This window comes from Burkholderia sp. Bp9142 (assembly GCF_003853415.1).
Taxonomy (GTDB): Bacteria; Pseudomonadota; Gammaproteobacteria; order Burkholderiales; family Burkholderiaceae; genus Burkholderia.
The window spans coordinates 1-57,671 of the sequence record NZ_QTPP01000036.1; the positions used below are offsets into that span (position 1 = coordinate 1).

Sequence of the window (57,671 nt, forward strand, 5' to 3'; positions counted from 1 at the left end):
TGCCGTTGGCCCGCGAGGATCCACCTCCTGCTTCTGCTCTCACGTTCACGGGTGGGACGCGTTCATTTCAATTCTCCCAAATGCTCGAATACAACATTGCTACAACTTGTTCGTCACGCGCCTGTCAGCATCTGACGACGCGCTGCAACTCAGGCAGCCGCGAGCGCGCGCTTCACGGCCTCGACGCCGCTGCGCGGGCTCGAAAGCACCGGCACCGGCAGCGTCCCGAGCTGCGGGATCAGACGTGCCATCGACACTTGCGCAAGAACCACCACGTCGACCTGCTCCGCGAGCGTCGAAATTGCCTGCTTGACGATTTCGTCGTGTTGCGCAGCATCGCCGCGAAGCAACGCATCGAATGCGCCTTCCGCGATGCGCTCCGTGACTTCGATCGTGCGACCGTGCTCCGCGGCCTTTTTCCGGATCAGTCGCACTGTCGGATCGAGTGTGGTCGGCACCGTTGCCACGACGCCGACGCGCGGCCCCGTCGCACTCGCTTGTTCGGCCATCGCCTCGTCGATCTTCACGATCGGGGTTCGAACCAGGTTCTGCACCGAATCGACCGCTTCGCCAACCGACGAACATGCATTCAGGATGATGTCCACCCCCATCGCTTGCGCATTCGACATGTACGTATAGATCCGGCTCGTAACATCGGAGGTCAGGTGCCCGGCCGCGCGAACGTCGTTCAGCAGGCTGTCGTCCATGATGTTGATGACGCGGGCGTTGGGAATAAGATCACCGATCTGCTCCTTGATCGGCTGGACCGTAACCGGCCCGGTGTGAATCACTGCAATCGTGGTCATGATGTTGGCTGACAGAAGTACTGATATTCGAATAGGCTCATCGAGCCCCTTTTCACCGCGATATCGCTCGAGTTCCGTGGTCGGGATCGCACGTGAGTCTCAGCGGTGTCGCTGTGGTCTCGGTTGATATAAATTATCCCGAGCTTGTTGCTGCGTCCATTTGGATTTTCTGGCCGCTGACGCAAGGAAAACTAACCTCACAGCCTCGGTCGTTAAGTTCTCGCCTGCGTCGCAAACCGATAGGGGTAAGCTCGCGTCGCCGCACCTCCGACCGACATCACCATATCGTTTCGACATATGCGAGTTCCCGCATTCGTGTATCGGGCGTCACTAGCACGCCAGCGAGCGTTGTCGCCGTCGCAGCGATCAGTCGCTGGTGCGACGAGAGCATTGTCGACAGTGCGGCGGCGCGTACTGCAATGATCGTATCCACAGCCACGAGACGTACTCCGTCGATCGACGCCAGTTCGGACAACCAGCTTCGCGTGCTTACCGACAGCTCCAGTCGACCGTCGTGAACGTATTGCCCGATATCCAGCACGCTGATCACTGAAACCGCAATTTCCCGCGCCCGAAGCGACCGATCGATAACTTCTCGGGTTCCCGCACACAAGTCGCCTCGACCGCTCAACCACGAAATGAGGGCCGGCGTATCGAGTACGATCATCGCAATCTCGCTGGCGGCGCGACGGGAATTGCCATCGTTTCGGGCTCGAACTTCACAATGGCTGCCGACAGCATCGCGAGCGGATCGCTCTGCGCTTTCGTGTAGCGACGGATCTCAATCGTCGGCTTTCCATGATCCGTGACGATCACACTCTCACCGAGGTTTTCCACCTGGCGAAAGAGCTCGCACGCCTTGGCCTTGAACGTTGCCTTCGATACTTTTCGCACCACGTTTCGCTCCGGTTCGGTTGATCGAACGTCGATCGATGGCCCCTGCCATCTCTCGACGGCCGAAGCCGGCACGTCACGGGGAATGCGTGCCGCTCCATAGTTTCTTGATTTCGGCCACCCGCTTACCAAGTGCCATTTACTCGCCCTGCCACGTCAGGCGGCCTCACCCTCTCGCCGATTACCACTGCGGCGGGCAACTGGCGAGATTCGCCTTCGTGATCGGCGGGGTCGCGACCTCGACGAATCGAGCCTTGGCGGTATTCGTCTTGGTGACCGCTGCATACAGCGCATCGAAGCCCGCGCTCCCGATGTTTCCTGGTGACGCACATACCGTCCCGTCGACCGCTCCCGATTTGATCGCATCGAGGCCGAGATGCGACCCGCCCCAACCAAGCAGCTTGGCTGACGATCCGGCCGCGCGCACCGCCTTCGCGCAACCGATAACCATGTCGTCGGCTTCGTTGTAGAAAAGATCAATGTCCGGGTGCGCCGTCAGGATGTTCTGGCACACTGCCTGACCGCGCTCAGGCGTCCAGTCAGTCGGTTGGGATGCAACGATCTGATATCGCGCACCAGACTTGTCCAAGCCGGCCTTGAAACCCTTGCTGAGCTGCCAGACTTGAGGCGCGCCAGGCATGCCTTCGACGATCGCGATTTTCGCAACTCGATTCTTCGGGAGCATCGCGGCCGCCATCTGCCCGCCGATCTCGCCGGCGTGCACCTGATCATTCGCTACGAGCGCCGCCAGTTTCGGGTAGACGTCCTTGGTCGCTCGTTTATGCGGATCGCCGATATCCACGGCTACGGCGACGATCGGGATATGGTTTTCACTGACGCGATCCACCCATCCCTGCGCCACGACGCTATCGAGCGGCAACAGCGCAATTCCATCGACGCCCTGTGCGATCAGATCGTCAATATTGTTGGCCTGCCTCGCTACGTCCGTTTTCGAGTCCAGCACGATGGTATTCACGCCAGCCTTCTTGCCAGCCTCCTGAAATGCCTTCGCGACCGATACCTCGAACGGATGATTCAACCCGGCGGCAACAAGCGCCAATGTGACTGTTTTCGCCGCGACCGCGGCAGAAGCACAAGCCAACGTGCCGGCCAATCCAGCCACGCCGAGAAGTTTCGACAATGCTCGCACGAGCGTCTCCTATTTAGTTGATTTCTGTGATGCGTCCAACGGGGCGGCTCCGGCACCCCGGGATGACCAATTGCCATCTTGAACGAGCGGCGAAGTGTGGTTCTTTCGTATCGGGTCGCCGCTGTCCTTGTTTTCGCTCCAAGAACGTCCCAATTCGGACAGTTCAGCCGCTAGATTATGTTCAGTTATCCATATCGTCGAGTCGCGTTTACTGTGCTTGACGGTAAGTTTTATCGACCGTTGATGGGATTCGTTTCGCGGCTTGCAGCGATGCGGAACGGACCCGCGATCACCGAGATTCCCGCACCGCCTGGTCACCCGTGATATCGGAAGATTGCGCCACCGACGTCCTCAGACGAACACCTCTCGTCTCAGGAACGAACTGCACGGTGACCAGACACACTACCGCAACGATCGCCACATAGATTGCCGGCGCGAGTGGTGAACTGAAGGTCTGGACAAGCAAGGCGCTGACGAACGGCGTCGTACCGCCGAATATCGCAACACTCAACTGATACGAAATGGCATGCCCAGTCGCCCGGAACGACGTCGGGAAAAACTCCGGTGCTGCTACGAAACATGCACCACCATACAAGCCGACACCGATAACGAGGAGGAGTTGCCCACTCAGAGCAGTCAGGAACGTGCCCGACGCTGCCAGCTGGACCGCAGGATACGCAAACAGCGCAATCCACGCCGCTCCGATCGTGAGAACACGCTTGCGCCCGTATCGGTCACTGAGTATGCCGCCGACGGGAATGACGAGTGAGAGGACGATGATTGCCATCCCGTTCGTGAGTAGCGCTGCCATCGAATCAAGCTTTGCGACGCGAACGAGAAAGGTGTACATGAACCCGAGCAGCAGGTACGACCCCACCGTCTGGATCGGTTGAATCAGCGCAACATTCAACATGCCGCGCAGCCCGCCCGACCGCAGCGCCGATGCAAGCGGATTCCGGCCGCCGCCGCGATGCGTGGCCTGCTTGAATTCCTCAGGTTCATCGAGGTTTCGGCGCAACCAGAAGCCGACGATACCAATCAATCCACCCGCCAGGAACGGCACTCGCCATACCCAACTCGTATACGCGTCGGAGCCTGCGGCAAACTGCAGCCCGATCATCAGTCCGGCGACCACCGCGTTCGGCAGATGCGAAAAAATCAGCGTAATACCGACCCATCTGCCGCGGCTGTCGTCCGGCGCCGACTCGAGGATGAAACTCGTGCTGCCCGTGGTTTCGCCGCCTAACGCCAGGCCTTGGGCAATCCGGCATACGACCAGCAAAATCGGCGCGGCGAGCCCGATTTCCGCATAGGTCGGCAGCAATCCGATGACCGCCGTGCCGAGCGCCATCAACCAGACCGTCGTGGCCATGACTCGGACTCGGCCCAGACGGTCGGCCATGAAGCCGAACAGCAGCCCCCCGAGCGGTCGCGCGAAAAATGCGACCGCATAGACGGCGAACGTGCTCAGCAGCGCGGCCGTCCGATCGCTTCCGGGAAAGAAATGCGTCGAAAGAATCGGTACCGAGAACCCGAAAACGGCAAAATCATAAATCTCGCCGAAGTTTCCGATGGAGCCAGCAGCAAGCGTACGGGCCTTGTTTGTTTTGGCCATTTGTCCCCCCTCTTTGCGTCATGCTTCGGAGAGCCGCCGCGAGCAGCGGCTCTCGTCGTGTTTCAGCGGCCCTTTCCGCGGCGGCGAGTCCCGCCGACCGTGTAGATCGCGGCAGCCGTCACCACGACGGTTCCCTCGATCACTCCCTGGTAGTTCGCGCCGAGATTCAGGATGTTGAAACCGTTGGTAAGCGTGAAGAGGAGCAATGCACCCGCCAGCGTCTTGACCACCGAACCCGCCCCGCCGAAAAGCGACGTCCCGCCAAGGATCGCGGAAGCAATGACGGTCAACTCGGCACCCTGCATCGCCGTCGGGTTGACCGCACCGAGCCGGCTGCCGAACAGTACGCCGCCGAAACCCGCAGCGGCGCTGCAGAGCACGAAACCGGCCATCTTGTAGCGTCGGACGTTGATCCCGGACAGCCGTGCCGCTTCGGGATTACCACCCACCGCGTAGACACGTCGGCCGACATTCGTCATCGTCAGCACGAACCAGACTACCGCGGTAAAGCACGCCATATAGATCACGGGCTTGGGCATCGCGAACGACACGCCGCCAGCCCATACGAGAGCCAACGCACATACACCGCCAACGATCATGCCGACAGACGCGACGGGCAGGCTGCGCGTTTCGCGCCGCGCGCGCAGCGCGGACCAGACGCCACCGGCGATGAGCAAAGCACCGATGATCGCGAGCGGAATCGCGATCGCGATGCGCCCCGATTCAAACGCACGCATCGATTGCAGCACGTCTGGAGATTCGACGGACAGCGATCGGCCATCGGTGTAAATCTGCACGACGCCGCGGATCGCCGTGAGCGTTCCCAGCGTCACGATGAACGCGTTGATGCCCAGATACTGCACGATTGCGCCGTTCAGGAGACCGGCCACGATCGATACGATCATTGCGACGCCAGCTGCCGGCCAGAAGCCGATCATGTCGGCAAGGCCGACAAGGACGGCAGCAGATAACGCGGCGACCGATGCGACGGACAGATCGAAATTCCCGGTAATCAGGATCACGGTCATCGCGACGGCCATGATGCCGACCAGCGAAGACTGGTACAGCACGTTCGACACGTTGGCGATACTCAGATAGTTCGGCCGGCCCGTATACACAGTCACAGCCGAAATGACGAGCACCAGCAGGATCAGCGCGTAATAGACGCCCATCTCCCGCAGACTGAGCAATCTGCGCCAATCGGTTCCGGTCTGTTCCGTGCTTGCGGAGACACCCGCCGGGGGGCCGCCGGCGGGACCGTTGCCGGCACCACCGCTCGTCGAAGCAGAATGGTGTGTGGAAGTGATCATGTTCATCATTACTCGCTCTGTGAAGAATGGGCGCTGCTTTGCTGCAAACCACCGGAAGCGGCGCTCTGCCCGCCGGCCAGCAGGATCAATTCATGTTCGGAGGTCTCTTGCCCACGCCGCTCGGCAACGACTCGACCGTCGCGCATGACCAGAATGCGTCCGCTGACTGCGAGGATTTCCTCGAATTCGGACGAAACGATGATGACGGCCTTGCCGGCGGCCGCCAGCTCACGCACCAGCAACAGAATGTCGGTCTTCGCACCGATATCGATGCCGGCTGTCGGTTCATCGAGCAGAAACACCTTGACGTCGCTGAACAGCCACTTGCCGATCGTCACCTTCTGCGCATTGCCACCACTCAGCTCGGTCACGAGGATGTCCGGCGAATCCGCCTTGATCTGCAACCGCCGAATGGCGTCTGCACCGCGCTTGCGCTCGCGCTCGCGCTGGGGCAGCCATCGGAGCCATGACACACCATCGAGTGCCGGCAGCGTCGTATTGCGCCAGATCTCGAAGCCGGGAACCAGGCCCTGATCCATCCGATCCTCGGGAACGAGACCGAGACCCGCCTTGACCGCCGCGATCGGCGAGCGCCGCATTACGCGCCCTTCCACCTTGACGACACCCGTTGCATCCGGATCGGCGCCGAAGATTGCATGCAACAGCTCGCTTCGCCCGGACCCGAGCAGGCCGGCAATGCCTATCACCTCGCCCGCGCGAAGTTGCAGCGAAATCGGTTCGAGCTTGCCCGGAGAAGCGAGGTTCTGTACGTCGAGAAGCACCGGCGCGTCTGGACGGATCGGTTGCGGTGCAGCATGCTCGAGCGCGGCGATTTGACGCCCAACGATCGCCTCCGCAATACGCGATTCGTCGAGGTCGCTCGTCTGCGCATGCACGACCGCCTGCCCATCCCGCAGTATCGTGACGCAATCGGTCAGCGCCACGACTTCGTCGAGAAAGTGCGACACGAAGAGGATCGCCTTGTTCTCGACGCGCGACAGATGACGAACGATCCGATACACGACTTCCCGCTCGCTGGTCGCAAGCGACGCCGTCGGCTCGTCCATCACGATGAGCTCTGCGCCCGTACCAAGCGCCTGCAATATCGCCACCATCTGGCGCTGGCCGATTGACAGATCGCTGACCAATCGGTCCGGAGCGAGCCAGTACCCGATTCGCTGACACAGCTCCATGAAGCGCTTGCGGTACGCCGGATCCCGCCGCCAGGGTCCGTCCACGCCGAGAAACACGTTCTCGAGCACCGACAGCGTCGAAACGAGGGGAATGTGCTGATGAATCGTCGCAATTCCGAGGTTGCTCGCCTCCTTCGGGCTGTTGTACTCGACGTTTCCGCCCCTCCAGATGATCCGCCCGCCTGACGCCGAGAATGAGCCGGACAGGATCTTGATCAACGTGGATTTTCCCGCACCGTTCGCGCCAAGAAGCCCGTGGACCTTTCCTCGTTCGATGTCCAGATTCACGCCGCGCAGCGCGACGAGACCATTTGGATACGTCTTCGTAATTCCCTGAAGACGCAGAAGCGGGACGCTATTCGTCATGTTGCTGTCTCCTTGCCATGTCGCCGGGTCGCTCACGTGCTCACCACTCCGGAACGCACGCCGACAACGACGTCTTGGTCACCTGAGGCGTGTCGACATCGACGAACTTACCCTTCGGCGCGCCGGGGTTGGTGATCGCCGCGTACAGGGTCTTGAATGCAAGCCGGCCCATCTTGCCCGGCTGAATGCACACGGTACCGTCGACGTCACCAGTCTTGACCGCATTGATGCCGAGCTTGGAACCGCCACGGCTGACCAGCTTCGCGTGCGATCCGGCCGCTCGAACAGCACGGGCGCAACCAATCACCATATCGTCTGCCTGGTTATAGAAAAGATCGACATCGGGATGAGCCGTGAGAATGTTCTGGCAGACGGATTCGCCCTGCTCCGGCGTCCAGTCGGTCGGCTGAGACGCCACGATCTGATACTTGATGCCGGCTTTTTCGAGACCGTCCTTGAATCCCTTGGTTGCCTGCCACACGGTCGGATATCCCGGCGCGCCCTCCACGATGGCGATCTTCGCGACACGGTCCTTCGGTAGCAGACGAGCGGCGATCTGCGCTGCGTCAGCGCCGGCTCGAACTTCGTCGCTTGCGACGAGCCCGGCCAGTTTCGGATAGACGTCCTTGATCGAATGCTTCTGCGGATCGCCAATCTGAGTAGCAACAGCCACGACCGGAATATTGCGCGCAGCCGCGCGGTCAACCCAGCTCTGCGCGACGACTGCGTCGATCGGCAGCACTGCAATACCGTCGACTTTTTGTGCGATGAGATCGTCGACCGCATTACCCTGCCGCTCGACGCTCGTCTTCGCGTCGAGAACGACCGTCTTGACGCCGGCCTCCTTTGCGGCGGCTTCGAAGCCTCTGGCAGCAGCGACATTGAATGGGTACTGCATCCCTGCGGCGACATAGCCGACGGTCAACTCCTTGGCACCGGCCAACTGCGCGGACAGTGCGAGCACACCCGCCATCCCGGCCAGGCCGAGCTTCTTCCATTGCGATTTCATCGCTGTCTCCTGTTCCATCATTTTTATCGAACGTCGGCGCTCTTGTTATCGGCCCGGCAGCCGACATGCCGAACCGGGCTTGAAATCAGACTCGCACGGTCTTCTGCAGGACTGTCTTCGTCACGACGAACGCGTCGAGCGTCGACGGTCCGCCTTCTCGACCAATTCCGCTTTCCTTGACACCGCCGAACGGCGTGTCGGCATCGGGGGTCCCGAAATGATTGATCGATAGCACGCCGCATTCGAGCTCCCGACCGATACGCTCCGCGTCGTGCAAGGAATTCGTGAATGCGTAGGCCGCGAGCCCGACGGAAAGACTGTTCGCTACCGTCAGGGCCTCATCGAGATCGGATACCGGCACGCATGCGCCGAGCGGTCCGAACGGCTCCGTCGTCATCGCGTCCGCGTCGAGCGGCACATCGGCCAATACCGTGGGTTCGAAAAAGTAACCGCGATCGCCGATCCGGTTGCCGCCTGCGGCGACGCGCGCGCCGCGCCGTCGGGCATCCGCGACGAGGGATTCCATCGCGGCGAGGCGACGGGCGCTCGCAACCGGCCCCATCTGCGCGTCCTGGCGGAACCCGTCGCCCACGCGGACGTCTTTCACCCCATCGGCAAATGCCGAGACGAATGCTTGATACACGCTGCGATGCACAATGAAGCGCGACGGCGACGCACAGATCTGGCCGCTCGCATTGGTCTTGCCTTGTGCGGCGAGTCGGCCGACCGCCGCTCCGTCGACGCCTTCGCAAACGAGCACCGGCGCGTGGCCGCCAAGCTCCATCAGAACCGGCTTCATGGCCGCCGCGGCCAGCTGCGTAAGGTGCTTGCCAACCGGTACCGAACCCGTGAATGTCACCAGCCTGGTGATGGGTGACGCGATCAAAGTCGACGAAATTTCGGCCGGATTGCCGAAAACGAGGTTCAGCACCCCAGCGGGCAGTCCCGCATCCTCGAATGCCTGCACGACCTGACACGCAGCTCCCGGGGTTTCCTCGGCAGCTTTCAAAACGACCGAGCAGCCTGCTGCCAGCGCTGCACTGACCTTCCGTGCCGCGGAGCTGATCGGCACGTTCCACGGGGTAAAGGCCGCCACGGGTCCGATCGGCTGCCGCAGCACGAACTTCTGCATTTGCGGCTCGCCTGGCACGATGAGCCCATAATCCCGCAGCGACTGCGCGGCATTCCAGTCGAAGAAGTTCAGCGAACGATCGGCCTCGGCGTACGCATGCGCGTAGAGCTTGCCGTTTTCGAGGGTGATCGTCGAAGCGATCTCCTCCAACCGCTCCCTCATTAGTGCAGTTGCCTTCCTGATCACCGCAACACGCTGCTGGGGAGCGGTTTCGCGCCACGTCCGGAATCCGCGCGCCGCTGCGGCAAGAGCGCGCTCGAGGTCACCTGCAGTGGCCTTGGGGACACTTGCCAGGACTTCTTCCGTACTTGGGTTTCTCACCTCAACGGCAGTCTCGCGATCGTAGATCCACTCGCCATCGATAAAAAGTCCGATTCGTGGGTACGCATATCGTCGCGTGCTTTCCGCAGTCGGGGAGCTCAACTTGACCATCTCTCTATTCCTTAGTTATCGAAAGCAAATTCAACGCAGATCATTACATGAGACCGTCAAGGTCCGACACGCAGTTGTCAGGTCCATGCAAATAGTTCATTGACGCCGAACGTCCTATCGGTAGGCGAATCCGAGCACCGGAAGCAGGACATAAGCTTCGCCAGTTCCGCTCCGGTCGGCCGCACACCGCTCAATTGTGGGTCCATGAACCAATTCCAGTTCACGCGAATGCGGAAGTAAAGACCGTAGCCGCTGCAGTGGAGAGATTCGACGCGCCGGACGTCGTCGGTTCAGACAGGCATGACAGATGCCGGTCCCCACGAATCCCAAGGCATCGACTGGTTGCCGCGCCGATGCTACTAGCATAAATTTCCACACTGGTTGCCTACTTGCGTCAAAAAGCTGTCTCCGTTGAAGCCAAGGTTATTGCCGCGAGAGACGTTAGGTCTAGTCGATTTTTCTGGCGTTGACGGTAAGTAACTCTGAATTCGGGACGGGGCGGCAAAGCGCATCGCGCAAAGCCTGATGCAGACGGCATCGGCCAACAACGACGCGGTCTGCCGCGTTGTCGTCTTCCCCAAAAATCAGGGAAAAACCTGATCCGAATCTCGCAACCAAATCGTCGCGAATCAGATCGCCTCCTTGGTCCTCAGGTCGGGACTCCTTTTTCTCGGACGCTGTAACGGCTATGCTGCGCACTCACTTTTTCGATCTAGGAGAATCAGCATGTCTGAAGTTTCCGCAGTAGCTATATCGTGGGCGAAACCGGGATACGAAGCTCAACTGGCAGAGGCTCTGGAAGGGCTGCTCGAGCCGACACACAAGGAAGCCGGCATGTTGCAGTACGAGATGCATCGCGACATGCGCGAACCACGCTGCTTCGTTTTCATCGAGCGTTGGGAAGATGAGAAGACGTTCGATGCTCACTGCAATTCCTCGCACGTTACGGCCTACCTGGAAAAGGTCGCTGACTGGGTCGAGAAAAATACGATCCATGTCCTTCGGAAGGTACGGTAACGAAACTGCTGCGGTCAGTTGAATTTCCAGCGGGTGTCGCGAAACGGGACACTCGCGGAGCCGCGCTCATCGGGCGTACCTATCATCGGGATGAGACATCCCGAAAGACGCCCCTCGTTCAGCGAAACTTACCGCGCATGCCAGAAAAATCGACTAGACCTACCTAGAGCAGCGAAATAACCTTCATCTAAGGCCATCGGAAAGTTCGATGGCCGACATGTCGCGACACGAGCACATTCATGAAAGAACATCGGGCCCGTCTGCTGGCCGACAACTTCGTTTTCCTGGAGGCTCCACGCTGGCGTAATGGCCGCCTGTGGGTTTCCGACGTATTCGATCTGAAGCTGTATACCGTCGACGAGAATGGTGGTCGAACATTCGTTTGCGATGTCGCCGGCCGCCCCGCCGGGATCGGATTCCTCGCAGATGATACGGCTGTAGTCGTGTCGTGCGCGGAAAAGAAGTTGATGAAGGTGTGCGGAAACGACGTATCGATTTACGCAGACCTTTCCGCGCTCGCCACCGGAGACCTCAACGATCTCGTCGTAGACGACGACGGACGCATCTACGTCGGAAATTTCGGCTACGACTTGTTCGGTGGCGCACCCCGAGCTCTCACGGACCTGCATCTCGTCGAACCGGACGGGTCGATACGAGTCGCCGCGTCTGAACTCGAATTTCCGAATGGTGCAGTTATCAAGGACGACGGGCGAACACTGGTCGTCGCCGAAACATGGCGCGGACACCTCACCGCCTATGACAGGGACCCGCTGGGCAATCTGTCGAATCGGCGCCTCTACGCCGATCTCGGCGAGCGACAACCGGATGGCATCTGTGCAGACGCGGATGGCGCCATCTGGGCAGGGTGCTACAACACCGGGGAATTCGTACGCGTACTCGAAGGGGGCGCCATCACGGATCGCGTGCAGTTTGACGGACATGCCGTCTCGTGTGTGCTGGGCGGTAACGATGGCACGACTCTTTACTGCTGCGTATACCTTGGAACCGACGAAGAGCTTCAGGCACGAATTCCACGCAGCGCGATCTTCACAGTTGAAGTGACATCGCCTGGTCCCGCCTCCCAGGCGGGCCGGACTGGCATGTGACCTGCCGGCCGTTCCCTGGGACACGACATATAACGCGCAGCCAAAGCCGCGCACGGATTGCGAATCCTTGCCCCTAGAGAAGGCCGGCAGCCGGTCGGGACATCGACCGCCAAGTTCGCGCGAATCCTGAAATGCTCGAGGACTCGCGCGTTGACCATATCAAAACGAGCAAATGGAACGGAGATAGGACCGCAATATGACGATTCATCGGAAATGGAACTACGAAGGTAAGGTCGCCTTTGTAACGGGTGGTGCAAACGGTATCGGTCGCGTCACGGCACTGGCGTTTGCGCGAGAAGGTGCCAATGTCGTTGTCGCAGATCTTTCGCAAGAGGGCGCAGCGGAAACGGTACGGGAGATCGAAACCCTTGGAGTACGTGCGATCGCAGTGAAGTGCGATGTCTCGAGATCGGAAGACGTAAAGGTAGCCCTCGACAAGACGATCGAGACGTTCGGCCGCCTCGACTTCGCCTTCAACAACGCAGGCATCGAACAACCTTTGTCGTATACAGCCGACGTATCCGACGAACTGTTCGAACGGACCGTTCGCGTGAATCTCGGCGGCGTGTTTTATTGCATGAAGCACCAAATCCCGCTGATGCTCAAGAACGGTGGCGGTGCAATCGTGAACACGTCGTCCGGTGCCGGCGTCGTGGGCATTCGCGGCCAGGGCGCATATTGCGCGGCGAAACATGGTGTGATCGGCCTCACCAAGTCAGCGGCCCTGGAGTATGCGAAGGACGGCGTGCGTATCAACGCCGTCTGTCCAGGCATCATCGACACACCGATGATCGGCCGATTCACGCAAGGCACCGAGGAAGGTCGTCAGCGAATGATCGCGCAGGAACCCGTTGGCCGACTGGGCAAACCTGAAGAGATCGCCGAAACCGTTCTCTGGCTCTGCTCCGACGTTGCCGGGTTTGCGATCGGTCATGCTGTCGTAGTAGACGGTGGCCAAACAGCAGGACTCTAATCTCGGCCGCAAACCGGGACGTGGGGCGCACTTGTCACTGCGCCCCACATCGACTCTCCGCATACGAATGGTCGCTGGGCCGGCAACGAATTGGACTACGTCCGGGGCCGAGCGCACCACGATAGACATCATTGCCCTGACTACATCGAAGCGTCGATTCTGGACGCTTCAACATCACTGTCGTTCATGCTTGCGCTCATCTCGACTCCACGCGCATCTCGCCTGAGATGGGACTAGAGATAAGAACAAGAAACCAAATCGCTCTGTAGCGCCACACCGCATCTCGCTCCGACGGAGCGGTACTTTTTCCATCCAGCCGGTTTTCTTGCGCTGCTAGTGGATGCCTCACGCAGGTCAACGAAATGGACAGATTCGAGATCGAACCATACGGTGGCGACATGCAAACTCAACCATGAATCAAAACTCCGCGCAAGCACCTCTACTGTGGATCGTGGCAACGGGCTTTTTCATGCAAACGCTCGATACTACTATCGTCAATACCGCACTCCCGTCTATCGCGTCCAGCTTCAACGCGTCGCCTCTCGCAATGCGCTCGATCGTTGTCGCCTACACGCTCACAATGGCGCTCCTCACGCCAGCTTCCGGCTGGCTAGCAGACCGCTTTGGCACCCGTCACGTCTACTTCGCTGCAATCCTTGTCTTCGTCATCGGATCGATTTTTTGTTCGAGCGCACAGACGTTGGATCAGTTGGTAACCGCTCGCGTACTTCAGGGGATCGGAGGGGCGATGCTGTTGCCAATCGGGCGCCTTGCGATACTGAGAAGCATGCCAGGAGAGCAGTATGTGTCTGCGCTCGCGCTTGTTTCGATTGCCGGGCAAGCTGGACCCATTGTCGGTCCGACTCTCGGAGGATTGTTTTCGGAGATGATCTCGTGGCACTGGATCTTCTTGATCAACGTACCCATCGGGATTTTCGGCCTTCTCGCCGTTCGTCGCTATCTGCCGCGCGATACGGCGCGGGCAGCCCCACCGTTCGATTTTGCAGGTTGCGCCCTACTCTCGCTCGCGATGATTGCCTTCTCACTCGCGACAGATGCCCCATTCGACGTCCACCATATGCCACGGTCGGCGGCACTGTTCCTGCTCGGACTTGTCGCGTCACTCGCCTACATTCCGTATGCGCGGCTCCGGTCCAGCCCACTCTTCAGGTTAGCCCTCTTTCGCGAACAGAATTTCAGCGTTGGCCTGGTCGGGAACCTCGTGTGCCGCATCGGATCGAGTGCTGTGCCGTTCCTGCTGCCACTCATGATGCAGTTGCAAATTGGATTCACACCACTGCAATCGGGTTTGATGCTACTTCCTGCTGCACTCGCCGGGGCCACCGCAAAGCGCTGGATACCACCACTCGTCAAACGTTACGGGTACAGCACCTTTCTGCTGGGCAATACATTGATGGTCGGCACATTCATCATGGCGCTTTCGCTGTTTTCGATTAACACGCCGCTTGCCGTCGAGATCCTCCTGTTGGCTGCGTTCGGTGCGACCAACTCGATGCAGTTTGCGGCAATGAATAGCGTCACGCTGAAGGACTTGTCTCGCTCGGATGCGGCAACCGGCAATAGTCTCTTCTCGATGGTTCAGATGCTTGCGATTGGACTGGGGGTCTCGATTGGTGGCGCGCTCGTCCACATTTTTTCCTGGCAATGGAAATCGGTCTCCGTCGGATTCAGACTCGGATTCATCTGCGTCGGTCTTATTACGCTTCTATCTGCGCTGGTATTTAGAAGACTCGATAACACCCGTACAGTGCTGGCGCAGACTCCTCAACAAGCTAGCTCCTGATCAGGTCAGGCGCGAGCCGCACGGGACACCATCAAAAAAAGGCGGCACGACGCAGGGTATGGCGTTCGTGCCGCATAAAGTTTGCGCTTGGAGATACACTAGAGCGACAATGAAGCTGCTCCGAAAGAGTGAATCTAAAATCAGAACAGGGTCATGATGCCAGCGACAACGCCGAACTGACTGTGACCGTAGTTCGGTGAAATGTTTCCAGCTGCCCCACCCTGGTTCTGGTTCGGGCCGTACGGATCGGCGAAGCCATTTCCCAACCCCAGGTTTGACGTCGAGCTGTTGTGGAGATACGCGAGCTCCGTATAGAAGAAAGTACGCTTCGACAGGCTGTAAGTGCCCCCGAGCGTATACATGGTCGCGTTGCCATTCCCGTTGTTTGCGTTCGCGTGGTAAACCGCGCCGGTGACCGCGGCAAACGGGTTCACGGTATAGGTCACCCCGACCCACTCATGGTCAACCGCCGTCGGTACACCTCTCGCTCCCGATGGCAACGTGCCACTCGAGACACCGTAGCTGCCCAGAGATGCATCCGGTGCACTCAGATGTTGGTAGCCAAGATACGCTTTCAACGGCCCCCATGTAAAATTTCCGCCTGCCATGACGGATCGCGAACTGACGTAGACGTTGCTGAACTTTCCGTTCGGATCGCGCGTTTCGTCGTAGATTGCGAGCACCTCGAAGTTGCTGCCGTTGTACATCGCCTTGATGCCATCGGCACGCCCCTGAGCACCGCCAAGCTGGTTCGGCCCTGAACCGGAAATTCCGCTGCTTGATGGCGCCGAGTTCCATCCGTTCGCATTGTTCGTCAGATCGTACTGCCCTTTTACCGTGAATCCATCGATACTGGGCGACGTGTACTCCAGCCCGTTGCCCGCCTGCGTCCAATTGCGACCACGTACCAGGGTCGACAGCGCAAACTGTTGAAAGACTTGCGGATCGGCGTCGTAGCTGTCCTGCATGATCTCGCCCGTACCAATGTTGCCCATCTTGAACGTGCCATAACGATCATGGGTGACACCGATGTATGCATGGCGGCCGAACAAACTTCCGTTGTTGATGCCGCCATTCAACGTGTTAATACCGCTCTCGAGTTTGAAGAGGGCCTTGGTTCCTCCACCAAGATCCTCGGTCCCTTCGATCCCCCACCACGATTCCCCAAACCCTGCAGTCTCAAGGCCGATCAAACGCCCATCGGCTCGCCCGCTCCAGTACGTCATGCCGTTGTCGATCCGACCGTAGAGCGTGACGCTGCTCTGTGCGTATGCCCCAGAGGCAATCGCGAGCAACGAAAGACCAATCCATCCCTTCGCTTTCATATGACTTCCTTGAATTGACGTCCCCACCATCACGAAACAGGGGTCTACGATGGACCCCTTCGTCGATCCACTTCGCAGCGGATTGAGTGGGACTATATTTTCAAGGACGTCTATTCCGCATCTATCGAAATCGATAATCCTGATGTGCTTGATGGTAATATTTTTCCGGAGGATCTTCCGATATCTGGCCAGTTCGACTGACCATATTCTTCCGAATTCCTTATTTCACTTTGAAACAGGAGACCGACGGTGATACCGTCGCGCATTCACTAACTTGTTCGACTCGTAAAGATGCGTCGTCACCGACGCGCCCGGTATCGAGACATGTTGCACGACTGCAACGGAACAGCGAGCGAGTCGGCAGACGCCTGGATGGGCCGGTCCGCCAAGGCGAGAAATCATTCGGACCAGCTTCAAGGATTGGAGTGCGTCGATCGGCAGCACGGCAACGTGCCGAGGCGATCACGGGAATCAAATTCGCCGGGCACTAGCGTGACCGCCGTGATGTCGGTAGGCGTAACGTCGCGTCGCGAACGCATATCGACCAGTGATGGTGTGCCCGCCGAGTCTGGCGTGCCGGGGCGATCAGCGCCGCCCCGATCGTTGCGAGCATTATGGAAGTGCTGCGGAAATATCAATTGCACTTCGGCGATGCGCCGGTGTCCGCGAATTGCGCATGTGTCTGCTGCGCAAGCGATACTTTCGTTGTCGCTGATTGAACATCATTGACCCAGGTACGCGGATTCGCACGTGCCGGATTGAAGCCGGCCGCCTCGTATTGAATCATTTCATTGCGAACTTGTTCGCGGGTCAGGCCTTGCGAAGTCGACTGGGCAGATGCAATCGCAGGAATGAGGACAGCAGACGCGGCGGCGACAAGAGCGATACGGTTTTTCATGACATTGATTCCAGAAAGACGAATATAGGACTGCCGTATACCTGCGCTGCACCGACGACCGTTCGTCGCCGTATTCGATGACTCACCCGCTGGCGGCAAGCTCGTCATGCAAAGCGCATTCGGCAGAAAAATCAACGTCTCCAGCTCAATGTACCCTCTGGTGCCGTGCTTGGTCTGGTCGCTCTCAGCCCGCACGGTGGGCCGACAGCCTTATATCGACCATGAGTTTACGTTTTCCTGGTAGCGCGATTAAGTAGCTATGTTCGCTAGGACCTATTAATTTTTCTCATGAATAGCTGCAAGTACAGCCTGCGCGCAAAAGCTCATTGGTGTTAGGATTCTGGCACTTTCGACTCGGGAATCGCCGATGAATCGGGAAAACCTCAACGACCTACAAGTGTTTCTGGCCGTGGCACGCGAGAGGAGCTTCACGCGCGCTGCGGCACGACTCGGCGTCTCACAGTCAGCGCTGAGCCATACGATCCGCGATCTCGAGTCACGCCTCGGTATTCGCCTCCTCACTCGCACGACACGCAGTGTCTCGACGACCGATGCCGGCGAAGAATTGCTCCAGACGGTCGCGCCATGTATCGAAGAGATCGAGGCGAAGCTGGCATCGCTTTCGGACTTCCGAGACAAACCCGCAGGCGTCGTCCGCATTACTGCAACCGATCATCCGATCGATACAGTCGTTTGGCCGAAATTGAGGAAGCTACTACCAAAGTATCCCGAGATTCGAGTCGAGATCTCGGTCGACTACAGTCTCGCGAACATCGTTGAGGAACGGTACGACATCGGCATCAGGTTTGGGGACCAGGTAGCGAAGGATATGATCGCGGTCAGGATCAGTCCGGACATTCCGATGGTGATCGTCGGGGCACCCTCCTATCTCAGAGGGCGAGCGCTTCCAGAAACGCCAGAGGATCTCCTTCAGCACGACTGCATTACACTGCGGCTCACCACCATGAAAGGCGTGTATGCATGGGAGCTGAAAAAAGGAAAACGCGAAATTCAAGTCCGTGTCGGTGGCCAACTGACCTTCAATACACAGCCGCAAATGCTGCAGGCCGCTCTGGACGGATTCGGGTTGGCGTTCCTGCCGAAAGACGCGGCGCAGCCGTATCTTCGAAGCGGCGGTCTCCAATGCGTGCTCGAAGACTGGTGCCCGACATTTCCGGGCTACCACGCTTACTATCCGAGCCGCCGCCAGGCATCGCGCGCATTTTCGGTCGTGATCGACGCGCTGAAACATCGTGCTTGATGTCTGGTCGATGAAATTGGTCGCTGAAACTTGCAACTCGACCGGTCAAAGTCATCAGCCAGAGGAACTATCCCGCGAGTCGACCGCGCTACGCGCGGTGCACACTCGCTCGCCACGCTGATCGCCAGAACCGCCTCGTTTGTTGCCACCGAGTGACGGGGCGATCCGCCTCAACGCATCTGTAGAACGATCACATTACTACTGGCCGGATTCGTCCGCTCGCGAAGGTGTTTCACCTCATCGGCCGTCACCGGCCCGCCACGGTTACCCCACGAGCTCCGGACGAAAGTCAGTACGTCTGCGATCTCCTGGTCCGACAGCTGCTTGCGAAACGGCGGCATGCGATAGGTGTCCGGTACGCCAGCCGCGACGACACGACCGGAGCCGTTCAGCGCCGCGTTGATGGACGACACGTTCGTGTTGGCCATCGATGATGCGGCACCTGCCAAGGGCGGGATCCATTGTCCTTGTCCGCGTCCGTCGATACCGTGGCACGCGCTGCATTTCGCCATGAACGTCTGTGCACCTGGTACCTTCAGCCGTTGATCGAGCGCGAGATGCCCGTTGGACGCGGCATCGTATTGCCACGGGGCGCCGTCGCGCGCCGGATTGCCGGGTAGCGTCTTCAGATAGTGCGCGACCGCCCGCAAATCGTCGTCCGTCATGTACTGCGTCGAGTTGTTGAACACGTCGGCCATCGAACCGAACACGACGGCGTGCGGGTTCCGCCCCGCCCTCAGGAAACGAAAGACGTCGTCTTCGCTCCAGCGGCCGAGCCCCGTGTTCGCGTCGCCACGCAAACTCGGCGCATACCAGCCATCCAGTTCGGCGCCGGCCAGATAGAGTGCACTGCGCTCGTCGAGTGCCTTCTCGTTCATTGCCACGCCGCGCGGTGTGTGACAGCTGCCGCAGTGGCCGAGTCCCTGAACGAGGTAGGCACCCCGGTTCCATTGCACGTCGGCCGACACTTTCGCCTGATAGGCGCCCGGCTCGGTGAATACGGCGTTCCAAAGCGCGAGCGGCCACCGCATGTTCAGCGGCCAGGGAATATCGCTGCGCTTGTTTTCCTTCCGAACCGGTTGCACACCGTGCGTGAAGTATGCGTACAGTGCGCGCACGTCGTCGTCGGCGAGCTTCGAGTAAGACGGGTACGGCATCGCCGGATAGAGCCGACGACCGTCGCGTGCGATGCCGTCGCGCAGTGCACGGTCGAAATCGGCGAGCGTATAGCTGCCGATGCCGGTTGCGCTATCGGGCGTAATGTTCGTCGCGAAGATTGATCCCATCGGCGTGGCCATCTCGAGGCCGCCGGCAAACGGTGCGCCGCTCGGGGTACTGTGACACGCGACACAGTCACCAAGCCGCGCGACGTATTCGCCATGCCGGATCAGTTCGGCCGACGGCACACCCGTATCGGCAGCGCCGTCGAACGGCGACGCCGGCGTACGGGTCGAGAACCAGGCGATCCCGACCGCCACGACAACGCAGGTGGGCAGCAGGATGGCGAGGATCTTCTTGAAGCGGTTTTTCGTCATTGTCTGGCGTGGCTTTCCGGGCAAGATTTCAGGTGTTGAACGTGTAGCGCGAGAGCGGCATGCTGCGAATGCGCTGCCCCGTCAGCCTGGCAACCGCATTAGCTACAGCCGGCGGCACGGCAGGCAATGGAGGCTCGCCGATTCCACCCATCTTTTCGCCGCTCTCGATGATCCGGACGTGTACGCGCGCCATCCGCGCGGGTGGCAGGATCGGATACATGTCGTAATTGCGTGCGGTCGGCACACCCTTTTCGTAGGTCGCCTCTTCCATCAAGACTTGGGACAGTCCGAGCGCCACTGCTCCGCTCACCTGCGCCTGGATGATCGCCGGGTTGACGATGCTGCCCGGATCGATCGCTTCCCAGATATCGTGTACCTTGACTTGCCCCTGCTCGATCGACACTTCCGCAATCACCGCCGCTTCGGTACCAAAGGGACTTGCCATCGCGACGCCGCGCGCGCGGCGCGTGCCGTCGCTGGCCGTAAACGGTCCGCGTTTCCAGCCGCCGGACATTTCGCCCACCGCGCGCAGCAGGTTCGTGAGCCGCTTGTTGCCGTTCAGCATCCGCATCCGCAGGTCATACGGATCGTGCCCGCCCTCGTCGGCCAGCTCGTCCAGGAACGTCTCGTAGAAAAAGTCGTTCATCGAATTGCCGACCGAGCGCCAGTAACCCTGCACCATCGGACTCTTCACATAGAGACGGGCAATGCGACGATCCGGAATCGCGTATTTCTTGCCGGCCAGCCCTTCGACGGCGCTGGGATCGACTGTCTCGCCGCGCTTGTTGCTCAACGCCTCGGTCGGACCTTCGGTGACCGTCACGGCCTCGAGGGCGATCGGCAGCCCCTGCGCATCGAGTCCACCGCGGAAGCGCACCGCGGCCATCGGCCGCAACGCATCGCGCAGGAACTCTTCCTCGCGACTCCAGATGACCTTGACCGGTCGTCCGACGGCCTTTGCCAGCTGAATCGCCTGCGGATACACGAGCGCTGTGTCGTAGAGAAAGTGGCGCCCGAAGAATCCTCCCAGCAGCGGAGAGTGGATGATCACCTTCTCGGCAGGCAAGCCCGTACGCTTGACGATATCGGCCTGGAACATCTCGGGCGCCTGATTGGGTATCCACAGCTCGAGCGAGCCGTCCGCGTTGAATCGCGCGAGTGCCGACGGCGGCTCCAGCTGCGCGTGATTCAAATACTGGCTGTGATAGGTCGCGTTGACGACTTTCTTCGCGCGCTTGAATGCGGCGTTCGCATTCCCCACGACCTCGGCGTTGTCACCGACGCCCGGCTCGTTGGCGAGGCGCCGTGCGAATTCCGCGGTCGAGAAATCGGCCGGCATGTAACGCACGGTCGAATCCGTACCCGGCTCCCGCCAGTCGACCTGAAGCGCCTCCGCGGCGCGTTTCGCGACCCACCAGCGCTCCGCCACCACCGCGACTGCACCCGGCAAACGATGAACGGAATGCACGCCTTTCATCGCGCCGACCTGTGCCTCATTGCGGATTGCAGCCACGGTCAGTCCCAGCCGGGGAGCATGCTGAACCGCCGCCTGCAGCATGCCGTCCACGCGACTGTCGATACTGTACATCGCCTTGCCCGTCGATTTCTGATGCACATCCACACGCTGGATCGGCTTGCCAATCCAGCGGAATTGCGCCGGATCCTTCAACTTCACGCTTGCGGGACCGGGCACGGGCAGGTCCATCGCATGCGACGCGAGCTGCCCGTAATCGAGCGAGCGACCTGACGCGCGATGGATCACCTTGCCCGGTTCCGTGCTCAAGCCATCGACCGGGACGCGCATTTGAGCCGCCGCCGCCTGCAGCAACATCTGCCGAGCAAGCGCGCCCAAACGGCGCATCGTCGGATAACTCATGCGCACCGACATGCTGCCGCCGGTAATGCGCATGCCGTTGTCCATCACTTTGTACTCGGCACCAGGCGGCGCGCTTTCCACGACAAAGCTGGCAGGATCGGCATCCAGCTCCTCGCCAACGATTTGCGCCATCGCTGTAAAGACGCCCTGCCCGCCTTCCATGAACGGACTGAGAAACCGGATCGAGTTGTCCGGACGAATCTCCAGGAACGCCGGAACACGCGTCCCAGGCGTTGTAGCCGCCGCAGTGGCAGCGGCGCGCGCGGTACGCACCGGCAGACCGAAACCAAGGACCAGCGCGCCCGCAGCGGTGCCCGCACTCGCCAGAAGGAAACGGCGACGGGAAATGTTGGTCGGCTCGTCAATCGGAAAGACGTCGCTCGGTGCGGACGTGTCAGCCAGCTTCGTCATGCGTCACCCCGCTCTTCTTCTGTGGTGCCGGACACCTTGCAGGCGATCGCACCCACCGCCGCGATACCTGCCAGCGTCGCGGTCGCTGCCGTGGCGGCGTGTTGCATCGTCGGCCCGGACGGCTGAGCGACGGCAGCATGGGGGTTGGAACCGCCCGATAGATCGTTCACGGCCGCATGAATCGCGTTGTATGTTCCGCAGCGACACAGATTGATCATCGCTGCCGCGACTTGCTCGTCGGAAGGATGCGACGTCTGCTTGAGCAGCGCGGTCGCGGCCATGACCTGACCGGATTGACAGTAGCCGCACTGAGGAACCTGGTGCTTGACCCACGCCGCGACAACGCGCTTGCCGACCGCATCCTCCTCAATCGCTTCGATGGTCGTGATTTTGCGTCCGACGACACCTTCGATGGGCGTGACGCAGGAGCGCATCAACGCGCCGTCGACCAACACGGAGCAGGCACCGCATTGCGCAAGGCCGCAGCCGTATTTGGTGCCCGTCAGGCCGAGTTCATCGCGAAGCGCCCATAGCAAGGGCGTATCGCCATCGGAATGGACTTCGTAGGTCTTGCCGTTGATTTGAAGCTGCATGGCACTCCCATCTTTTCGTAAAGCTGAAATTGCGAGCGCGGCGCTCTGGACTCCCACATTGACGCCGACGTACCTCGCGGATGCGGCCGATGCTAGCACGCAAGGAATTTGTAATTACCCCATCGATACAGATTGCCCCTATTAGCACCATTCATGAATATCGAACGTAAACTCGTGGCGGACAGCGAATCCGGTTCAGTCTCCGCTACCGTAATGACGTCGTTGACGGATTGCGGTTTGACGCCGGGCTCGGCACACGACAAGCGAAAATGTATCGGCAGATATTCAGCCGGGATCGATAAGGCAGGAATGGCACATCATTGATTACTTGCGCTCATGACTCCAATCACGTTCCGGGGAGTTTTCTATCGCGGCTCTCTCTCTATCATTGAAATCGAACGTCCAACTACAGACGCCTACTTACAGCCGGTTCGACCAACACGTTCGGTGATCAGCGTCTAGTCGCTTGGCTCGACGGGGCCCGATTCGAACCGCGTCCAAGGCACTCCCGGCCACGGAATCGCCCGAATATTCGCCGCAACCGCGATCGCAACTCCGGCGTTTCGTGACTCGAATCTTCCACCCGGGACAACACACCACGTGTAAGCAAGCGAAACCGGCAATCCGGGCCGATCGCCTTTATTGCCGAACCGCAGACTCGCCACTTGATAAGGAGAATGCAGTGACCAAGGTATGGTTCATTACCGGAGCCGGCAGCGGCCTCGGTGCTGGTGTCGCGAAGGCGGCATTGACGGCTGGCGACAAGGTCGTAGCCGTCGGACGAGACACGGCCAAGATCGAGCGCTCCCTAGGCGATTTCGCCGGGGATAGTCTCGCAATCATCAAAGCCGACGTGACCAAAGCGGGCGATGTTACTGAGGCGGTCGCAACCGCCATCCGTCGCTTCGGTCGCGTCGACGTACTGGTCAACAACGCCGGCTTTTGCCTGCTCGGAAACTTCGAAGAACTCGAATGGCAGGATATCGAGCGTCAGTTCAACACGAACGTCTACGGCGTGATGCACGTGCTTCGGGCAGTGCTGCCTGTGATGCGCAAACAGCGATCCGGGCATGTGATGAACATCAGCTCCGGTGGCGGCATCATGGGATTCAGCGATGTAGCGGCCTACTGCGCGACCAAGTTCGCGGTCGAAGGACTCACGCTTTCGGTGGCGGGCGAAATCGAGCAATTCGGGATCAAGTCGACCGTGGTGGAGCCGGGCATGTTCCGGACGGACCTGCTGGCCGACAGCAACGTCCGCTACACGCCCCCGTCGATTTCCGATTATGCGCATGAGGAACCAGTCAATACGTCTTGGTCCCGCATCAACGGCACCCAGGTAGGCGACCCCGACAAGTTCGGCGAGGCGCTGGTCAAGTTGACTGCCCTGGAAAATCCGCCGCGGTTCTTCGCGGTTGGAGGCGATGTCCTGGACATCATTCGCGACGTCACCGAGCTACGTCGGCGAGATGCCGCTGCCCACGAGGCGCTCTCGAGATCGACTGACTTCTGATTGCATCGATCCGACTGTGCAACGCAAGGGCTCTGGTCCATTGCGATCAGCCCGGCAGCGGCCAGGCTACTGATCGGCCAATACCGCGCACCGCCACGTAAATCAACTCGATGGGTTCACGGCGTTCCGATCGCGAGCCAGCTGTATGACATGAAGGCGCGGCTTTACATGGGAAACGAAGGACCAGCGCACACATTTATTCCGGTTCATGCAAATTCGGACCATCGTGCCGCGTAGCGCGACAACATCGTATTTCGGAGCAGTCCGAGTCAGCCAGACGACGTGCCGACTGACGTTCATCTCCCCTTCTATCAAGGAAACAAACCGTGTCTGTAAAAGCTTACGGCGCGTATGCCGGTGACAAACCTCTCGAGCCCATGGAAATTTCCCGGCGAGTGCCTGGCCCGCATGATGTGCTGATCGACATCGCGTATTGCGGCATCTGCCATTCCGATCTTCATCAAGTGCGCGCCGAATGGGCCGGCACGCAATTCCCATGCGTACCCGGTCACGAAATCGTTGGCCGCGTAGCCGCCGTGGGTGCACACGTGTCCGGATTCGGCCCGGGAGACCTTGTCGGCATCGGTTGCATCGTGGACAGTTGCAAGCACTGCGAAGAGTGCGATTCGGGCCTCGAGAATTACTGCGATGGCCTGATCGGTACCTACAACTTCCCAACTGCGGACGCGCCCGGCTGGACGCTGGGCGGCTACTCCCAGCAGATCGTAGTTCACGAGCGCTATGTTTTGCGCATCCGTCATCCCGAAGAACAGCTCGCCGCCGTCGCGCCCCTGCTGTGCGCCGGCATCACGACATATTCGCCACTGCGCCACTGGAACGCCGGGCCGGGAAAGAAGGTCGGCATCGTCGGCATCGGTGGCCTCGGGCACATGGGTATCAAGCTTGCCCACGCGATGGGCGCACATGTCGTTGCGTTCACCACATCGGAATCCAAACGCGAAGACGCCAAGGCGCTGGGGGCGAACGAGGTCGTCGTATCCCGCAATTCAGACGAAATGGCCGCCCATGTGAAGAGCTTCGATCTGATCGTCAACACCGTTGCGGCACCTCACGACCTCAACGTATTCCTCACGCTGCTGAAGCGGGACGGCACCCTGACGCTCGTCGGTGCACCTGCGTCGCCACATCCCTCACCCGAAGTGTTCAATCTGATCTTCAAGCGGCGATCACTTGCAGGCTCGATGATCGGCGGCATTCCCGAAACACAGGAAATGCTCGATTTCTGCGCCGAGCACGGCATCGTCGCCGACATCGAGTTGATCGGGGTCGACCAGATCAACGATGCCTATGAGCGCATGCTCAAGGGCGACGTCAAATATCGCTTCGTGATCGACAACGCCACTTTGGCCGCATGAACGCGATGCTACATCGTAGACACCATCGGGCTTAGGTTACTTCACAAGACGAAGGACGCATCAATGAAAAAGCTCATTATGTTGCTTGGCCTGCTTGTCAGTACACTCTCCGCAGCGGCGGCTGACATGTCCAACGGGGCCGACAATTTTTACAAGAGTGACCGGGTAGCTTCGCAGAAGGTCACGTTCAAGAATCAATACAAGATGGACATCGTCGGGAATCTCTTCGTTCCGAAGAATCTCGACCGTAGCAAAAAGAGCCCGGCGATCATCGTCGGGCATCCGATGGGCGCCGTCAAAGAACAGAGCTCGAACCTGTACGCGCAAAGGCTGGCTGAGCAGGGATTCGTCACGCTCGCCATCGACCAGTCCTTCTGGGGCGAGAGTGCCGGGCAGCCGCGCAATGCTGTAGCACCGGACATATACGCCGAAGCCTTCAGCGCTGCCGTGGATTTCCTCGGAACGAGGCCGTTTGTGGACCGACAGCGAATTGGCGTGCTCGGCATCTGCGGTAGCGGAAGCTTTGTCATCAGCGCAGCCAAGATCGATCCACGCATGAAAGCCATCGCGACAGTCAGCATGTACGACATGGGCGGCGTCAATCGAAACGGTCTGCGGCATTCGCAGACCGTTGAGCAGCGGAAGCAGGCAATCGCCGCAGCTGCAGAACAACGCTATGTCGAATTCGCCGGTGGTAAAGCCGAGTACACCAGCGGGACGGTGCATGAGTTGGACGCAGATACTCCGCCAATTCAGCGCGAATTTTACGATTTCTACCGCACACCACGGGGCGAGTACACGCCGAAGGGATCGTCGCGCGCGCTCACGACGCACCCGACATTGACCAGCAACGTCAAGTTCATGAACTTCTATCCGTTCAATGACATCGAGACGATATCACCCCGCCCGATGCTGTTCATCACGGGTGAGAACGCACACTCTCGGGAATTCAGCGAAGAGGCCTACCGACTTGCTGGCCAACCGAAAGAGCTTGTCGTCGTACCGGGTGCAGGTCACGTCGACCTTTACGATCGAGTCAATCTGATTCCGTTCGATAAGCTGACGTCGTTCTTCCAGAAGAACCTCTAGTCGATGAGGTTCGCGGCTACCCGCAGCCGACAGTCCAAAGGCCACGCTCCGGCGTGGCCTTTTTGCGGAAGCAGTGGTTCGCCCCTCCCATGCGGATCGCACGGTGGCGTAGGAATCCGCCCGACACTAGCGTTTTCACCGATTGTTTTATGACGAATACTCATAAGTCCAATCACCCCAACCATCTTTATCGATTGTCCGCAGCACTGTTTAATGCGGTCTTGGCTCCGTGACGCTCGCATCCGCCAGACGTGTCGTCGGCATTCCGGCATCCATCATTCCCTCTACGCTCGCGGGTTGCGACCGAAATGTCTGCGCGGCGTCTACCCGCGCCCGCAGTTGTCGGATGACGAACAAGCCGTACTGCGGCTTCCGTCCGCAGGATCCGTGACCGCGGCACTACACGTCATGCCGATCGGTGCGAAGCAACCATTTCATCTGTACTCGTTCGCGGCCAGCTGTGTATTCGCGAAGCAACAAGGAACACCATGTCGACATTGGCAGCACAAACTCAAATTTCCGCCCGGCATATATGGAGCGCCGTTAGTTCGATGGCAATGTGCGCCGCAATGTTGATCGCCACGGAATTCATGCCGGTGAGCCTTCTTACGCCGATTGCATCGGACCTTCATGCAACCGTCGGGATGGCGGGTCAGGCAATTTCGATATCGGGACTCTTCGCCGTGGCGACCAGCCTGCTGATTCCGGCGCTCGCGGGCCGCTTCGATCGTAGAAACGTACTTACCGCAATGGCGGTGCTGATGCTCGTGTCGCTTGTCCTTATCGCAGACGCAGACAACTTCGCTATGCTGATGGCAGCCCGTGCACTGCTCGGCATTTCAGTCGGCGGCTTCTGGTCACTCGCAACAGCAACCGTCATGCGTCTCGTGCCGGAACACTCTATTCCGCGGGCGCTCGCTGTCCTTTTCACCGGCAACGCCGTTGCAACCGCTTTTGCCGCGCCGATCGGCAGTTACGTAGGCGGTGTGATCGGGTGGCGCGGCGTATTCTGGGCACTGGCGCCAATCGTTGTCCTCAACCTGATCTGGTTGTGGTTCAGCATTCCGTCGATGCCGCCCCAAGGAAACCAATCAATTGGCAAAGTCATCGGCCTGCTCAAGCGACGCAATGTGGCCTTCGGGATGCTCGCCGTCATGCTGACGTTCGGCGGCGCATTTGCCATCTTCACCTATCTGCGCCCCTTTCTCGAAGCGTATACACACGTCGACGTCGCCCAATTGTCGATGCTGCTCCTGGGTTTGGGGCTCGCGGGCTTCGTGGGCACCTATGGGGCAAGTTCGCTGATCGCCAAGCGCCTGTACCTACTGCTCATGATTCTCCCGGTCGCGCTTGGCGCCGTAACCATCGGAATGCTTTCGGTCGGCCACCTGCTGTGGGCAGTGGCGGTCGCAATGATCGCATGGGGTACGATCAATTCGGCGATCCCCGTTGCTTGGTCTACGTGGCTGACCCAGGGCATCAAGGACGAACCTGAAAGCGGCGGTGGCCTGATGGTGGCTGCAATTCAGTTATCCATTATGGTCGGCGCTGAATTTGGGGGGGTTCTGCTCGACCACCTGTCCATCGCCGCAACGCTGGTAGGCGGTACCGCACTACTCGTGTTGTCGTCGTTGATCGTCGGCAACGGCACCCGTTTGAAACCGTAAGCATGCGGCCGCACGAAATTGCGATCGTGCTGCCGCACCGTCCCGCAGTGGAGACACCCGAATCCATTATCGAGCTGACCGATCGTTCCCGAATCGTCAGATAGCGGCCCGCAACCTACCGGCATGCGAAGCGAAGCAAACATCCCCCTCCGTCGCACTAGGCACGTTGCGAAGAAGCGATGCCCGATTCCGTGACCACGGCCTGGTGCGTATGCCTCCCACCTACAATCAGTACGATTGCCGCAGCTACACCCGGCGCCCGCCACTGCTCGCTCAGAACTTATGCCGTACCCCAACCCGAAGCGAAACCTGCTTGTCAGTCGCGGACGGTGTCAATCCGGTGATCTGCGCAACCGCTGGCTGCCCGAGCGAATCCGTCCCGCTCGCCTTCTCGAACACGGCAACCGTATAAACGTCGGTACGCTTCGACAGGAAATAATCGACACCCGCGCTGAACAGGTTGTAGTTCGCGCCGCCCTTGCCACCGGCACCGCCGTTTCTCGTGTAGTCGTAGGCGACACCCGCCTGCAACGACGGCGTGAACTGGTATTTCGCGTTGATCTCGACGTTGTTGAATGCCGCGGTGCCTGCGTAACGCAGCGCATTCGGCCCCGACGCGGAGCCCAGCCCCTCGAAGCGCGTATTCGAATACGCGAGGTTGACGCTGAGGGCGGCCAGCGTCACGCCCGCTCCGACGCCGGCGATTTCGAGCCGGTTCGCGGACGCGTAGCCGGCGAACACGGGGTTGCTCTCCGGCGCACTCGCGCTGCCGGCGCTGCCGAGGTTGTTGCTCGTAGCCGGACCGGCATTCGGATTCGCGCCGAAGAACGACGTGTTCGGGTTGCGGACGTTCAGGTAGCCTGCGCCGATCGAAAACGGCCCCGCCGCATACGACGCGCCGGCGCCCCAGATCCAGTTGGTCGAGAACGACCCGGCGGTGCCGCCGAGATTCATCAACGCTTCGACCGTCAGCCCGCGGTAGCTGGCACTGCGGAACTTGATCGAATTGTTGATGCGTCGCGTGTTCAACGCGTTGTCGAGGTCGCCCGGATGCGAGGTCATGTAGCCGCCCCACTGCGGCGCGGCGAGGAACGGCCCGTAAAAATCGACGACAGGATCGTACTGGCGCCCGAGCGTGACCGTGCCGACCGGATGGCTCAGGCCGACATACGCCTGCCGCCCGAACATCGCGCCGCCCTGGTTCAGCACGCCGTTGTTGCTGTAGAAACCGCTCTCCAGCACGAACAGCGCCTTGAGACCGCCGCCGAGATCCTCACTGCCCTTGAGCCCCCAGCGGCTCCCCTGCAGGCCGGCCGACCCGCCTTCGATCATCGCGACCTGATGACCGCCGACCGGGCCGGCCGCCGTTCGCGCCGTCTGCACATTGCTGGTGTAATTGATGCCGCTGTCGATGATCCCGTACAACGTCACGCTGCTTTGCGCCAGTGCGATTGCCGGCATTGAATTCAGTACAACAAAGCAAAATGAAAGCTTCCTCATCAATCGATCTCCTCCTTCGGTTATATGTCCCGGCTCGCCGCCGGATTGCGCGTCATCGTGTCAATGGGTCTGGTTCACCACGTTCGACGGCGTGTCGGCGGCCGGCTGTTCGTGAACGCGAATGAAGAACGTCATCAGGAACGACACGACGAGCAGCGCCGCGAGAAACAGCAGCCCAGGCGTCGCGCTCTGCCCCGTTCCCTTGACGAAGCCGATCATGAACGGCCCGGCATGGCGCCGAAACAGCTGCTCATGGCCGCAACAGAAACTCTACTTTTGACTCGCGTCAAAAGCGGGGGATTACCGTTTGGTAGACACACCTGAAATTCTATTCCGGCCTATTGCATCCCCAATGATCGGTTAGAATTTCCGAGAAATTTTCAGTCTCTCGCATGTGTCATTGGAATAGCCTATCGGTAGGACTCTACGCGGCAGGGGCGTCACTGTGTATATCGCAGAAATTCGAATCGAGAACTTCCGCCTGTTTGGTGCCAATAACAATGCGCTCGTGCTACCACTGTCCCCGGGACTTACCGCATTGGTCGGCGAGAACGATGCCGGTAAGACAGCGGTCATCGACGCGCTACGTTTGGTGGTCGGCACGCGTGACCAGGACGTGCTGCGGGTGGATCCACTTGATTTTCATCAGCCCGTCCCCGGTGGTCCAAGTGCCAACGAAATTATCATCCGTCTGACTTTCAGAGGCCTCACCACCGCTGATCGAGGCGCGTTTGCCGAGTTCCTCACGTATGAAACGGTAGCCGGGGTGGTCAATACCGTGCTGATCGTGACCTGGGTTGCGAAACGCAACACCAAGGAAGGCAGCTCACGCCGGGTGCTTCCGCCTGAGTGGCGCACGGGTGCCAAGGGAGACGGCCCCTTGCTCGATCTGGGGGCACGATCGCTGCTGACGGCGACGTATCTGCGGCCGTTGCGCGACGCCGAGCGGGCCATGAGCTCTGGGCGAGGATCGCGACTGTCGCAGATCCTCCAGCACACCACGGAAATCCGCGACACAGGAAACCCTTTCGACAAGCTTGCCGATCCGCCACCCGACCCGACGACGTTGAGTGTGTTGGGCCTCGGCGACTATGCGACTCATCTGCTTGGGGAGAGCGAAGGCATTAGGCAGGCTCGAAAGCGGCTCAATGATGAGTACCTGAAGCCCCTCTCGTTCGCCAACGATATGCTAAATGCGCGGATCGGCGTAGCAGGCGCGCAGGAGGACAGCCTCAGATTGCGGCAGTTGCTTGAGAAGCTTGAGCTCGTACTGACCGCGTCGTCTGACGCCGAAAGCGCGCACAGTCGTGGACTCGGCTCAAACAACCTGCTGTTCATGGCGTGCGAGCTCCTGCTTCTCGCTACTGAAAGCGACGGATTCCCGTTGCTGCTGATCGAAGAGCCCGAGGCGCATCTCCATCCGCAGCGGCAGTTGCAACTTATGTCGTTCCTGCAGGCACAGGCAAAGAAGACGCGTGCCGATGGACAGCGCATCCAGATCATCGTTACAACGCATAGTGCCAATCTCGCTTCGGACCTACAACTCGACAGGCTCGTACTGATTGAAGGCGGACGCGCTTTCCCTCTGTGTGAGGGAAAGACCAAGCTCAGCGCATCAGACTATCGATTTCTCGAGCGCTTCCTCGATGTGACCAAGGCAAACTTATTCTTCGCGCGCGCAGTGATGATCGTCGAGGGGGATGCCGAGAACATCCTCCTGCCCGTCATAGCGAGGTTACTTGACCGCGATTTCCACCATCACGGTGTCTCCGTGGTTAATGTCGGCGGTGTTGGGCTCGGCCGATACGCGCGCGTATTCATGCGCGAAGACGTTGAGAAGGATGGGGTCGTTAACATTCCCGTCGCCTGCATCACCGACATGGACGTGATGCCCAACAATGCGCCCTGGATCGTCGGCAAGCTGGAGGACGGGCAACCGATCCCTCTAAGACCTCCCTCAAAGCGGCAATGGCGGATTAAGGACGATTTTCCGGGCGAACAGCTCGAACAGCGGCGAGCCGAACGCAGGGAGAAGGCCTCAGGCCAAAAGGTCGAGACGTTCGTCGCTGACGAATGGACGCTTGAATTTGACCTCGCATTCCATGGTCTCAGCAAGCACGTCTACCGTGCAGGGACGCTGGCGCTAGCCAATGACCGCCTCACTGCCGGCACTGCCGATCAGGCCGTCATCCTCGCCGCCGCTGATGCAGCCTATCAAGCGCTGATCGATGCGGGTCATGATCCGTCGACGCTCGCTTCACATGTCTATGCGCTGTTTGAGGATGATGGGGGCTCAAAGGCGATCGGCGCGCAATATCTTGCCGAACTGCTGGAAAAGGAGGTTACGGACAATAACCTTGATGCCAATAGCTTGCGCGCATTGCTGCCACCCTACATCGTTGCGGCTATCGAGCATGTCACCGGGCCGTTCGCACCGCCGCTCGAAGGCGGCGCGGCCGGAGAGCCGGGCGCGCCAGTAATGGCGCCGGCACCGGGGGCCTGAGTGATGTACGACGATCTAATCCGAGAGGAAGACGTTACCTGGGCAGCAGTATTGATGGGGCTTGGTCCGGCCGGATTTGCGGCTGTCGAGGGTGATGACAGCCGACTCCGAGCAATGCTGCGACTCGACACAATCGACTTCGAGGCATGCCCGGGAAGTGGCAAGACGACTTTGCTGGTCGCAAAACTCGCAGTGCTGGCGATGCGCTGGCCAAGCCGTCAGCAGGGCATCTGCGTGCTATCGCATACCAACGCCGCGCGCAACGAAATCAGCGCGAAGCTCAGCAGTTCGGCGGCTGGTGTCTCGTTGACGCGCTACCCGCACTTCGTCGGCACGATCCACGCGTTTGTGAACGAGTATCTCGCGCTGCCTTGGCTCCGGTCGAAAGGAGTCGAAGTGCGCTGCATCGATACAAGGATTGCGCTTGCAAAGCGCTGGAGCCTGTTACCCGCGAATCGGCGCTGGGCTTTGCAGCAGGCAAATCTGAGCGAGACCTGCCTGATTTACGACCAGACTGACTATGGCGGGGGCAAGACAGGCCATTTCGGACCGCAGACGCCTACATATCAAGCGATCATCGATGCGCGTCGCCAGTCGAGCGAACAGGGATATTTCTGCTTCGACGAAATGTTCGTATGGGCCTGCGAATTGCTTGATCGGGATCCTGAGACGATTCCAATGCTACGTCGGCGCTTTCCGCTGGTATTCATCGACGAGGCGCAGGACAACAGTGAGGCACAATCGGCGCTGCTGCACCGCATCTTTTGCAGCGGCGACGCGCCGTCGCGCCGTCAGCGTTTCGGCGACTCCAACCAGGCCATCTACGGAAGCACCAGCCAGAGTGGCGCCACGACGGACCAGTTTCCAGGCGCCGTTGTACATCCGATGCCACGCAGCTATCGTTTTGGTCAGAATCTTGCGGATCAAGTAAAGGGATTGGGGGTTACGCCGCATGCGCTAATCGGCGCTGGTCCACCGGAACACCTCAGCGCCGATCCTAAGGCGTCGGCAATCTTCCTTTTCGATGACGGGTCGGTCCAGAGAGTGCTGGAGCGCTACGGCCAGCATCTGCTGGATAGCTTCGACGCAACTGTGCTGAAAAACGGAGTGTTCACTGCAGTGGCCGGGGTTCACGAGCCCGGAGACGACGATCGCATCCCGCGAGCGATGGGACACTATGTGCCCAGTTATGACCCGGCATGCGCTCGGAAGGAGTCCACGCCGAGCAGCTTCGCACAATACCTTGCGCGGGCTCGTTTTGAGATGGCTGGCAGCGGAAACACGGACAGGCTTATCAACGCCGTGGCCGCGGCGCTCCTCGCTGCAAGCGAGCTTGCCGGTGCCCCGTATGGGGCGAGCGCACGGAAATCGCCTCATCGCCGGCTGGTCGAGATGCTTGGCGACAGCGACGCAAGAGGCGAATATCTCGCATTGCAAGAGATCATCCTGACGCACCAAGGCGATATCACCCCTGCGGTCTGTGCAGCGGCAGCACAAGCCCGTATCGAGGCGGTGATCCGGCAACTGAGCGGTGCAGAGGTGCTCGGCGAGGATGTTGCCACCTTCTTAGCACCGCCGCAGGCTCAGGCCGTAGCTGAGGGCGAAGCCGCAATCGCCGCGCGCACCGATAATTTGTTTGCTTATCCGCCCGACGCACCGCAGGTACACATTCGGCTGAGCTCGATCCATGCGGTGAAGGGCGAAACGCACACGGCGACGCTCGTCCTCGACAGTTTCTACCACGCGCATCATCTAAGCGAACTCAAGCCATGGTTGCTGGGCACGAAGTCGGGCGGCTTTTCGACAAACGCCAGGGGCCGGCAGGTCCCTGAGGGCACGCGAATGCTCGGGCGGCTCAGGCTACATTACGTCGCCATGACTCGCCCGACCCATCTGCTGTGCTTGGCGATGCGGAAGGATGCGTTTGGGCATGGGGAACTCGACATGCTGATGGGTCGGGGTTGGACTGTCATTGATTGCTGCGCAGATGCGCAGGTACAAGTCTAGCCAAACGCACTCGAAATGGTGCGCTGAACCATACTTTTCCCCGATGCTGCATACTTTGATGTCTCTGAAACCCCTCTTCCTAGTTGCTGCAGACTTTGATGTGCGCCGATAGACGGGCAAAAAAAAGCGCCACGGAGACCGTGGCGCTAAAAAAGTTCTAGCCATTCCGAGGGCCGTGCTAGAACCTGAGAGACTGCGCGAAACACCGTTGCCGGTTAAACTCCTGAAACGATGTTTCGAAAACGTGAGACATTCTTTCTGTTTCCGCCCGACAAGTCAAGCGGTATTTGCACCGTTTCCCGCACTTTCCGGCAAGGCTCATTTGAGCGCTTTCCCAATAAACCAAGGGTGAACCCGTAAAATATCATCCAATGAACGATTCACCCACGGAACATGCATCTTTTGACAATCATCCTACAATACCAACAAAACTGAAATCGAGTTTCGGAAATAGAGAGAACCCCTCGTGTCGACATCTGTAACGCCTCCCGCGCCCCGAGACCGCGAATCGTCGCCGGACGAGATCACCGCGCTCGCGCGCGGCCTCGCCGTGCTGCGCCGCATCGCGGCCGCCGACGCCCCGGTCAGCAACCGCGAGCTGACCGAATTGACGGGCATCCCGAAACCGACCGTGTCGCGCATCACGGCGACGCTCGTCAGCGCCGGCTTCCTGTTCCAGCTGCCCGACAGCGAGCGCTTCGTGCTGACCGCGTCGGTGCTGGAGCTGAGCCACGGCTTCCTGCGCAACTTCGACATCCGCGCGCGCTCGCGGCCGTTCATGATCGAGCTCGCCGAGCGCACGTCGCTGTCGGTGCACCTCGCGGTGCGCGACCGGCTCGACATGGTCGCGATCGACGTGATCCGGCCGCGCTCGGCCGTGCTCGTCACGCGCCTCGAGATCGGCTCGCGGATGGACATCGCGCGCACCGCGGTCGGCCGCGCGTATCTCGCGGCGCTGGAGGACGACGAGCGCCGCACGCTGCTCGACGCGCTGCGCGCGACGGCCGGCGACGACTGGCCGCACGTGTCGGCGCGCCTGAACCCCGGCCTCGAGGACGCGATGCGCGCCGGCCATGCGATCGCGATCGGCGAATGGCGCGAGGGGCTGAACGCGGTCGCGGCCGGGTTCGTCGGTCCGTCGGGCCAGCGCTACTCGGTGAACTGCGGCGGCGCATCCAGCCAGTGCCCGCCCGAATGGCTGCAGGAACACGTGGTGCCCGCGCTGCACGAATGCATCGCGAAAATCACCCGCGAGATCGGCGGGGCGCCGGCCCGGCGCAGCGCCGTGTAATCGATCCGTCATCGTCCCGTCGCGTTCTGTAACGACCGTAACCCGTTGAAAGATAGTCCGCTGGACTGTAACGGGGGCGGGACGTAGGATCATGCCCATCGTCGCGCCGCCTTCGCGGTGCGCACCGCTCTTTTCCCGCGCGGACCGGAAGGGCCCGGACCGAGCCGGCCCTCCCGGCACCGCATGCCCACGCGCCGCTCCACTTCCGTTTCCCGGCCCGCCGCGCCGCCTTCCTGACACAACACGATGGACAACCAACACAAGCCCACGCCCCCTTCGAAGGATCCCGCCTCCCCCGCCGCGCGCCGCCCGCGCCGCACGCTGGTGATCGGGACGCTCGCGGTCATCGTCATCGGCGGCCTGCTGTGGTGGCACCCATGGAACCGTGCGCAGGCCGATGCGGCGGCGGCAGGCAGCGCGGCCTCCGGCGCGAGCGCCGGCGGCGGCCATCGCGGCCGCGGCGGCCCCGCCGCCATGGCGAACGTTCCGCAGCCCGTATCGGTCGCGGCCGCCACGCAAGGCGAGATGCCGATCGTGCTGTCCGCGCTCGGCACCGTGACGCCGCTCGCGAGCGTGACGGTGAAGACGCAGCTGTCGGGCTACCTGCAGTCCGTCGCGTTCCAGGAAGGCCAGATCGTCAGGAAGGGCGACCTGCTCGCGCAGATCGACCCGCGCCCGTACCAGGTGGCGCTCGACAATGCCGAAGGCACGCATGCGCGCGACGCGGCGCTGCTCGCGACGGCCCGCATCGACCTGAAGCGCTACCAGACGCTGCTGTCGCAGGACTCGATCGCGTCGCAGACGGTCGACACGCAGGCGTCGCTCGTCAAGCAATACGAAGGAACGGTGAAGACCGACCAGGCGGCGATCGATTCCGCGAAACTGAACCTCACGTACGCGCGCATCACGGCGCCGGTGTCGGGCCGCGTCGGCCTGCGCCAGGTCGACCCCGGCAACTACGTGACGGCGGGCGACACGAACGGGATCGTCGTGATCACGCAGCTGCAGCCGATGAGCGTGATCTTCACGACGTCGGAAGACAACCTGCCGCAGATCGTCAAGCAGGTGAACGCGGGCCGGACACTGTCGGTCACCGCATACAACCGCAACAACACGGTGCCGCTCGAGACGGGTTCGCTCCAGACGCTCGACAACCAGATCGACACGAGCACCGGCACGATCAAGCTGCGCGCGACGTTCGATAACAAGGAAGGCCTGCTGTTCCCGAATCAGTTCGTCAACACGCGGCTGCTCGTCGACGTGCTGCGCAATGCGACGATCGTGCCGACGGCCGCCGTGCTGACGGGCTCGATCGGCCAGTTCGTGTACATCGTGAAGCCCGACAACACGGTCACGGTGCGCAAGGTCACGATCGGCCCGGTCGACGGCGAGCGCACCAGCATCGTCAGCGGCGTCGCGCTCGGCGAGCGCGTGGTCACCGACGGCTCCGACCGGCTGCGCGAAGGCGCGAAGATCTCGATCCCGGCCGACAAGCCGAAAGGCGCGTCGGGCGCGCACGGCGCCGGTGCGGCGTCCGGCGCCTCGGGCGCCTCGGGTGCGGCCGGCCACCGCGGCGGACACCAGCACGGCGCGTCGCAGGCAGCGGCCCCCGCGGCCCAGTAACGCGCGGACCGCTCGATGAATCCATCCCGCCTCTTCATTCTCCGGCCGGTCGGCACCGCTCTCCTGATGGCGGCGATCATGCTGGCCGGTCTCGTCGCGCTGCGCTTCCTGCCGCTCGCCGCGCTGCCCGAAGTCGACTACCCGACGATCCAGGTCCAGACCTTCTATCCGGGCGCGAGCCCGGAAGTCATGACGTCGTCGGTCACCGCGCCGCTGGAGCGGCAGTTCGGCCAGATGCCGTCGCTGAACCAGATGTCGTCGCAAAGCTCGGCCGGCGCGTCGGTGATCACGCTGCAGTTCTCGCTCGACCTGCCGCTCGACATCGCCGAACAGGAAGTGCAGGCCGCGATCAACGCGGCCGGCAACCTGCTGCCGTCCGACCTCCCGGCTCCGCCGATCTACGCGAAGGTCAATCCGGCCGACGCGCCGGTGCTGACGCTCGCGATCACGTCGAAGACCTTGCCGCTCACGCAGGTGCAGGACCTGACCGACACGCGCCTCGCGATGAAGATCTCGCAGATCGCGGGCGTCGGCCTCGTCAGCCTGTCGGGCGGCAACCGGCCGGCCGTGCGGATCCAGGCGAACCCGACCGCGCTCGCGCAGTACGGGATGAACCTCGACGACCTGCGCACGACGATCTCGAACCTGAACGTCAACACGCCGAAGGGCAACTTCGACGGCCCGACGCGGGCGTACACGATCAACGCGAACGACCAGCTCACCAGCGCCGACCAGTACAACGACGCGGTCGTCGCGTACAAGAGCGGCCGCCCGGTGATGCTGACCGACGTCGCGAAGGTCGTCTCCGGCTCGGAGAACACCAAGCTCGGCGCGTGGGTGAATTCGGCGCCCGCGATCATCCTGAACGTGCAGCGCCAGCCGGGCGCGAACGTGATCGCGACCGTCGACGCGATCAAGGCGCAACTGCCGAAGCTGCAGGAGACGCTGCCCGCCGCGCTCGACGTGCAGATCGTCACCGACCGCACGACGATGATCCGCGCGGCCGTGCGCGACGTGCAGTTCGAACTGCTGCTCGCGGTCGCGCTGGTCGTGCTGGTGATGTACCTGTTCCTCGCGAACATCTACGCGACGATCATCCCGAGCCTGTCGGTGCCGCTGTCGCTGGTCGGCACGCTCGCGGTGATGTACCTGGCCGGCTTCTCGCTGAACAACCTGTCGCTGATGGCGCTCACCATCGCGACCGGTTTCGTCGTCGACGACGCGATCGTGATGATCGAGAACATCGCGCGCTACGTCGAGGAAGGCGATTCGGGGCTCGATGCCGCGCTGAAGGGCTCGAGGCAGATCGGCTTCACGATCATCTCGCTGACGGTGTCGCTGATCGCCGTGCTGATCCCGCTGCTGTTCATGGGCGACGTGGTCGGCCGGCTGTTCCACGAATTCGCGATCACGCTCGCGGTGACGATCGTGATCTCGGCGATCGTGTCGCTCACGCTCGTGCCGATGATGTGCGCGAAGCTCCTGCGCCATTCGCCGCCGCCCGAGAGCCACCGCTTCGAGGCACGCGTGCACCAGACGATCGACCGGGTGATCGCGCGCTACGCGGTCGCGCTCGAATGGGTGCTGAACCGCCGGCGCTCGACGCTCGTCGTCGCGCTGCTGACGCTCGCGCTGACCGCCCTGCTCTACGTCTACGTGCCGAAGGGCTTCTTCCCCGCGCAGGATACCGGCGTGATCCAGGCGATCACGCAGGCGCCGCAGTCGATCTCGTACGGCGCGATGGCCGAACGCCAGCAGGCGCTCGCGGCCGAGATCCTGAAGGATCCGAACGTCGCGAGCCTGACGTCGTTCATCGGTGTCGACGGCAGCAACATCACGCTGAACAGCGGCCGGATGCTGATCAACCTGAAGGCGCGCGACGCACGCGCCGAGTCGTCCGCCCAAATCATCCGCGACCTGCAGCAGCGCGTCGCGAACGTGACCGGCATCACGCTGTTCATGCAGTCGGTGCAGGACCTGACGATCGACTCGACCGTGAGCCCGACGCAGTACCAGTTCATGCTGACGAGCCCGAACCCGGACGAATTCGCGACCTGGGTGCCGAAGCTCGTCACGCGGCTGCAGAAGGAGCCGTCGCTCGCCGACGTCGCGACCGACCTGCAGAGCAACGGCCAGTCGGTCTACGTCGAGATCGACCGCGCGAGCGCCGCGCGCTTCGGCATCACGCCGGCGACCGTCGACAACGCGCTGTACGACGCATTCGGCCAGCGCATCGTGTCGACCATCTTCACGCAGTCGAACCAGTACCGCGTGATTCTCGAGTCGGCGCCGAAGGAGCAGCATTACGCCGAATCGCTGAACGACATCTACCTGCCGTCCGCGGGCGGCGGCCAGGTGCCGCTGTCGTCGATCGCGTCGTTCCACGAACGGCCGTCGCCGCTGCTCGTCGCGCACCTGTCGCAGTTCCCGTCGACGACGATCTCGTTCAACCTCGCGCCGGGCGCGTCGCTCGGCGAGGCCGTGAAGGCGATCGGCGCCGCCGAGAAGGACATCGGCCTGCCCGCCTCGTTCCAGACGCGCTTCCAGGGCGCGGCGCTCGCGTTCCAGGCATCGCTGTCGAACCAGCTGTTCCTGATCCTCGCGGCGGTCGTCACGATGTACATCGTGCTCGGCGTGCTGTACGAGAGCTACATCCACCCGATCACGATCCTGTCGACGCTGCCGTCGGCCGGCGTCGGCGCGCTGCTCGCGCTGATGATCACGGGGCATGACCTCGACATCATCGGGATCATCGGGATCGTGCTGCTGATCGGCATCGTGAAGAAGAACGCGATCATGATGATCGACTTCGCGCTCGAGGCCGAACGGGTCGAAGGCAAGCCGCCGCGCGAGGCGATCTACCAGGCATGCCTGCTGCGTTTCAGGCCGATCCTGATGACGACGCTCGCCGCGCTGCTCGGCGCGGTGCCGCTGATCGTCGGCGCCGGCGCGGGTTCCGAGCTGCGCCAGCCGCTCGGGATCGCGATCGCGGGCGGCCTGATCGTGTCGCAGGTGCTGACGCTGTTCACGACGCCGGTGATCTACCTCGGCTTCGACAGCCTCGCGCGCCGCGTGCGCGGCTGGTTCGAGCGGCACGGCCCCCACGCCGGCAAGCACACGGGGGCGTAAGCGTTGAACCTGTCGCGCCCCTTCATCACCCGCCCCGTCGCGACGACGCTGCTCGCGCTCGGCGTCGCGCTCGCGGGCCTGTTCGCGTTCATCAAGCTGCCGGTGTCGCCGCTGCCGCAGGTCGACTTCCCGACCATCTCGGTGCAGGCGTCGCTGCCCGGCGCGAGCCCCGAGACCGTCGCGACCAGCGTGACGAGCCCGCTCGAGCGGCACCTCGGCTCGATCGCCGACGTCAGCGAAATGACGTCGACCAGCACGGTCGGCAACGCGCGGATCATCCTGCAGTTCGGGCTGAACCGCGACATCGACGGCGCCGCGCGCGACGTGCAGGCCGCGATCAACGCGGCGCGCGCCGACCTGCCCGCGTCGCTGAAGAGCAACCCGACGTACCGCAAGGTCAATCCGGCCGACTCGCCGATCATGATCGTGTCGCTCACGTCGGATACGTCGTCGCCCGCGAAGCTGTACGACGCCGCGTCGACGGTGCTGCAGCAGTCGCTGTCGCAGATCGACGGGATCGGCCAGGTGTCGCTGAGCGGCTCCGCGAACCCGGCCGTGCGCGTCGAGCTCGAACCGCATGCGCTGTTCCACTACGGAATCGGCCTCGAGGACGTGCGGGCCGCGCTCGCGTCGGCGAACGCGAACAGCCCGAAGGGTGCGATCGAGTTCGGCCCGAAGCACTACCAGCTCTATACGAACGACCAGGCCTCGCAGGCGTCGCAATACCGCGACCTGGTCGTCGCCTACCGCAACGGCGCGGCCGTGCGGCTGGCCGACCTGTCCGAAGTCGTCGACGGCGTCGAGGACCTGCGCAACCTCGGCTTGTCGAACGGCAAGCGCGCGGTGCTCGTGATCCTGTACCGCTCGCCCGGCGCGAACATCATCGAGACGATCGACCGCGTGCGTGCGGCACTGCCGCAGCTCACCGCGTCGCTGCCTGCCGACATCACGGTCACGCCGGTGCTCGACCGTTCGACGACGATCCGCGCGTCGCTGAAGGACACCGAGCACACGCTGCTGATCGCGGTCAGCCTGGTCGTGATGGTCGTGTTCCTGTTCCTGCGCAACTGGCGCGCGACATTGATCCCGAGCGTCGCGGTGCCGATCTCGATCATCGGCACGTTCGGCGCGATGTACCTGCTCGGCTTCTCGATCGACAACCTGTCGCTGATGGCGCTGATCGTCGCGACCGGCTTCGTCGTCGACGATGCGATCGTCGTGCTCGAGAACATCACGCGCCACATCGAGAACGGCAAGCCAAGGTTGCAGGCCGCGTTCGACGGCGCGCGCGAGGTCGGCTTCACGGTGCTGTCGATGAGCATTTCGCTCGTCGCGGTGTTCCTGCCGATCCTGCTGATGGGCGGCATCGTCGGACGCCTGTTCCGCGAATTCGCGCTGACGCTGTCGCTCGCGATCGCCGTGTCGCTCGCGGTATCGCTCACGGTCACGCCGATGATGTGCGCGCGCCTGCTGCGCGAGCCGCACGACGTGCAGGAGGAAGGCCGCCTCGGGCGCTTCCTCGAGCGCTTCTTCGCGCGGCTGCAGCGCGGCTACGAGCGCTCGCTGTCGTGGGCGCTGCGTCGTCCGCTGCTGGTCCTGCTGATCCTGTTCGCGACGATCGGGCTGAACGTCTATCTGTACATCATCGTGCCGAAGGGCTTCTTTCCGCAGCAGGACACCGGGCTGATGATCGGCGGTATCCAGGCCGACCAGTCGACGTCGTTCCAGGCGATGAAGCTGAAGTTTTCCGAGATGATGCGGATCGTGCAGAGCAACCCGAACGTGCAGAGCGCCGCGGGCTTCACGGGCGGCGCCCAGACCAACTCGGGCTTCATGTTCGTCACGCTGAAGGACCGCACCGAGCGCAAGCTGTCGGCCGACCAGGTGATCCAGCAGCTGCGCAAGCCGCTGGCCGACGTTGCAGGCGCGCGCACGTTCCTGCAGGCTGCGCAGGACATCCGCGTCGGCGGCCGGCAGAGCAACGCGCAGTACCAGTTCACGCTGCTCGGCGATTCGAGCGCCGAGCTGTACAAGTGGGGGCCGCTGCTGACCGAGGCGCTGCAGAAGCGTGCCGAGCTCACCGACGTGAACTCCGACCAGCAGCAAGGCGGCCTCGAGGCGATGGTGACGATCGACCGCGCGACCGCCGCGCGGCTCGGCATCAAGCCCGCGCAGATCGACAACACGCTGTACGACGCGTTCGGCCAGCGCCAGGTCTCGACGATCTACAACCCGCTGAACCAGTACCACGTCGTGATGGAAGTCGCGCCGAAATACTGGCAGAGCCCGGAGATGCTGAACCAGGTGTGGATCAGCACGTCGGGCGGCAGCGCGAACGGCTCGCAGACGACCAACGCGGCGGCCGGCACCTTCGTCGCGACCTCGGCCGGCACGTCCAGCGCCGGCACGGCCGCCACCAGCGCCGCGGCGATCGCGTCCGATTCCGCGCGCAACCAGGCGCTGAACTCGATCGCGTCGAGCGGCAAGTCGAGCGCGTCGTCGGGCGCGGCGGTGTCGACGTCGAAATCGACGATGATCCCGCTGTCCGCGATCGCGACCTTCGGCCCGAGCACGACGCCGCTGTCGGTCAACCACCAGGGCCTGTTCGTCGCGACGACGATCTCGTTCAACCTGCCGCCGGGCGTGTCGCTGTCGCAGGCGACCCAGGTGATCTACCAGACGATGGCGCAGATCGGCGTGCCGCCGACGATCGTCGGCAGCTTCCAGGGCACCGCGCAGGCGTTCCAGCAATCGCTGAACAACCAGCCGATCCTGATCCTCGCGGCGCTGCTGGCCGTCTACATCGTGCTCGGGATCCTGTACGAGAGCTACATCCACCCGATCACGATCCTGTCGACGCTGCCGTCGGCCGGCGTCGGCGCCCTGCTCGCGCTGCTGCTGTTCAAGACCGAGTTCAGCATCATCGCGCTGATCGGCGTGATCCTGCTGATCGGCATCGTGAAGAAGAACGCGATCATGATGGTCGACTTCGCGATCGACCAGACGCGCAACGGCCGCAAGTCGTCGTTCGATGCGATCCACGAGGCCTGCCTGCTGCGCTTCCGGCCGATCATGATGACGACGATGGCGGCACTCCTCGGCGCGCTGCCGCTCGCGTTCGGCCACGGCGACGGCGCCGAGCTGCGCGCGCCGCTCGGGATCGCGATCGCCGGCGGCCTGATCATGTCGCAGATGCTGACGCTCTATACGACGCCGGTCGTCTATCTGTACATGGACCGGCTGCGCGTGTGGGCCGAGAAGCGCCGCAACCGCCGCGACAATTCGGGCGGGGCGGCGGTGGCCGGCGAGTAAGCGGATAACGGCGGCAAGCGGCCGCATCACGCGGCCGCTCGACGTGCTTGCACGCCGGCGGCGATCGACTATCGTGTGTCCATGCCCACCCTCGCGCCCCTTCCCGGGGACCCGCCATGAACGTCCAGCTGAATCATACGATCGTCTGGTGCCGCGACAAGCACGCGTCGAGCCGCTTCCTCACCGAGCTTCTGGAACTGCCGGCGCCGACGCCGTTCGGCCCGATGCTGGTGGTCCCGCTCGACAACGGCGTGTCGCTCGATTTCTACGAAAAAGAGGGAGAGATCACGGCCCAGCATTACGCGTTCCTGACCGACGAAGCCGGCTTCGATCGCGTGTATGCGCGCATTCGCGAGCGCGGGCTGCCGCACTGGGCCGATCCGGCGAAGCGGCAGGCCGGTGACATCTACCGCCACAACGGCGGGCGCGGTGTGTATTTCGACGATCCTGACGGTCACTTCCTCGAAGTGATGACGCAACCGTACGTGCTGAACGGATAGCGGGACGCGCCGGCCGGTGTTGCACCGGCCGACGGGGTGACGCGGGCGGCGCCCTCGGTCGGACGCCGCTCGGCCCTGAAGCCGTTACTCGGCGGCGGGCGCCGTCTTGCGCGGACGGCGGGCGCGGGGGGCCGTCTTGCGGGCCGGTTTCTTCGGCTTGGCGGCGGTCGCCGCGTCACCCGCTGCTTCGCCGGTCGATTCGCCGGTCGATTCGGCAACCGGTGCGGCCGGTGCCGTTTCGTGCGATGGCTGCGCGACAACCGCCGAAGCACCGTACTCGCCGGCCGTCGGCGCCGCGTGCTGCGCTGCGACGTGCCGGTCGTCGCCGTACTCCGCGTCGCGATGCGCCGCTTCGGCGTGCTTGCCTTCCGCGTGCTTGCCGCCACCCTGCTTCGCGCCGCCGTGCACCGCATCGTCCGGCTGCGCCGCCGCGTGGCGGCCAGCCGCCTTCGCACCGGCGCCCTTCTTCGCGCCGGTCTTCTTCGCCGCGCTCTTGCGCGCGCGCTTGCGGCCGTCCTTCGCGTCACCGTGCGTGTCGGCCGCTTCGGCGGCTTCGGCCGTCGCTGCCGGCACGATCGCCGCTTCGCTCATGACATCGGCAACGGTCGTCTCTTCCACGTCGACCTGCATGCCTTCCTGCGCGGCCGCGGCCGCCTGCTGCCCGCGACGCCGCGGCTCGCGCCTGGCCGGCGCAGCCTCCGCATGACGCCCGCCATGACCATGGTGCGCGCCGCCCGTATCCCGTGCCGCCGCCACCGGCTCCGCCGCAACCGGCTGGCGCGGCCGCGACACGAACGCGCCCGACTTGTCGTCGCGCCCCACTTCGAGCAGGCCGCGCGCCTGCGCTTCGTCGAGCAGGTTGCCGAACGCGCGGAAGCCGTAATACGACTCGTTGAAGTCCGGCTTGCGGCGCTTGATCGCGCTCTTGAGCACCGACGCCCAGATCTTGCCGACGTCGTCGCGCTCGGACGCGAGCGCGTCGAAGGTCTCGACCGCGAGCGCGATCGCCTCGCTGCGGCGCGCTTCCAGCTCCGGCTTGCGCGACGGCTCGTCGGGGCGCTTCGCGCCGCCGTTGCCCGTGCGCTGCTGTTCGCGCTTGGCCAGCGTGCGCTGCTGCTCGCGCACCAGGTCGTCGTAGAAGATGAATTCGTCGCAGTTCGCGACCAGCAGGTCCGACGTCGACTTCTTCACGCCGACCCCGATCACCTTCTTCGCGTTCTCGCGCAGCTTCGACACGAGCGGCGAAAAATCCGAGTCGCCGCTGATGATCACGAACGTATCGACGTGCGACTTCGTGTAGCAGAGATCGAGCGCGTCCACCACGAGCCGGATGTCGGCCGAGTTCTTGCCCGACTGGCGCACGTGCGGAATCTCGATCAGCTCGAAGCTCGCCTCGTGCATCGACGCCTTGAAGCCCTTGTAGCGCTCCCAGTCGCAATACGCCTTCTTCACGACGATGCTGCCCTTCAGCAGCAGCCGCTCCAGCACGGGCGTGATGTCGAATTTCTCGTACTTCGCGTCGCGCACGCCGAGCGCGACGTTCTCGAAGTCGCAGAACACGGCCATGCTGACGTTGTCCAGGGGTAATGCCATGTGTACTCCAACCGGTTGGCCGCCGCGTTGTATTGCGTGGCGGCGAAAAATGCATCGCGCACATGATAGCCGGTCGGCGGGTCGATCCCGCAATCCATGCGCGCGGCGGCGTGCCGACGGGGCCCGGCACGGCCGCGCCGGCACGCCTCGGACGGTACAGCCCCAATTGCCCGCGCGCCGCCGGCCCAAATCGACATACACTTGAGTATCGGTCGTCCGTCCCTATCTGGAAGGATGACGCATCGAGCAAGGAGCGGTTTCATGACGACGAAGGTATTGCTGATTGGCGCGACCGGCCGCACGGGCCGGGCCTGCGCGGATCTGCTGCTCGAGCAGCCGGAATTCGAGGTGACTGCGCTGGTACGCCGGCACGGCTATGCGCTGCCGGGCGCGAAGGTCGTCGAGGCCGATCTGACGGGCGATTTCTCGCACGCGTTCCAGGGCATCACGCACGTGATCTACGCGGCCGGCTCGGCGGAATCGGAAGGCCCCGCCGAAGAGGAGCAGATCGACCGCGACGCGGTCGCGCGCGCGGCCGAGCATGCGCTCGCCTACAACGTGCAGAAGCTGGTCGTGATCAGTTCGCTGACCGCGTACTGGCCGGAGCGCAGCGGCGACGCGCTGCGCCACTACTCGCAGATGAAGCGCGAAGGCGACGAGCACGTGATCGCGTCGGGCATCGACTACGTGATCCTGCGCCCCGGCCCGCTCGCGGACGGCCCGGGCGTCGGCAAGATCGCGCTGACCGAGGCGCCGCTCGACGCGGCGCCGCCGGTGTCGCGCCAGGATGTCGCATGGGCCGCGATCGAGGCGATCAAGCTGGGCATCTCGCGCAAGGTCGTCGGCTTCGTCGGCGGCAGCGTGCCGATCGAACAGGCATTGCGCGCGTAATGCATGCCCGCGCCGCCGCCGGGCGGCGCGTTGCGTCCGTGCCCGCGGCCCGCGATGCGGGCCGCTTTGCAGCAGGCTTGCTGCCCGCGGCTTACTGCTTCGGATGCGCGTCGGCCCACGCCTTCACCGCGCCGAGGGTGTTCTCGACGTGCTTGTCGGGCGACAGGCTCGTGTACTCGTACAGCACCTTCCCTTCCGGCGAAATCACATAGGACACGCGGTTCGCGCGATCGAGCGCGGGCAGCTTCGCGTCGTATTCGCGGATGATCTTCGCGTCCGGATCGGCCGCGACCGGGAACTTGCTGCGGCACTCGCTCACCGAGAACCGGGTCAGCGTGTCGATGTTGTCGGCGGATACGCCGATCACCGTCGCACCGTAAGCCTTGTAACGATCGACCGCATCCGCGAACGCATGCGCCTCGATGGTGCAACCCTTCGTGAACGCGGCCGGGTAGAAGTACAGCACGACCGGCCCGCGCTTCAGCGCATCGGCGAGCGAGTACGTGTAAGTCTTGCCGCCCAGCGACGCCTGCGTCGTAAAGCCGGGCGCCGTGTCGCCCGGCTTCAGTTCCGCCTGCGCGACCCGCGCATGACTGGGCACCAGCAGCGCCGCCGCGGCGCCCGCCAACAGTTTTCGCTTCATCTGCGTCCTCATTTCTTATAAAGTCAGCCTCGATGTAGGCCACACCGGCGTTCGCCTGTCGAACACCGGTGTGCACAACCCGGTCGAGCGGCAGCGCCAGCCGCCGCCGGCCGGTTAAAGATTCCGCGCCGCCTGCCGTTATTCCTTCCGGACAACCGGTTCCAGCCCTTCACGTCAGCGAGACACATGGAAGCCAACAGGAAACAGACGCCACGCAAGGGCTCCTGGCGCAATGCCTTGCATACGCTGCGCCGCTTCGCCTGGTCGGGCGGCGCGCTGATGCCTGCGCGCGCCGGCACGCCGCGACGCGACGACACCGTGCGCAACTGGCTGGAACAGACGGTCGGCACGGTGGATTTCCTCGCCCATGTCGACCGCGAGCTGCGCTTTCTGTACGTATCCGACGCGAGCCTGCGCTTCATCGGTTATCACCGCGACTACCTGCACACGCTGACGCTGCGCGACCTGATCGCGGAACAGGATACCGCGGCGCTCGAAGGCCTGCTTGCGCGCGCCGCGCGTTCCGGCCAGGTCGAGAAGGCGACGATGTGCATCGTGAAGTCGCTCACCTACCCGCTCGACGTCGAGATCCGCGCGTTCAAGAGCCGCCACCACGGCGTCGACGGCTTCGCGATCGCGGCGTTCGACGTGTCGGCCTGGCGCGCGCTCGAAGCCCGCCTGACGTACGAGATGCATCACGACCCGATGACGGGGCTCGACAACCTGTCCGCGCTCGTGCCCGCGCTGATGCGCGCGCAGGAGGCCGCCGACGAGAGCGGCACGTGCGCGGCGCTGCTGCTGCTCGACCTCGACGACTACCAGCGCATCAATCGCGCACTCGGCTACGACGCCGGCGACACGCTGCTGCGCGACACCGCGCAGCGGCTGCAGGCGCTCGTCGCGCCCGGCGAGCAACTCGCGCGCGTCGCGAGCGACAAGTTCGCGATCGTGTTCACCGCACCGGACCGCACGCGCGCAAGCGACGCCGCGGACGCGCTCGCGCGCCGGCTGCAGGCCGCGGTGCGCGAACCCTACGCGTACCAGGGGCAGACCGTGCACCTGTCCGCGAGCATCGGCATCGCGCTGTACCCGGATGAACGCGCGGCGCCCCATCGCGCGCAGCACCACAGCCCGCTGCTGCGCCGCGCCGACCATGCGCTCGCGCAGGCAAAGGCGTCGGGCGGCAATGCGCTCGCGTTTCACGAGCCGGTCGGCGACCCGGCCGACGCGGAACGGCTCAAGCTCGAGGCCGACCTGTACGACGGCGTGCGCAACGGCGAGTTTTCGCTCCATTTCCAGCCGATCACGCGCAGCCAGTCCGGCGCGGTGGACGGCGTCGAGGCGCTGATCCGCTGGCGTCATCCGGTGCACGGCCTCGTGCCGCCGGCGACCTTCATTCCGCTCGCCGAATCGATCGGCCTGATCAACTATCTCGGCAACTGGGTGCTCAAGGCCGCGTGCATGCAGCTCGTCGCCTGGGATCGCCAGGGGCTCGCGCTGCAGTATGTGGCGGTCAACGTGTCGCCGCAGCAGTTCCGCGACCCGCGCTTCACGCAGAGCGTGCGCGAGGCGATCGCGCTGACGGGCATCGACCCGCGCCGCATCGTGCTGGAAATCACCGAGAGCCTGCTGATGCACGATCCCGTGCAGGCGAAGGTGCTGCTCGAGGAGCTGACCGAGCTCGGCATCCGCTTCGCGATCGACGATTTCGGTACCGGCTATTCGAGCCTCGCGTACCTGCAGCGCTTCCCGCTCGCGAAGCTGAAGATCGACCGCAGCTTCGTCGAGAACCTGCTGACGTCGCGCAACGATCGCGCGATCGTGTCGGCGGTGGTCGGCCTCGCGCAGACGCTCGAGCTCGAGCTCGTCGCGGAAGGCGTCGAGACCGAGGCGCAGCGCGAGCTGCTGACCGAGATGGGCTGCAACCATATCCAGGGCTGGCTCGTCTGCCAGGCGCTGCCGTCCGAGGAGCTCGCGCGGCGCTTCGAGGCACGGCAACTGCGCCTGCACGCCGCCTGACGCGCGGCGAACCGGACAAATCCGTATGTCAATCACCGAACACCTGTCCCGCTCGGCGCTGCTCGACAAACTGTGGGCCCGGATGAACGAACGGGGCGACTTCCCGCTGCTGTCGGAATCGCTGCGCGCGACAATGGCCGCGATGAAGAACGACGACCTCGACTTCACCGCGCTCGTGCGCGTCGTGCTGTCGGACTTCGCGCTCACGCAGAAGGTGCTGCGGCTCGCGAATTCCGCAATGTACATGGCATTCGGCGGCAACATCACGACCGTCACGCGAGCACTGATGGTGCTCGGCATGGACACGGTCGGCCATCTCGTCGTCGGGCTGAAGCTCGTCGACCACTTCCATCACAGCACGCCGCGCCGCATCGACGCGAAACTCGAGCTGAACCGCGCGCTGCTGTCCGGCTGCGTCGCCCGCAAGCTGACCGAGCATGCGGAGCTGCGCGGCGGCGAGGAAGCCGTCGTCTGCACGCTGATGCGCCAGGTCGGCAAGCTGCTGGTGGTCTGCTATCTCGACAGCGAATGGGACCGGATCCGCCGCCGCGCCGCCGAGCTGAACGGCGACGAAGCGGCCGCGTGCATCGACGTGCTGGGCGTCGGCTTCGACGAGATCGGCCTCGAGGCCGCCGCGAGCTGGCGGCTGCCCGACGTGATCCGCGCCGGGATGGCCGACGGCGACGGTCGCGCCGCGCACGCCGACAGGCTCGACGAGGATGACGATGACGACGACCGCCGCCGCGCCCCCGATGCATCGGCCGACGACAGCCCCGACCGCGTGCACTGGCTGCGCGCGGTGAGCCGCTGCTCGACCGACTTCGCCAGTGCGCTCACGATGCCCGCGAGCCCGCAGCGCGACGCGCGCATCGCGGCACTTGCGCAGCACTACGGCACGGCGCTGGAGATCGATTCCGACGCGCTCGTCGAGATCGCCGACCGCCTCGCGCGCGAGGAAGCGAGCGACACGGTGATGCGCGAGATCGTCGAGCTGCGCGCGAACGCCGATGCGATCGCACGGGCGCAGGCCGAGCCCGAGGCGTGCCTCGAAGCCGGCCTCGCGGACCTGCGCGCGCTGCCGTCCGAGCACGTGCTGACGCCGGTGCTCGCGCTCGCGTCGGAAAGCCTGCTCGCGGGCCTCGCGTTCACGCGCACCGTGATGTTCGTGCGACGAGACGACGGCAGGTTCGCCGCGCGTCTCGGCTTCGGCCCGGGCGTCGATGCGGCGCTCGACCGGCTGTGCTTCGACGAGCGCTTCGAGCCGGATGTCTTCCACCTCGCGATCACGAACTCGGTCGGCATCTTCATCGAGCAGGCGCAGGAGCCGAAGATGGTGAAGCGCCTGCCCGCGTGGTACCTCGATGCGCTGGAAGATACGCGCGCATTCGTGCTGCTGCCCGTGCGCGTCGGCACGAAGACCGTCGCGCTTCTGTACGGCGACTGGGCCGGCGCGCAGCCCGCGCGCAAGATCACGCAGCAGGAGATGAGCGTGCTCAACGAGCTCGCGCGCGAACTGGGGCGGTTCTTCCCCGCGTGACGCAAGCGGCACGCGACCGGCGGCCGCCCCGCCGGCACGTGTGCGACACGCGGTGCCCCAAACGCAAACCGGCCGCGAAAGCGGCCGGCTGCATCGTGCGACGGATCGAAACGCTTACTTGAGCGTGACCGGCACGCTGAAGTACTTCTTCGCGAGGTTGTCGATCGTGCCGTCGGCCTTCAGCTCCTTCAGCGCCTGATCGAGCGCCGTCTTCAGCGCCGCGTCGTTCTTGCGCAGGCCGAAGCCGACGCCCGAGCCGAGGATCTCGGCATCGCTGACCGTGCCGCCGGCGAAGCCGAAGCCCTGGCCTTGCGGCTTCGACAGGAAGCCCTTCGAGCCCGCTTCCGAATCCTGGAACGTCGCGTCGAGACGGCCCGACTTCAGGTCGGCGTAGGCCAGGTCCTGCGTCTGGTACGGCACGACTTCGACGCCGGCCGGCGCCCACTTCTTCTTCGCGTACGCTTCCTGGATCGTGCCCTGCAGCACGCCGACGCGCTTGCCCTTCAGTGCCTGCTGGGTCGGCATCAGGCCGCTGCCCTGCTTCGCGATCAGCTGGTTCGGGATCGTGTAGATCGGATCGGTGAACGCGATCGCGTGCTTGCGCTGGTCGGTGATCGTCATGTCCGAGTTGATCGCGTCGAACTTGCGCGCCTGCAGTGCGGGGATCAGGCCGTCGAAGTCGTTCTCGACCCACACGCACTTCGTCTTCAGCTTCGCGCACACCGCGTTGCCGATGTCGATGTCGAAGCCGGTCAGCTTGCCGTCGGGCGTCTTGTATTCGAACGGCGCGTACGAGGCCTCGACGCCGAACCGGATCTCCTTCAGATCCGCAGCCATCGCGCTGCCTGCCGCCACGGCCGATGCCGCCACTACCGCGTGCGCGGCCACTTTACGCCAATCCAACTTCATCAGGTGTTCTCCTCGATACTCGAATGTTCCGGAACTACGGGCGCATGCATCATTGCAGGGTCGGATGACAACGACAATCCCGATGCCGCGCCTTGATGCGGCGCAACAGCCGCAAGGCCGCGATTGTACCAATCCGCGCGGCCCGATACGCCAAAGCAGCCGCCGGCGCGCGATGCTGCGCTGCGTGCGCCGGCGACGACCGGGCGGCCCATCGAAACTGCAAGACGATGTCGCAAATACGCAAGCGCGACGCGCGGGCCGTCTGCGCGGCGTGTGCGGGCGTCATCGTAAATCGGGGATGCCGCGCGGCGACGCGCGGGCCGCGGATCACCGCAGCCGCGCGCAACCGGTCACGGGTCAGACGAGTGCGGCGAGCGTGTCGCGCGTCGTGTCGACGACGAGCAGGCCCGCGCGCAAACCCGGCTTCACCGTCGGATTCGGGAACACGATGCGCTCCTCGTCGTGCTTCACCGTGTAGCGGTAGTCGCCGTCCTGCGCGAGCACGGTGCCTCGCGCGAACGCGGTGAAGTTCGCGACGTCGGCCGCGACGAACAGCTCGAGCGCGTCGCTCTGCTTCGTGATCTGGTCGATCACGGTGAACACGCGCGGCAACGGCGGATGGCCGCCCCGAGCGTCGACATCGCGAGGGGCGCCCGACACGAGCCTGCGCACCCCACGGTCGGCCGGCGCGAAGCGCGACAGGTCGTTCTGGCCGAACGGCCGCACCTTGCCGAGCTCCAGCGTGCATGCGAGCGCACCGCACTGCTCGGCCGTGAAGTGCGAATACGTGTTGCCCTTCGCGGTATGCAGCAGCACGGCGGCGATGCGCGCGTCGCCGAGCCATTCGATCATCGCGCGGGTCGGCGGCGTGCCCGTGTGCGGCAGCAGCGCGAACTGCTCGAACACCGAGGCGCGGATCGCCGTATGCATGTCGACGTGCCAGCGCGAACCGCCCGCCGGCGCGGCCGCGAAGAACGCGGCGGCGGCCGCTTCGAGCTGCTTCGCGCGCGGCGCTTCGCGGCTCGCCGGCACTTGCGCGTGACGACCGCTGAACAGGCGGTTCAGGTCGTCGTCGAGATAGCGTTCGCCCGCGCGCATCGCCGGCACGTTGCCGAGCACGACGAGCAGCCGGCACGCGAGCGGCAGCGTGCCCGCTGCGAGATCATGCACGAGCATCGACAGCAGCTCGATCGGCGCGGTCTCGTCGCCATGCACGCCGGCCGACACGAGCACGCTCGCGCGCGCCGAAGCATCGGCATGGTCGCCAGCCGCCGGCTCGAGCGCGAGCAGCCCGTCGCCGAGCCATTGCCAGCGCACCGCACCGTCCGCGCACGCGCCGTCCTTCACGTCCGGCGCGTCACCCGCGAGCGTGAACGCGAGGAAGTCGTCGAGCAGCGCGGCGGCCGACATGCGGGACTCAGCGCTGGAAATCATAAAGCGACCCGACGCGCAGGATCTGCGTGAGCGCGTCGAGCGCCGTGCGCGATTCGTCGAGCAGCGTCGGATCGGCGAGGTCTTCCGGTGCGAGACGGTCGCGGTAGTGCTTCTCGATCCACGCGTCGAGCGACGCGAACAGCGTGTCGTTCATCCACACGTTCGACGTGACGGCCGCACGCTCGGCGTCGTTCAGCACGACGCGCAGGCGCAGGCACGCGGGGCCGCCGCCGTTCTTCATGCTTTCGCGCAGGTCGAACACGAGCACGTCGCGGATCGGGCCGTTGCCGACCGCGAGCTGGTCGAGATAGGCGGCGACGTTCGCGTTCTCGCGGCATTCCTGCGGCACGACGAGCACCTGCGAGCCGTCCGCGCGCGACAGCAGCTGGCTGTTGAACAGATACGACGTGACCGCGTCGTTCACGCTCACGGCCGCGTCGAGCACCTCGATCACGTTCAGGCGCGCGCCGCGCGCATCGAGCGCGGCCGTCAGCGTGTCGTAGATCGCCTGCTTGTTGACGAACGCGCGCTCGTGCGTGAACAGCGTGTCGCGGTTGCCGACCGAGATCACGTCGTTGTGGAACACGCCCGCATCGATCACGTCCGGATCCTGCTGCGCATAGACCGTCGCCGTTTCGTCAAGACCATGGCGATGCGCGACCGCGCGGCTCGCCTCGAAGGTCTGGCGCGCCGGGAAGCGCTTCGGCTCCGGCCCGCGGCGGTATTCCGCGCGGCCGTACACGAAGAACTCGACGCCCGGCTGGCCGTATTCCGCGCAAAAGCGCGTATGGTTCGCCGCGCCTTCGTCGCCGAGCGCCGGCGTGCCCGTCAGCGCCTCGTGCACCGCGAAGTGCGCGGGATCGGCGAACAGCGTCGACAGCGTGCGGCGCGTCGCTTCGTGCTCGATCGCGCGATGCAGCTTGCTGCACAGGTTGGCCGGCGTGAAGTGCACGCGGCCGTCGCTCGTGTCGGCCGACGGGCTGACGGTGGCCGCGTTCGCGGTCCACATCGCCGACGCCGAGCTCGCCGCGGCGAGCAGTTCGGGCGCCTGCTTCGCGGCCTTCGCGATCACGTCCGCGTCCTTGCCGGAGAAGCCCAGCTCGCGCAATAGGCGCAGCGACGGCCGCTCCTGCGGCGGCAGCACGCCTTGCGCGAAGCCGAGATCCGCGAGTTGCTTCATCTTGCGCAGCCCCTGCTTCGCGGCCGCCTTCGGATTCGCGGCCGACTTCTCGTTGTTGAGCGACGCCACGTTGCCGAACGACAGCCCGGCGTAGTTGTGGGTCGGGCCGACGAGTCCGTCGAAATTGGCTTCTTGTGCGTTCATCGTCGTTCCCTCGATCAGAAATGCAGGCCCGGCGACAGGCTCGCGGGCAAGGTCAGTTGCGTGCTTTCCACCGACGCCATCGGATATGCGCAATAGTCGGCCGCGTAGTACGCGCTCGGACGATGGTTGCCCGAGCGGCCCGTGCCGCCGAACGGTGCCGCGGACGATGCGCCGTTGGTCGGGCGATTCCAGTTGACGATCCCCGCACGGATCGTGCGGCGGAAGTGCGTCCATGCGTTCGCGTCGTCCGCGAGCAGGCCGGCGGACAGGCCGAACGCCGTGTCGTTCGCGCGCTCGATCGCTTCGTCGAACGTCGCGTAGCGGACGATCTGCGCGAGCGGGCCGAAGTGCTCCTCGTCGGGCAGGCTCGCGACGCCGGTCACGTCGATGATCGACGCGTTCACGAAACCCAGGCGCGGATCGCGCTGCGTCATCGCGATGATCGGCTTCGCGCCCTGCTCGATCAGGCGCGACTGCGCGTCGACGAGCTTCGCGGCCGCGCGTGCCGAGATCACCGCGCCCATGAACGGCTGCGGATCGGCGTCGAACACGTCGGCCGTGATCTTCGACGTGACGTCGGCGAAGCGTGCGAGGAAGCGGTCGCCGAACGTGCCCTGCGGCACGAAGATGCGGCGTGCGCACGTGCAGCGCTGGCCGGCCGACAGGAACGCCGACTGGATCGTGTGGTGCACGGCCGCGTCGATGTCCTCGACTTCGCCGATCACGAGCGGGTTGTTGCCGCCCATCTCGAGCGCGAGCACGATTTCCGGACGGCCGCCGAACTGCTTGTGCAGCAGCGTGCCGGTATCCGAGCTGCCGGTGAAGAAGAGGCCGTCGATCTGCCGATGGTTCGCGAGCGCGATGCCCGTGTCCTTCTCGCCCTGCACGAGGTTCAGCACGCCGGCCGGCAGCCCGGCTTCCTGCCACACCTCGACCGTCGCGCGCGCGACGCCCGGTGCGAGCTCCGACGGCTTGAACACGACCGTGTTGCCCGCGATCAGCGCCGGCACGATATGGCCGTTCGGCAAGTGGCCGGGGAAGTTGTACGGCCCGAACACCGCGACGACGCCGTGCGGACGATGGCGCAGCACCGCGACGCCGTCGGCCATGTCCTGGCGCTTCTCGCCGGTGCGCTCCTGATAGGCCTGGATCGAGATGCCGACCTTCGCGGCCATCGCCGCGACTTCGGTGCGCGCTTCCCACAGCGGCTTGCCCGTCTCGCGGCCGATTGCGGTGGCGATCGCTTCCTTGCGCTCGGTGAGCAGCGCCGCGAAGCGCTTGACGATCGCGCAGCGCGCTTCGAAGTCGAGCGCCGACCAGCCGGCGAACGCGCGGCGCGCGCTCGCGACCGCGCGGTCGACGTCGGCCGCCGACGCGCTGTCACCCTGCCATGCGATCGCGTCGGTGCCGGGGTTGCGCGAGGCGAACACGGGGCCCGAGCCTGCGACCCAGGCGCCATCGATGAAGAGTTCCGTCATGATTCGTTTATCCCTGTTTGACTTTGAGCGGCAGCACGCGCACCGGATCGCCGGCCTTGACGTCGAGCGCGACGGCATCGTCGGCCGACAACACGAACGAATCGTTCGCGACCACGCCCGGCGCGACGCCGACGCGGAAATCGTTCAGCGACGTGTTCGACACGAGCGACCGCGGCGCATCGACCCGTGCGTCAGGCACGCCGATCGCGACCGGCACGACGACGCTCTCGCGCACCGTGCGCAGGTCGTTGACGTGGCATTCGAGCACCGGGCCCGCGTCGAAGATGTCGACGTGGTTCTGGTAGCGCAGCCCTTCCGCCTCGAGCATCTTGCGCGCCGGCAGCGTGTCGCGGTGCGTGAGGCCGACCGCGTCCTGCGCATCCTGCGGCAGCAGGTCGACGTACACCGGATAGCGCGGCATCAGTTCCGCGAGGAACGACTTGCGGCCGTGCGAGCTCAGGTAATCGGCCGCGTTGAAATCGATCTGGTAGAAGTGCGAACCGACCGCGCGCCAGAACGGCGACGTGCCGTCTTCGTCGAAGTGGCCGCGCAGTTCCGCGCAGATGCGTTCCGGAAAGCGCTCGCGAAACTGCGCGATGAACATGAAGCGCGAGCGCGACAGCAGGCCGCCCACGCCGCCCGTGCGATAGCGCGGGCTCAGGAACAGCGAGCACACTTCCGCATAGCCCGTGAGGTCGTGCGAAATGTTGAGCGCGGACATCCGCGTCCACACGCCGAGCTCCTGGCTCGCGTGCACGACCGTGCTCACGCGATAGTTGTAGAACGGCTGTTCGAGACCGACCTGCGACTCGATCCCGCACACGCCCGCGATGTCGCCCGTCTTCGACTCTTCCATCACGAAGAAGTAGCCGGCTTCACCGGGCGCGGCCTCGCCCTCGAGCGTGCGGCGCGTGCGCTCGATGCGCGCGGCGAGCGCGTCGCGGTCGGGCTTGAACGTGGTCAGGCCCGGCCCGGTTTCCTTCGCGAGCGACACGAGCGCGTCGACGTCGCCCGTTTGTACGACCCGAACGACGATCATGCTGCGTCTCCCTTCATGTCTTCATCGTCGCGGCGGTGCAGCGGCACGCAGCGCACGACATCGCCATCCTTCACATCGAGCGCCGCGCGCGCGTCGCCGGCCAGCGGCGCATCGGCCGTGCCGCCCGGCAGGTCGGCCAGCACGCAGCGGAACGATTCGCCGCTGCCGGTGGACACCATGTACGCGACATCGCCCTGCTGCCGCGCCGCTTCGCGCACGGTGCGCTCCGCGCCGTGCTTCACGCATGCGGTTCGGTCGACCTGCGCGGTCAGCACCGGGCCCGCGTCGAAGATGTCGACGAAGCGGTCCGGTTCGAAGCCTTCCTCGAGATGGATGTCATACGCGAGCAGTGCCGTTTCGTTCGGCTCGCCGAGCACGCGCTGCGCGGCTTCCGGCAGCAGCGGCACGTAGAGCGGATAGGCCGGCATCACTTCCGCGATGAACGTGCGGCTGCGGCCGCCCGATGCGATGTCGACGTCGGTGAAGTCGCGGCCGAAGAACTTGCGGCCCACCGCTTCCCAGAACGGCGATGCGCCCGTGTTGTCGCTCACGCCGAGCAGCAGCGTGAACACTTCCGGCGTGAAGCGG

At 63.4% G+C, this 57,671-nt stretch carries 43 protein-coding genes (1 of these 43 running past the window's edge); 19 read left to right on the top strand and 24 right to left on the bottom strand.

All coding sequences use genetic code 11. The features are described from left to right. Positions 1-149: 149 nt before the first annotated feature. The 9 genes from DIE22_RS29655 to DIE22_RS29695 all read right to left on the bottom strand — a co-directional run bounded on the left by DIE22_RS29655 (position 150) and on the right by DIE22_RS29695 (position 9,907). Positions 150-806 carry an aspartate/glutamate racemase family protein gene (locus DIE22_RS29655; RefSeq protein ID WP_124606646.1) on the bottom strand — a complete coding sequence of 219 codons (657 nt, stop codon included), beginning with the start codon at positions 804-806 and terminating at the stop codon, positions 150-152. Positions 807-1,083: 277 nt separating this feature from the next. Beyond that, positions 1,084-1,473 carry a hypothetical protein gene (locus DIE22_RS29660; RefSeq protein WP_124606647.1) on the bottom strand — a complete coding sequence of 130 codons (390 nt, stop codon included), beginning with the start codon at positions 1,471-1,473 and terminating at the stop codon, positions 1,084-1,086. Further along, a complete protein-coding gene (locus DIE22_RS29665) occupies positions 1,470-1,703 on the bottom strand; it encodes a type II toxin-antitoxin system Phd/YefM family antitoxin (protein WP_124606648.1) in 234 nt (77 codons plus the stop codon). The genes DIE22_RS29660 and DIE22_RS29665 overlap by 4 nt, the downstream gene beginning before the upstream one ends. Before the next feature lie 178 nt (positions 1,704-1,881). Continuing rightward, on the bottom strand, positions 1,882-2,850 hold the full coding sequence (locus DIE22_RS29670) for a sugar ABC transporter substrate-binding protein (protein WP_124606649.1): 969 nt from the start codon (positions 2,848-2,850) through the stop codon (positions 1,882-1,884). Between the two features lie 289 nt (positions 2,851-3,139). Next, positions 3,140-4,465, bottom strand: coding sequence for an MFS transporter (locus DIE22_RS29675; protein ID WP_124606650.1), 1,326 nt, complete (start codon positions 4,463-4,465; stop codon positions 3,140-3,142). Positions 4,466-4,527: 62 nt separating this feature from the next. After that, the gene (locus DIE22_RS29680; protein ID WP_260426794.1) at positions 4,528-5,784 is read right to left on the bottom strand and encodes an ABC transporter permease; all 1,257 of its coding nucleotides are present in this window, start codon (positions 5,782-5,784) and stop codon (positions 4,528-4,530) included. After that, on the bottom strand, positions 5,784-7,334 hold the full coding sequence (locus DIE22_RS29685; RefSeq protein WP_124606651.1) for a sugar ABC transporter ATP-binding protein: 1,551 nt from the start codon (positions 7,332-7,334) through the stop codon (positions 5,784-5,786). The genes DIE22_RS29680 and DIE22_RS29685 overlap by 1 nt, the downstream gene beginning before the upstream one ends. Before the next feature lie 40 nt (positions 7,335-7,374). Next, positions 7,375-8,343, bottom strand: coding sequence for a sugar ABC transporter substrate-binding protein (locus DIE22_RS29690; protein ID WP_124606652.1), 969 nt, complete (start codon positions 8,341-8,343; stop codon positions 7,375-7,377). An 85-nt stretch (positions 8,344-8,428) separates the two neighbouring features. After that, entirely contained in the window at positions 8,429-9,907 is a 1,479-nt protein-coding gene (locus DIE22_RS29695) for an NAD-dependent succinate-semialdehyde dehydrogenase (protein ID WP_124606653.1), read from the bottom strand. 726 nt (positions 9,908-10,633) lie between these two features. Between DIE22_RS29695 and DIE22_RS29700 the strand changes: the two genes are divergently transcribed. From DIE22_RS29700 to DIE22_RS29715, 4 genes are all read left to right on the top strand, one after another. Continuing rightward, positions 10,634-10,924 carry a putative quinol monooxygenase gene (locus DIE22_RS29700; RefSeq protein ID WP_124606654.1) on the top strand — a complete coding sequence of 97 codons (291 nt, stop codon included), beginning with the start codon at positions 10,634-10,636 and terminating at the stop codon, positions 10,922-10,924. Between the two features lie 239 nt (positions 10,925-11,163). Beyond that, a complete protein-coding gene (locus DIE22_RS29705) occupies positions 11,164-12,030 on the top strand; it encodes an SMP-30/gluconolactonase/LRE family protein (protein WP_124606655.1) in 867 nt (288 codons plus the stop codon). A 196-nt stretch (positions 12,031-12,226) separates the two neighbouring features. Beyond that, positions 12,227-13,003 (top strand): SDR family oxidoreductase, encoded by a 777-nt coding sequence (locus DIE22_RS29710; protein ID WP_124606656.1) that lies wholly within the window; start codon positions 12,227-12,229, stop codon positions 13,001-13,003. A 412-nt stretch (positions 13,004-13,415) separates the two neighbouring features. Further along, entirely contained in the window at positions 13,416-14,807 is a 1,392-nt protein-coding gene (locus DIE22_RS29715; protein ID WP_124606657.1) for a DHA2 family efflux MFS transporter permease subunit, read from the top strand. Between the two features lie 140 nt (positions 14,808-14,947). Here the strand turns inward: DIE22_RS29715 and DIE22_RS29720 are convergent, their stop codons facing one another. Together DIE22_RS29720 and DIE22_RS29725 are read right to left on the bottom strand one after the other, a co-directional pair. Continuing rightward, a complete protein-coding gene (locus tag DIE22_RS29720) occupies positions 14,948-16,132 on the bottom strand; it encodes a porin (protein ID WP_124606658.1) in 1,185 nt (394 codons plus the stop codon). A gap of 634 nt (positions 16,133-16,766) precedes the next feature. Continuing rightward, complete coding sequence (locus tag DIE22_RS29725; protein ID WP_124606659.1) at positions 16,767-17,030, bottom strand: DUF4148 domain-containing protein; 264 nt, start codon at positions 17,028-17,030, stop codon at positions 16,767-16,769. A gap of 367 nt (positions 17,031-17,397) precedes the next feature. Between DIE22_RS29725 and DIE22_RS29730 the strand changes: the two genes are divergently transcribed. Continuing rightward, positions 17,398-18,291: a LysR family transcriptional regulator gene (locus tag DIE22_RS29730; protein ID WP_124606660.1), complete on the top strand. Its 894-nt coding sequence runs from the start codon at positions 17,398-17,400 to the stop codon at positions 18,289-18,291. Positions 18,292-18,461: 170 nt separating this feature from the next. On the opposite strand, the gene DIE22_RS29735 is transcribed toward DIE22_RS29730, so the two are convergent. Genes DIE22_RS29735 through DIE22_RS29745 form a run of 3 tightly spaced genes read right to left on the bottom strand, consistent with a single transcriptional unit; the run spans position 18,462 to position 22,706 of the window. Further along, positions 18,462-19,826, bottom strand: a complete 1,365-nt coding sequence (locus DIE22_RS29735; protein ID WP_124606661.1) for a c-type cytochrome — start codon at positions 19,824-19,826, stop codon at positions 18,462-18,464. 28 nt (positions 19,827-19,854) lie between these two features. Then, positions 19,855-22,113, bottom strand: a complete 2,259-nt coding sequence (locus DIE22_RS29740; RefSeq protein ID WP_124606662.1) for a xanthine dehydrogenase family protein molybdopterin-binding subunit — start codon at positions 22,111-22,113, stop codon at positions 19,855-19,857. Further along, positions 22,110-22,706: a (2Fe-2S)-binding protein gene (locus DIE22_RS29745; protein ID WP_124606663.1), complete on the bottom strand. Its 597-nt coding sequence runs from the start codon at positions 22,704-22,706 to the stop codon at positions 22,110-22,112. Before DIE22_RS29745 ends, DIE22_RS29740 begins: the two co-directional genes overlap by 4 nt. 682 nt (positions 22,707-23,388) lie before the next feature. Between DIE22_RS29745 and DIE22_RS29750 the strand changes: the two genes are divergently transcribed. The 4 genes from DIE22_RS29750 (at position 23,389) to DIE22_RS29765 (ending at position 28,351) form a co-directional block, all read left to right on the top strand. After that, positions 23,389-24,219: an SDR family NAD(P)-dependent oxidoreductase gene (locus DIE22_RS29750; protein WP_124606664.1), complete on the top strand. Its 831-nt coding sequence runs from the start codon at positions 23,389-23,391 to the stop codon at positions 24,217-24,219. 326 nt (positions 24,220-24,545) lie between these two features. Beyond that, the gene (locus DIE22_RS29755; RefSeq protein WP_124606665.1) at positions 24,546-25,595 is read left to right on the top strand and encodes an NAD(P)-dependent alcohol dehydrogenase; all 1,050 of its coding nucleotides are present in this window, start codon (positions 24,546-24,548) and stop codon (positions 25,593-25,595) included. Between the two features lie 63 nt (positions 25,596-25,658). Then, positions 25,659-26,684, top strand: coding sequence for an alpha/beta hydrolase (locus DIE22_RS29760; protein ID WP_124606666.1), 1,026 nt, complete (start codon positions 25,659-25,661; stop codon positions 26,682-26,684). A 488-nt stretch (positions 26,685-27,172) separates the two neighbouring features. Beyond that, the gene (locus DIE22_RS29765; protein WP_124606667.1) at positions 27,173-28,351 is read left to right on the top strand and encodes an MFS transporter; all 1,179 of its coding nucleotides are present in this window, start codon (positions 27,173-27,175) and stop codon (positions 28,349-28,351) included. Between the two features lie 273 nt (positions 28,352-28,624). Here DIE22_RS29765 and DIE22_RS29770 read toward each other — a convergent pair whose 3' ends face one another. Together DIE22_RS29770 and DIE22_RS29775 are read right to left on the bottom strand one after the other, a co-directional pair. Further along, positions 28,625-29,851, bottom strand: coding sequence for a porin (locus DIE22_RS29770; RefSeq protein ID WP_124606668.1), 1,227 nt, complete (start codon positions 29,849-29,851; stop codon positions 28,625-28,627). A gap of 60 nt (positions 29,852-29,911) precedes the next feature. Next, a complete protein-coding gene (locus tag DIE22_RS29775) occupies positions 29,912-30,070 on the bottom strand; it encodes a hypothetical protein (RefSeq protein ID WP_260426796.1) in 159 nt (52 codons plus the stop codon). A 226-nt stretch (positions 30,071-30,296) separates the two neighbouring features. On the opposite strand from DIE22_RS29775, the gene DIE22_RS29780 reads away from it, so the two are divergent. The 7 genes from DIE22_RS29780 (at position 30,297) to DIE22_RS29810 (ending at position 44,216) form a co-directional block, all read left to right on the top strand. After that, the gene (locus tag DIE22_RS29780) at positions 30,297-32,354 is read left to right on the top strand and encodes an ATP-dependent endonuclease (RefSeq protein WP_124606669.1); all 2,058 of its coding nucleotides are present in this window, start codon (positions 30,297-30,299) and stop codon (positions 32,352-32,354) included. Between the two features lie 114 nt (positions 32,355-32,468). Next, positions 32,469-34,361 carry a UvrD-helicase domain-containing protein gene (locus tag DIE22_RS29785; RefSeq protein ID WP_221623904.1) on the top strand — a complete coding sequence of 631 codons (1,893 nt, stop codon included), beginning with the start codon at positions 32,469-32,471 and terminating at the stop codon, positions 34,359-34,361. A gap of 466 nt (positions 34,362-34,827) precedes the next feature. Then, the gene (locus DIE22_RS29790) at positions 34,828-35,652 is read left to right on the top strand and encodes an IclR family transcriptional regulator (protein WP_124501474.1); all 825 of its coding nucleotides are present in this window, start codon (positions 34,828-34,830) and stop codon (positions 35,650-35,652) included. A 246-nt stretch (positions 35,653-35,898) separates the two neighbouring features. Continuing rightward, complete coding sequence (locus DIE22_RS29795) at positions 35,899-37,275, top strand: MdtA/MuxA family multidrug efflux RND transporter periplasmic adaptor subunit (protein ID WP_124501475.1); 1,377 nt, start codon at positions 35,899-35,901, stop codon at positions 37,273-37,275. 15 nt (positions 37,276-37,290) lie between these two features. Further along, on the top strand, positions 37,291-40,404 hold the full coding sequence (locus DIE22_RS29800; RefSeq protein WP_124606671.1) for an MdtB/MuxB family multidrug efflux RND transporter permease subunit: 3,114 nt from the start codon (positions 37,291-37,293) through the stop codon (positions 40,402-40,404). Positions 40,405-40,407: 3 nt separating this feature from the next. Next, positions 40,408-43,716: an efflux RND transporter permease subunit gene (locus DIE22_RS29805; RefSeq protein ID WP_124606672.1), complete on the top strand. Its 3,309-nt coding sequence runs from the start codon at positions 40,408-40,410 to the stop codon at positions 43,714-43,716. Positions 43,717-43,832: 116 nt separating this feature from the next. Further along, on the top strand, positions 43,833-44,216 hold the full coding sequence (locus DIE22_RS29810; protein WP_409364663.1) for a VOC family protein: 384 nt from the start codon (positions 43,833-43,835) through the stop codon (positions 44,214-44,216). A gap of 84 nt (positions 44,217-44,300) precedes the next feature. Here DIE22_RS29810 and DIE22_RS29815 read toward each other — a convergent pair whose 3' ends face one another. Continuing rightward, positions 44,301-45,809 carry an NYN domain-containing protein gene (locus DIE22_RS29815; RefSeq protein ID WP_124606673.1) on the bottom strand — a complete coding sequence of 503 codons (1,509 nt, stop codon included), beginning with the start codon at positions 45,807-45,809 and terminating at the stop codon, positions 44,301-44,303. A gap of 261 nt (positions 45,810-46,070) precedes the next feature. Here DIE22_RS29815 and DIE22_RS29820 point away from each other — a divergent pair, with 261 nt between their 5' ends. Continuing rightward, positions 46,071-46,700 carry an SDR family oxidoreductase gene (locus DIE22_RS29820; RefSeq protein ID WP_124501480.1) on the top strand — a complete coding sequence of 210 codons (630 nt, stop codon included), beginning with the start codon at positions 46,071-46,073 and terminating at the stop codon, positions 46,698-46,700. Between the two features lie 91 nt (positions 46,701-46,791). On the opposite strand, the gene DIE22_RS29825 is transcribed toward DIE22_RS29820, so the two are convergent. Next, entirely contained in the window at positions 46,792-47,343 is a 552-nt protein-coding gene (locus tag DIE22_RS29825) for a peroxiredoxin (protein WP_124606674.1), read from the bottom strand. A gap of 279 nt (positions 47,344-47,622) precedes the next feature. Here DIE22_RS29825 and cdpA point away from each other — a divergent pair, with 279 nt between their 5' ends. Together cdpA and DIE22_RS29835 are read left to right on the top strand one after the other, a co-directional pair. After that, a complete protein-coding gene (cdpA, locus tag DIE22_RS29830; protein WP_221622410.1) occupies positions 47,623-49,362 on the top strand; it encodes a putative bifunctional diguanylate cyclase/phosphodiesterase in 1,740 nt (579 codons plus the stop codon). A 25-nt stretch (positions 49,363-49,387) separates the two neighbouring features. Next, on the top strand, positions 49,388-50,899 hold the full coding sequence (locus DIE22_RS29835) for an HDOD domain-containing protein (RefSeq protein WP_124501483.1): 1,512 nt from the start codon (positions 49,388-49,390) through the stop codon (positions 50,897-50,899). A 114-nt stretch (positions 50,900-51,013) separates the two neighbouring features. Here DIE22_RS29835 and DIE22_RS29840 read toward each other — a convergent pair whose 3' ends face one another. The 6 genes from DIE22_RS29840 to aruF form a co-directional block, all read right to left on the bottom strand. Beyond that, positions 51,014-51,808, bottom strand: coding sequence for an ABC transporter substrate-binding protein (locus tag DIE22_RS29840; RefSeq protein WP_124501484.1), 795 nt, complete (start codon positions 51,806-51,808; stop codon positions 51,014-51,016). 357 nt (positions 51,809-52,165) lie between these two features. After that, a complete protein-coding gene (gene astE / locus DIE22_RS29850; protein ID WP_185640712.1) occupies positions 52,166-53,218 on the bottom strand; it encodes a succinylglutamate desuccinylase in 1,053 nt (350 codons plus the stop codon). Between the two features lie 7 nt (positions 53,219-53,225). Further along, the gene (astB, locus tag DIE22_RS29855; RefSeq protein ID WP_124606676.1) at positions 53,226-54,566 is read right to left on the bottom strand and encodes an N-succinylarginine dihydrolase; all 1,341 of its coding nucleotides are present in this window, start codon (positions 54,564-54,566) and stop codon (positions 53,226-53,228) included. Positions 54,567-54,580: 14 nt separating this feature from the next. Next, positions 54,581-56,044: a succinylglutamate-semialdehyde dehydrogenase gene (astD, locus tag DIE22_RS29860; protein ID WP_124606677.1), complete on the bottom strand. Its 1,464-nt coding sequence runs from the start codon at positions 56,042-56,044 to the stop codon at positions 54,581-54,583. A 7-nt stretch (positions 56,045-56,051) separates the two neighbouring features. Then, positions 56,052-57,083 (bottom strand): arginine N-succinyltransferase, encoded by a 1,032-nt coding sequence (gene astA / locus DIE22_RS29865; RefSeq protein WP_124606678.1) that lies wholly within the window; start codon positions 57,081-57,083, stop codon positions 56,052-56,054. After that, positions 57,080-57,671 carry the 3' portion of an arginine/ornithine succinyltransferase subunit alpha gene (gene aruF, locus DIE22_RS29870; RefSeq protein WP_124606679.1) on the bottom strand. Its footprint extends 461 nt past the window's final position, so only the last 592 of its 1,053 coding nucleotides appear in the window; the start codon falls outside the window, past its right edge; it ends in the stop codon at positions 57,080-57,082. The genes astA and aruF overlap by 4 nt, the downstream gene beginning before the upstream one ends.

Excerpts from the sequence above, each read along its gene's own strand:
- DIE22_RS29800 (WP_124606671.1), top strand. The coding sequence starts at position 37,291 with ATGAATCCATCCCGCCTCTTCATTCTCCGGCCGGTCGGCACCGCTCTC.
- DIE22_RS29710 (WP_124606656.1), top strand. The coding sequence starts at position 12,227 with ATGACGATTCATCGGAAATGGAACTACGAAGGTAAGGTCGCCTTTGTA.
- DIE22_RS29765 (WP_124606667.1), top strand. The coding sequence starts at position 27,173 with ATGTCGACATTGGCAGCACAAACTCAAATTTCCGCCCGGCATATATGG.
- DIE22_RS29775 (WP_260426796.1), bottom strand. The coding sequence starts at position 30,070 with ATGATCGGCTTCGTCAAGGGAACGGGGCAGAGCGCGACGCCTGGGCTG.
- astE (WP_185640712.1), bottom strand. The coding sequence starts at position 53,218 with ATGTCGGCCGCCGCGCTGCTCGACGACTTCCTCGCGTTCACGCTCGCG.
- DIE22_RS29680 (WP_260426794.1), bottom strand. The coding sequence starts at position 5,784 with ATGATGAACATGATCACTTCCACACACCATTCTGCTTCGACGAGCGGT.
- DIE22_RS29655 (WP_124606646.1), bottom strand. The coding sequence starts at position 806 with ATGACCACGATTGCAGTGATTCACACCGGGCCGGTTACGGTCCAGCCG.
- DIE22_RS29720 (WP_124606658.1), bottom strand. The coding sequence starts at position 16,132 with ATGAAAGCGAAGGGATGGATTGGTCTTTCGTTGCTCGCGATTGCCTCT.
- DIE22_RS29760 (WP_124606666.1), top strand. The coding sequence starts at position 25,659 with ATGAAAAAGCTCATTATGTTGCTTGGCCTGCTTGTCAGTACACTCTCC.
- DIE22_RS29660 (WP_124606647.1), bottom strand. The coding sequence starts at position 1,473 with ATGATCGTACTCGATACGCCGGCCCTCATTTCGTGGTTGAGCGGTCGA.
- astA (WP_124606678.1), bottom strand. The coding sequence starts at position 57,083 with ATGATCGTCGTTCGGGTCGTACAAACGGGCGACGTCGACGCGCTCGTG.
- astD (WP_124606677.1), bottom strand. The coding sequence starts at position 56,044 with ATGACGGAACTCTTCATCGATGGCGCCTGGGTCGCAGGCTCGGGCCCC.
- DIE22_RS29740 (WP_124606662.1), bottom strand. The coding sequence starts at position 22,113 with ATGACGAAGCTGGCTGACACGTCCGCACCGAGCGACGTCTTTCCGATT.
- astB (WP_124606676.1), bottom strand. The coding sequence starts at position 54,566 with ATGAACGCACAAGAAGCCAATTTCGACGGACTCGTCGGCCCGACCCAC.
- DIE22_RS29820 (WP_124501480.1), top strand. The coding sequence starts at position 46,071 with ATGACGACGAAGGTATTGCTGATTGGCGCGACCGGCCGCACGGGCCGG.
- DIE22_RS29770 (WP_124606668.1), bottom strand. The coding sequence starts at position 29,851 with ATGAGGAAGCTTTCATTTTGCTTTGTTGTACTGAATTCAATGCCGGCA.
- DIE22_RS29840 (WP_124501484.1), bottom strand. The coding sequence starts at position 51,808 with ATGAAGTTGGATTGGCGTAAAGTGGCCGCGCACGCGGTAGTGGCGGCA.
- DIE22_RS29700 (WP_124606654.1), top strand. The coding sequence starts at position 10,634 with ATGTCTGAAGTTTCCGCAGTAGCTATATCGTGGGCGAAACCGGGATAC.
- DIE22_RS29705 (WP_124606655.1), top strand. The coding sequence starts at position 11,164 with ATGAAAGAACATCGGGCCCGTCTGCTGGCCGACAACTTCGTTTTCCTG.
- DIE22_RS29730 (WP_124606660.1), top strand. The coding sequence starts at position 17,398 with ATGAATCGGGAAAACCTCAACGACCTACAAGTGTTTCTGGCCGTGGCA.
- DIE22_RS29725 (WP_124606659.1), bottom strand. The coding sequence starts at position 17,030 with ATGAAAAACCGTATCGCTCTTGTCGCCGCCGCGTCTGCTGTCCTCATT.
- DIE22_RS29715 (WP_124606657.1), top strand. The coding sequence starts at position 13,416 with ATGAATCAAAACTCCGCGCAAGCACCTCTACTGTGGATCGTGGCAACG.
- DIE22_RS29735 (WP_124606661.1), bottom strand. The coding sequence starts at position 19,826 with ATGACGAAAAACCGCTTCAAGAAGATCCTCGCCATCCTGCTGCCCACC.
- DIE22_RS29835 (WP_124501483.1), top strand. The coding sequence starts at position 49,388 with ATGTCAATCACCGAACACCTGTCCCGCTCGGCGCTGCTCGACAAACTG.
- DIE22_RS29810 (WP_409364663.1), top strand. The coding sequence starts at position 43,833 with ATGAACGTCCAGCTGAATCATACGATCGTCTGGTGCCGCGACAAGCAC.
- DIE22_RS29695 (WP_124606653.1), bottom strand. The coding sequence starts at position 9,907 with ATGGTCAAGTTGAGCTCCCCGACTGCGGAAAGCACGCGACGATATGCG.
- DIE22_RS29815 (WP_124606673.1), bottom strand. The coding sequence starts at position 45,809 with ATGGCATTACCCCTGGACAACGTCAGCATGGCCGTGTTCTGCGACTTC.
- DIE22_RS29745 (WP_124606663.1), bottom strand. The coding sequence starts at position 22,706 with ATGCAGCTTCAAATCAACGGCAAGACCTACGAAGTCCATTCCGATGGC.
- cdpA (WP_221622410.1), top strand. The coding sequence starts at position 47,623 with ATGCCTGCGCGCGCCGGCACGCCGCGACGCGACGACACCGTGCGCAAC.
- DIE22_RS29825 (WP_124606674.1), bottom strand. The coding sequence starts at position 47,343 with ATGAAGCGAAAACTGTTGGCGGGCGCCGCGGCGGCGCTGCTGGTGCCC.
- DIE22_RS29685 (WP_124606651.1), bottom strand. The coding sequence starts at position 7,334 with ATGACGAATAGCGTCCCGCTTCTGCGTCTTCAGGGAATTACGAAGACG.
- DIE22_RS29675 (WP_124606650.1), bottom strand. The coding sequence starts at position 4,465 with ATGGCCAAAACAAACAAGGCCCGTACGCTTGCTGCTGGCTCCATCGGA.
- DIE22_RS29785 (WP_221623904.1), top strand. The coding sequence starts at position 32,469 with ATGCTGCGACTCGACACAATCGACTTCGAGGCATGCCCGGGAAGTGGC.
- DIE22_RS29795 (WP_124501475.1), top strand. The coding sequence starts at position 35,899 with ATGGACAACCAACACAAGCCCACGCCCCCTTCGAAGGATCCCGCCTCC.
- DIE22_RS29690 (WP_124606652.1), bottom strand. The coding sequence starts at position 8,343 with ATGAAATCGCAATGGAAGAAGCTCGGCCTGGCCGGGATGGCGGGTGTG.